General features: G+C 65.0%; 47 protein-coding genes (1 of these 47 running past the window's edge). 11 read left to right on the top strand and 36 right to left on the bottom strand.

Annotation, left to right across the window (positions count from 1 at the left end; genetic code table 11):
- Nucleotides 1-1,627, top strand: the 3' portion of a protein-coding gene (locus tag Q0105_RS05380) for an AMP-dependent synthetase/ligase (RefSeq protein ID WP_298209520.1). Its footprint begins 173 nt before the window's first position; 1,627 of the gene's 1,800 nt are visible here — the last part of the coding sequence; its start codon lies off the left edge, out of view; its stop codon occupies nt 1,625-1,627.
- Between the two features lie 91 nt (nt 1,628-1,718).
- Nucleotides 1,719-2,516 (top strand): enoyl-CoA hydratase-related protein, encoded by a 798-nt coding sequence (locus tag Q0105_RS05375; RefSeq protein WP_298209518.1) that lies wholly within the window; start codon nt 1,719-1,721, stop codon nt 2,514-2,516.
- Nucleotides 2,517-2,567: 51 nt separating this feature from the next.
- Here the strand turns inward: Q0105_RS05375 and Q0105_RS05370 are convergent, their stop codons facing one another.
- Together Q0105_RS05370 and Q0105_RS05365 are read right to left on the bottom strand one after the other, a co-directional pair.
- The gene (locus Q0105_RS05370) at nt 2,568-3,335 is read right to left on the bottom strand and encodes a hypothetical protein (RefSeq protein ID WP_298209516.1); all 768 of its coding nucleotides are present in this window, start codon (nt 3,333-3,335) and stop codon (nt 2,568-2,570) included.
- A gap of 176 nt (nt 3,336-3,511) precedes the next feature.
- Nucleotides 3,512-4,564 (bottom strand): recombination-associated protein RdgC, encoded by a 1,053-nt coding sequence (locus Q0105_RS05365; protein ID WP_298209514.1) that lies wholly within the window; start codon nt 4,562-4,564, stop codon nt 3,512-3,514.
- A gap of 343 nt (nt 4,565-4,907) precedes the next feature.
- On the opposite strand from Q0105_RS05365, the gene Q0105_RS05360 reads away from it, so the two are divergent.
- On the top strand, nt 4,908-5,468 hold the full coding sequence (locus Q0105_RS05360) for a Spy/CpxP family protein refolding chaperone (RefSeq protein WP_298209512.1): 561 nt from the start codon (nt 4,908-4,910) through the stop codon (nt 5,466-5,468).
- Nucleotides 5,469-6,401: 933 nt separating this feature from the next.
- Here the strand turns inward: Q0105_RS05360 and Q0105_RS05355 are convergent.
- The 10 genes from Q0105_RS05355 to Q0105_RS05310 all read right to left on the bottom strand — a co-directional run bounded on the left by Q0105_RS05355 (nt 6,402) and on the right by Q0105_RS05310 (nt 21,510).
- Entirely contained in the window at nt 6,402-11,279 is a 4,878-nt protein-coding gene (locus Q0105_RS05355) for an EAL domain-containing protein (protein ID WP_298209511.1), read from the bottom strand.
- Between the two features lie 263 nt (nt 11,280-11,542).
- On the bottom strand, nt 11,543-12,643 hold the full coding sequence (locus Q0105_RS05350) for a 3-deoxy-7-phosphoheptulonate synthase (RefSeq protein ID WP_298209508.1): 1,101 nt from the start codon (nt 12,641-12,643) through the stop codon (nt 11,543-11,545).
- 78 nt (nt 12,644-12,721) lie between these two features.
- Nucleotides 12,722-13,735 carry an SIS domain-containing protein gene (locus tag Q0105_RS05345; RefSeq protein WP_298209506.1) on the bottom strand — a complete coding sequence of 338 codons (1,014 nt, stop codon included), beginning with the start codon at nt 13,733-13,735 and terminating at the stop codon, nt 12,722-12,724.
- Complete coding sequence (nagA, locus tag Q0105_RS05340; RefSeq protein WP_298209504.1) at nt 13,728-14,861, bottom strand: N-acetylglucosamine-6-phosphate deacetylase; 1,134 nt, start codon at nt 14,859-14,861, stop codon at nt 13,728-13,730. The genes Q0105_RS05345 and nagA overlap by 8 nt, the downstream gene beginning before the upstream one ends.
- 5 nt (nt 14,862-14,866) lie before the next feature.
- Complete coding sequence (locus Q0105_RS05335) at nt 14,867-15,748, bottom strand: BadF/BadG/BcrA/BcrD ATPase family protein (protein WP_298209501.1); 882 nt, start codon at nt 15,746-15,748, stop codon at nt 14,867-14,869.
- Between the two features lie 34 nt (nt 15,749-15,782).
- Nucleotides 15,783-16,976, bottom strand: a complete 1,194-nt coding sequence (locus tag Q0105_RS05330) for a carbohydrate porin (protein ID WP_298209499.1) — start codon at nt 16,974-16,976, stop codon at nt 15,783-15,785.
- A 100-nt stretch (nt 16,977-17,076) separates the two neighbouring features.
- A complete protein-coding gene (gene ugpC / locus Q0105_RS05325) occupies nt 17,077-18,210 on the bottom strand; it encodes a sn-glycerol-3-phosphate ABC transporter ATP-binding protein UgpC (protein ID WP_298209497.1) in 1,134 nt (377 codons plus the stop codon).
- Nucleotides 18,211-18,235: 25 nt separating this feature from the next.
- Complete coding sequence (locus Q0105_RS05320; RefSeq protein WP_298209495.1) at nt 18,236-19,111, bottom strand: carbohydrate ABC transporter permease; 876 nt, start codon at nt 19,109-19,111, stop codon at nt 18,236-18,238.
- A gap of 43 nt (nt 19,112-19,154) precedes the next feature.
- Nucleotides 19,155-20,069 (bottom strand): sugar ABC transporter permease, encoded by a 915-nt coding sequence (locus Q0105_RS05315; RefSeq protein ID WP_298209493.1) that lies wholly within the window; start codon nt 20,067-20,069, stop codon nt 19,155-19,157.
- A 190-nt stretch (nt 20,070-20,259) separates the two neighbouring features.
- On the bottom strand, nt 20,260-21,510 hold the full coding sequence (locus tag Q0105_RS05310; protein ID WP_298209491.1) for an ABC transporter substrate-binding protein: 1,251 nt from the start codon (nt 21,508-21,510) through the stop codon (nt 20,260-20,262).
- A 268-nt stretch (nt 21,511-21,778) separates the two neighbouring features.
- Between Q0105_RS05310 and Q0105_RS05305 the strand changes: the two genes are divergently transcribed.
- From Q0105_RS05305 to Q0105_RS05295, 3 genes are all read left to right on the top strand, one after another.
- Nucleotides 21,779-23,065, top strand: coding sequence for an ABC transporter substrate-binding protein (locus tag Q0105_RS05305; protein WP_298209489.1), 1,287 nt, complete (start codon nt 21,779-21,781; stop codon nt 23,063-23,065).
- 88 nt (nt 23,066-23,153) lie between these two features.
- Nucleotides 23,154-23,909 carry a response regulator transcription factor gene (locus Q0105_RS05300; protein ID WP_298209487.1) on the top strand — a complete coding sequence of 252 codons (756 nt, stop codon included), beginning with the start codon at nt 23,154-23,156 and terminating at the stop codon, nt 23,907-23,909.
- Nucleotides 23,906-25,360 carry an ATP-binding protein gene (locus tag Q0105_RS05295; RefSeq protein WP_298209486.1) on the top strand — a complete coding sequence of 485 codons (1,455 nt, stop codon included), beginning with the start codon at nt 23,906-23,908 and terminating at the stop codon, nt 25,358-25,360. Before Q0105_RS05300 ends, Q0105_RS05295 begins: the two co-directional genes overlap by 4 nt.
- 27 nt (nt 25,361-25,387) lie before the next feature.
- Here Q0105_RS05295 and Q0105_RS05290 read toward each other — a convergent pair whose 3' ends face one another.
- The 4 genes from Q0105_RS05290 to Q0105_RS05275 all read right to left on the bottom strand — a co-directional run bounded on the left by Q0105_RS05290 (nt 25,388) and on the right by Q0105_RS05275 (nt 29,393).
- The gene (locus tag Q0105_RS05290; RefSeq protein WP_298209484.1) at nt 25,388-25,891 is read right to left on the bottom strand and encodes a C40 family peptidase; all 504 of its coding nucleotides are present in this window, start codon (nt 25,889-25,891) and stop codon (nt 25,388-25,390) included.
- Between the two features lie 132 nt (nt 25,892-26,023).
- Entirely contained in the window at nt 26,024-27,703 is a 1,680-nt protein-coding gene (gene leuA / locus Q0105_RS05285; RefSeq protein ID WP_298209482.1) for a 2-isopropylmalate synthase, read from the bottom strand.
- Between the two features lie 269 nt (nt 27,704-27,972).
- On the bottom strand, nt 27,973-28,671 hold the full coding sequence (locus Q0105_RS05280) for an MOSC domain-containing protein (RefSeq protein ID WP_298209480.1): 699 nt from the start codon (nt 28,669-28,671) through the stop codon (nt 27,973-27,975).
- Nucleotides 28,668-29,393, bottom strand: coding sequence for a glutamine amidotransferase (locus Q0105_RS05275; protein ID WP_298209477.1), 726 nt, complete (start codon nt 29,391-29,393; stop codon nt 28,668-28,670). Before Q0105_RS05275 ends, Q0105_RS05280 begins: the two co-directional genes overlap by 4 nt.
- 30 nt (nt 29,394-29,423) lie before the next feature.
- On the opposite strand from Q0105_RS05275, the gene Q0105_RS05270 reads away from it, so the two are divergent.
- A complete protein-coding gene (locus tag Q0105_RS05270; protein ID WP_298209475.1) occupies nt 29,424-30,734 on the top strand; it encodes an aminotransferase class I/II-fold pyridoxal phosphate-dependent enzyme in 1,311 nt (436 codons plus the stop codon).
- 15 nt (nt 30,735-30,749) lie between these two features.
- On the opposite strand, the gene Q0105_RS05265 is transcribed toward Q0105_RS05270, so the two are convergent.
- The 7 genes from Q0105_RS05265 to Q0105_RS05235 all read right to left on the bottom strand — a co-directional run bounded on the left by Q0105_RS05265 (nt 30,750) and on the right by Q0105_RS05235 (nt 37,594).
- Nucleotides 30,750-32,642 (bottom strand): EAL domain-containing protein, encoded by a 1,893-nt coding sequence (locus tag Q0105_RS05265; RefSeq protein ID WP_298209473.1) that lies wholly within the window; start codon nt 32,640-32,642, stop codon nt 30,750-30,752.
- Complete coding sequence (locus Q0105_RS05260) at nt 32,642-33,190, bottom strand: YfiR family protein (protein WP_298209470.1); 549 nt, start codon at nt 33,188-33,190, stop codon at nt 32,642-32,644. Before Q0105_RS05260 ends, Q0105_RS05265 begins: the two co-directional genes overlap by 1 nt.
- A 3-nt stretch (nt 33,191-33,193) precedes the next feature.
- Nucleotides 33,194-35,260, bottom strand: a complete 2,067-nt coding sequence (locus Q0105_RS05255) for a TonB-dependent receptor (protein ID WP_298209468.1) — start codon at nt 35,258-35,260, stop codon at nt 33,194-33,196.
- Nucleotides 35,261-35,354: 94 nt separating this feature from the next.
- On the bottom strand, nt 35,355-35,852 hold the full coding sequence (locus Q0105_RS05250; protein WP_298209466.1) for a reverse transcriptase-like protein: 498 nt from the start codon (nt 35,850-35,852) through the stop codon (nt 35,355-35,357).
- 8 nt (nt 35,853-35,860) lie between these two features.
- Nucleotides 35,861-36,124: a DUF3297 family protein gene (locus Q0105_RS05245; RefSeq protein ID WP_298209464.1), complete on the bottom strand. Its 264-nt coding sequence runs from the start codon at nt 36,122-36,124 to the stop codon at nt 35,861-35,863.
- Nucleotides 36,125-36,209: 85 nt separating this feature from the next.
- Nucleotides 36,210-36,791: an NnrU family protein gene (locus tag Q0105_RS05240; protein WP_298209462.1), complete on the bottom strand. Its 582-nt coding sequence runs from the start codon at nt 36,789-36,791 to the stop codon at nt 36,210-36,212.
- 191 nt (nt 36,792-36,982) lie between these two features.
- Nucleotides 36,983-37,594 carry a 3'-5' exonuclease gene (locus Q0105_RS05235; RefSeq protein WP_298209460.1) on the bottom strand — a complete coding sequence of 204 codons (612 nt, stop codon included), beginning with the start codon at nt 37,592-37,594 and terminating at the stop codon, nt 36,983-36,985.
- A 119-nt stretch (nt 37,595-37,713) separates the two neighbouring features.
- Here Q0105_RS05235 and Q0105_RS05230 point away from each other — a divergent pair, with 119 nt between their 5' ends.
- Nucleotides 37,714-38,745, top strand: coding sequence for a M28 family peptidase (locus Q0105_RS05230; protein WP_298209457.1), 1,032 nt, complete (start codon nt 37,714-37,716; stop codon nt 38,743-38,745).
- A 20-nt stretch (nt 38,746-38,765) separates the two neighbouring features.
- On the opposite strand, the gene Q0105_RS05225 is transcribed toward Q0105_RS05230, so the two are convergent.
- From Q0105_RS05225 to Q0105_RS05200, 6 genes are all read right to left on the bottom strand, one after another.
- The gene (locus Q0105_RS05225) at nt 38,766-39,611 is read right to left on the bottom strand and encodes a DMT family transporter (RefSeq protein WP_298209455.1); all 846 of its coding nucleotides are present in this window, start codon (nt 39,609-39,611) and stop codon (nt 38,766-38,768) included.
- 132 nt (nt 39,612-39,743) lie between these two features.
- Nucleotides 39,744-40,988 carry an acetyl-CoA acetyltransferase gene (locus tag Q0105_RS05220; protein WP_298209453.1) on the bottom strand — a complete coding sequence of 415 codons (1,245 nt, stop codon included), beginning with the start codon at nt 40,986-40,988 and terminating at the stop codon, nt 39,744-39,746.
- Between the two features lie 4 nt (nt 40,989-40,992).
- Nucleotides 40,993-42,654: an AMP-binding protein gene (locus Q0105_RS05215; RefSeq protein WP_298209451.1), complete on the bottom strand. Its 1,662-nt coding sequence runs from the start codon at nt 42,652-42,654 to the stop codon at nt 40,993-40,995.
- 41 nt (nt 42,655-42,695) lie between these two features.
- A complete protein-coding gene (locus Q0105_RS05210; protein ID WP_298209449.1) occupies nt 42,696-43,496 on the bottom strand; it encodes an SDR family NAD(P)-dependent oxidoreductase in 801 nt (266 codons plus the stop codon).
- A 16-nt stretch (nt 43,497-43,512) separates the two neighbouring features.
- Nucleotides 43,513-44,313, bottom strand: a complete 801-nt coding sequence (locus Q0105_RS05205; protein ID WP_298209447.1) for an SDR family NAD(P)-dependent oxidoreductase — start codon at nt 44,311-44,313, stop codon at nt 43,513-43,515.
- A 170-nt stretch (nt 44,314-44,483) separates the two neighbouring features.
- Nucleotides 44,484-45,725, bottom strand: a complete 1,242-nt coding sequence (locus tag Q0105_RS05200; protein WP_298209445.1) for a branched-chain amino acid ABC transporter substrate-binding protein — start codon at nt 45,723-45,725, stop codon at nt 44,484-44,486.
- A 136-nt stretch (nt 45,726-45,861) separates the two neighbouring features.
- Here Q0105_RS05200 and Q0105_RS05195 point away from each other — a divergent pair, with 136 nt between their 5' ends.
- Nucleotides 45,862-46,512, top strand: coding sequence for a TetR/AcrR family transcriptional regulator (locus Q0105_RS05195; protein WP_298209443.1), 651 nt, complete (start codon nt 45,862-45,864; stop codon nt 46,510-46,512).
- Nucleotides 46,513-46,530: 18 nt separating this feature from the next.
- On the opposite strand, the gene Q0105_RS05190 is transcribed toward Q0105_RS05195, so the two are convergent.
- The 4 genes from Q0105_RS05190 to dinG all read right to left on the bottom strand — a co-directional run bounded on the left by Q0105_RS05190 (nt 46,531) and on the right by dinG (nt 51,189).
- Complete coding sequence (locus Q0105_RS05190) at nt 46,531-46,887, bottom strand: zinc ribbon domain-containing protein YjdM (RefSeq protein ID WP_298209441.1); 357 nt, start codon at nt 46,885-46,887, stop codon at nt 46,531-46,533.
- A gap of 97 nt (nt 46,888-46,984) precedes the next feature.
- The gene (locus tag Q0105_RS05185; protein ID WP_298209439.1) at nt 46,985-47,686 is read right to left on the bottom strand and encodes a hypothetical protein; all 702 of its coding nucleotides are present in this window, start codon (nt 47,684-47,686) and stop codon (nt 46,985-46,987) included.
- Complete coding sequence (locus Q0105_RS05180) at nt 47,679-48,857, bottom strand: AAA family ATPase (protein WP_298209437.1); 1,179 nt, start codon at nt 48,855-48,857, stop codon at nt 47,679-47,681. Before Q0105_RS05180 ends, Q0105_RS05185 begins: the two co-directional genes overlap by 8 nt.
- Nucleotides 48,858-49,026: 169 nt before the next feature.
- Nucleotides 49,027-51,189, bottom strand: a complete 2,163-nt coding sequence (gene dinG, locus Q0105_RS05175; RefSeq protein ID WP_298209436.1) for an ATP-dependent DNA helicase DinG — start codon at nt 51,187-51,189, stop codon at nt 49,027-49,029.
- Nucleotides 51,190-51,323: 134 nt separating this feature from the next.
- On the opposite strand from dinG, the gene Q0105_RS05170 reads away from it, so the two are divergent.
- Nucleotides 51,324-52,178: a Bro-N domain-containing protein gene (locus Q0105_RS05170; RefSeq protein WP_298209434.1), complete on the top strand. Its 855-nt coding sequence runs from the start codon at nt 51,324-51,326 to the stop codon at nt 52,176-52,178.
- A 68-nt stretch (nt 52,179-52,246) separates the two neighbouring features.
- Here Q0105_RS05170 and Q0105_RS05165 read toward each other — a convergent pair whose 3' ends face one another.
- Both Q0105_RS05165 and Q0105_RS05160 read right to left on the bottom strand, forming a co-directional pair.
- Complete coding sequence (locus Q0105_RS05165; RefSeq protein ID WP_298209612.1) at nt 52,247-54,115, bottom strand: radical SAM protein; 1,869 nt, start codon at nt 54,113-54,115, stop codon at nt 52,247-52,249.
- A 111-nt stretch (nt 54,116-54,226) separates the two neighbouring features.
- Complete coding sequence (locus tag Q0105_RS05160) at nt 54,227-54,895, bottom strand: TetR/AcrR family transcriptional regulator (protein WP_298209431.1); 669 nt, start codon at nt 54,893-54,895, stop codon at nt 54,227-54,229.
- A 150-nt stretch (nt 54,896-55,045) separates the two neighbouring features.
- Between Q0105_RS05160 and Q0105_RS05155 the strand changes: the two genes are divergently transcribed.
- Entirely contained in the window at nt 55,046-56,134 is a 1,089-nt protein-coding gene (locus Q0105_RS05155; protein WP_298209610.1) for an MBL fold metallo-hydrolase, read from the top strand.
- A 4-nt stretch (nt 56,135-56,138) separates the two neighbouring features.
- Here the strand turns inward: Q0105_RS05155 and Q0105_RS05150 are convergent.
- On the bottom strand, nt 56,139-56,978 hold an 840-nt coding region (locus Q0105_RS05150), incomplete at its 5' end, for a PLP-dependent aminotransferase family protein (RefSeq protein WP_298209429.1).

Below are 56,978 nucleotides of genomic sequence, written 5' to 3'. Positions count from 1 at the left end.
TGCGGGCGGGCACGTGGGCGTGATCTCCGAGAACCGTATCGAATGGGTGCTGACACAAATGGGCGCGGGCCTGGTGGGCGCAGTGACGGTGGGCGTGTACCCCACCAGCCCCACCAACGAAGTGGCCTATGTGGTGGGCCATGCCGACATCGAAATCATGGTCTGCGAAGACCAGGAGCAGACCGACAAGCTGCTGGCCGCGCTGCTCGATCTGCCGCACCTGAAAAAGATCGTGGTCATGGAGACCAAGGGCCTGCGCAGCTTTGCGCCCGAGGTGCGGAAATTCATCACCACCTTTGACGAGGTGGAACAACTCGGCGCGGCATCGGGCCAGCAGGCAATCATTGACGATGCGCTGGCACGCCAGACGCTCGACGACGTGGGGCTGATGATCTACACCTCGGGCTCCACCGGTGCGCCGAAGGGCGCGATGATTTCGTACCGCAACATCCGGGGCGTGGTGCCCGGCATCGTGGACCGGCTGGAGCTGAATGCAGACACCACCCACCTGTCGTACCTGCCGCTGTGCCATGTGGCCGAGCAGATGCTGACCAGCTTTGTGCCCGTGTACACCGGCTCGCAGGTGAACTTTGGCGAATCCATCCGCACCGTGCAGGAAGACCTGCGCGAGGTCGCGCCCACCATGTTTCTCGGCGTGCCGCGCATCTGGGAGAAGCTGCACGCCGCCATCAGCATCAAGCTGCAGGAGACGGGGGGCCTGCGCCGCCGCCTGTTCCACAAGGCCTATGACGCCTGCAAGCCCCTGGCAGACAAGCCGCGCAGTGCCTGGAGCCTGAAAGACAAGATCGCATTCACGGTAAGCTACTGGACCGTGTTCCGCGCGCTGCAAAACTTCATCGGCCTGCGCAACGCCCACGTGGCGCTCACGGGCGCCGCGCCCATACCGCCCGACGTGGTGCGCTTCTTTCGCGTGCTGGGCGTGCCACTCATCGAGGTGTACGGCCTCACCGAATCCACCGGCATGGTCACCGGCCACCGGCTCGACCATGTGGTGGCGGGCACCGTGGGCCTGCCCACGCAAGGCGTCACCCACCGCATTGCCGACAACGGCGAGCTGCAGTTGAAGGGCGACATGGTGTTTGCGGGCTACTACAAGAACCCCGAGGCCACAGCCAGCAGTATCCAGGGCGGTTGGCTGCACACCGGCGACGTGGTGCGCGAGGAACAAGGCCAGATCAAGATCGTGGACCGCCTGAAAGACATCATGATCACAGCCGGTGGCAAAAACCTCACGCCCTCCGAGATCGAGAACACGATGAAGGGCAGCCCCTTCATCAAGGAATGCATCATCGTGGCCGAGGCGCGCAAGTTTGTCGGCGCGCTGGTGATGATCGACTACGAGACCGTAGGCAAATGGGCCGAGGCACGGCGCATTCCGTTCACGCATTTCCGCTCGCTGGTTGAGCACCCCGAGGTGCGCGGCCTGATCGACACCGAGATCAACCAAGGCAACCAGCGCCTCGCGCAGGTCTCGCAAATCCGCCGATTCCACCTGCTGACCAAAGAGCTGGACCACGACGACGGCGAAGTGACCGCCACCATGAAGGTGCGCCGCGCCAGCATCTACAAAACCTATGCAGCGGAGATCGAGGCGCTGTACCAGTAGCACGCACAGCCACTCTTTTTTCAGTGGCCAAATTACTATCAAAACAGGAGCTGCTTGCGCTTATTCATCAAGCGCTAGAAGCCAATTTGACATGAAAAATCCTGCTGCTGACCCTGCCGCCCCCCTGCTGCTGGAACGCGACGGCCCCATCGCCACGCTGCGCTTCAACCGCCCCGACGCCCTCAACGCCATCGACGTGCCCATGGCCCAGGCTTTTTTGGCCGCCGTGCAGACGCTGGCCACCGACCCCGGCGTGCGTGCCGTGGTGCTGTGTGGCAACGGCCGGGGCTTCATGGCCGGTGGCGACCTGGCCACCCTGCGAGCCGCGCCCGTGCAGGGCGCCATCGACATCCTCACCCCGCTCAACACCGCGCTACCCCTGCTCGCGCAGATGAACGCCCCGGTCATCGCCCAGGTGCATGGCGTGGCCGCTGGCGCGGGGCTGAGCCTCATGATGCTGGCCGACTACGTGCTGGCCGCCGAAGGCACGCGCTTCAACCTGGCCTACATCAACCTGGGAACCAGTTGCGACGTGGGCGCATCGTGGGCGCTGCCACGCATGGTGGGCGTGCGCAAGGCGCTGGAGATCGCGTTGCTGGGCGAGGCCTTCACCGCCGACGACGCCCTGCGCCTGGGCCTGGTCAACCGCGTGGTGCCCGCCGCCGAGCTACAGGCCACCACCACCGCCCTGGCCCAGCGCCTGGCCGCCGGCCCCACCGTGGCCTACGGCGCCATGAAACGCCTGATGCGCGAATCAATGGACCGCACCCTGCCCGAACAACTCGCCGCCGAAGCCCAGGGCTTTGTGCACTGCGCGGGCACGCAGGATTTTCGGGCGGGGGTGGAGGCGTTTCATGCGCGGGGGAACGCGGCTTTTTTGGGGCGGTGATTGTTCAACCGCCATCAGCGGATGTTGCACTTAAACGCTAAATCAGACTGCCTACTTTTTCTGATAAAGATCTGCCACTAGCAATCTACTGACGATGGCAGCGACCCGGTCAAGTGCCTTTCGCATATTCTCTGGTTCGTTGATGTACTCAGCGTATTCGTATCCTGGTTTGTTCTCCCCGTTGAGTGCACTCACGTACACAGTATCTTGCCAAGCTACTGTGCCATCTAGACGCTTAAGAGTAGCGGTGAGGCTCAAGAACGGGTACATCGTGCTACCAAGCCCGTGAGCCTGGCCGAAACCAAAGATATTCACCGTCAGCGACAAGTAACCGTTGGGCATAGGTTCTGTCTCCGAGAACCCTATAGTGCCCCCAGACCTAGCAGCCCGAATGAACTCGGCCTTCACAATCTCCGCTAACGAGAAACCGTTCGCCTGTGCGAACTCTGCAATATTGGTCTTTGCGGCCTTAGATGCTTCGTTTGATGCAACGGCTCCGATACCGCCACTAACAGTAGCAGCAATAGTTCTTGCAACGGGATTTCCGTAAATATAGATGTCAAACGACGGCAGCTGAACCTTCGGTTCAACCCGAATTCGCGTGAGCATCTGTCGATCCTTGTCAGTGATCGATACCGAAGGCACGGAGGCGCAGCCCGTGAGGATTACGGCAAGAAGGCCAGCAAAAAAAACGTTAACAAGATAGCGATACTGCATGAAATGTCTTGCTGGGACTGTAAGGACGGGGCTGAATATAAACCTAAGGAACAGCGTTTCCAGACGCAATGCGAAATGCAAGCAAAGAACATTGGTGTTCATAGCGTCTGATCAGCATCGTTGAACTAAACAATGCCTTTGGCCACACATCCCCCATTGGCTGGGCATCACAGACGGGTATGTGGATGCCCTGCATGCGCTGGTGGCGCAAATCGACACCGCCGAAGCCGCCCCGCAGGCTGAATGAGCCCTGCTCGGGGCGCCTCACGGGCAAGGGCTTAGAACGGCGCCGACTCCGGGTCCGTATCCACCGGCACCTCTTTGGGCCCGGTGACCACGCCACCGCCCGCCGTCTTGCGTGCGGGCGCGGAAGATGGTGGGGGTGTAGAAGGCGTTGAAGGCCGCGCCGTGGCAGCCACCGCCTCGGCAGCGCTGGCCACACCACTTTCCGCCTCGCCCCCCAGTGCTTCGATCAAATCCGGGATCAGTTTGACCAGCTCGCCCGTGGCGATCGCTACGTCGGTGTCAAAACCGCCGTCGTCGGCCTTGGTGCCCTCAAACACGGTGTCGAGAAAGGACACTTTTTTGATCTGCAACCCCTCGGTGAGCATGAAGCTCACACGGTCGTCCCAGGTGAGGGCGAGTTTGGTGGGCAGCTTGCCAGCGTCAATGTGGGCCTGCACCTCTTCGATGTCGAGCGGGTGGCGGGCGTAGCGCACCACGGCTTTTTCCTCATTGGCACTTTTGAGCTCGCACTCGCGGTCCACCGTGAAGCCGACGGGCGGCTCCTGCTCTTTGAGCCAGTGGGCCATGGCGGCCTGGGGGCTGGTCTGGGTGTTGAGCAGCGACACCGACAGGCCAGGCAGCGCCTCGACCAGCAGGGTGACCACCTCGTCCGCCCGGCCCTGGCTGGAGGTGTCCAGCACCAAGAGGCGCGAGGCGATGTCGATCCACACCCACATCGAGCCCTGTTTGGTGAAGGCCATGGGCAGCAGGTCGAGCTTGGCCTCGTCTTTCAACTCCTTGCTTTCCTTTTTGCCGGGCTTGCGGCCGGTTTCCTGCTCGATGCGTTCGGCCTTTTCCTTGACCTTGCGCGCCAGCACGCTGCCGGGCAGCACTTTGGATTCGACCATGAAGCGCAGGATCCACTGCCCCCCCACCGATTCGGCCAACGGGCCATGGGCATCACCACGCGGTGGCACCCAGCCCAGCGATTTTTCTTGCGTGGCGCCACATTCCATGAAGGGCGCCTTGGCCAGGGCTTCTTCTACCTGCGTCAACTCCACCTGCCATTGCGGGGCAATGCGGTACACGATCATGTTCTTGAACACGGAAAACCTTTTGTTGGGGGCGTTGGTGAATAAACGAACTCACTCACTCGGAGTCCCGCCATTGTCGGCGGTCACTGCGTGGAGCCCGCCGCGGGGTGCCAGGTTGTGTGAATCCCAGGGCGACATTTACTACTAATTTGATAGCTATTAGCGCTTGCTAATAAAGCGCTAGGTGCCATTTCTATGCACAAATTCTCCTACAGGCACCTATAGCTTCTTGTCACAACTTTACACAGCCTCATCCAATGCGCACGGGGGCGATACATGCGGGGCAGACACTGGCCCTCAATCGCTGAAACGGTCGTTGCAGCGAGCCCATAACCCCTGTGAAAGGACTCACACCATGGCATCCCCCTTCCAACGCCGCTTTGCCGCCACCGCTTTGTTTGCCGCCTTTGCCCTGCCCGTGCTGGCCCAGCAGCCCCCTGCCGCGCCGCCCGCCGCATCCGCCAAGGCTTCCGAGGGCCGACACGAGCGCCACCATGGCGACCGTGCCCAGCGCCACGCCAAGCATCTGGCAGAACTCAAGACCCAGCTCCAACTGACTGCCGCCCAGGAGCCTGCCTGGACCACGTTCACCACCGCCCTGCAGCCCGGCGAGCGCCCCGCCCGCCTGGACCGCCAAGGCATGGACAAACTCACCACCCCCGAGCGCATCGACCGCATGCGGGCCCTGCGCGCCCAGCATGCCGCCGAGGCCGACCGCCGGGGCGACGCCACCAAAACCTTCTACGCCGCGCTGACCCCCGAGCAGCAAAAGACCTTTGACGCCAAGGCACACCACCGCATGGGCGACAAGAAGGGCGGTGAGGGCCGCCACCGCGGGCATGGCGATCACCACCACGGCGACAAGCGTGGTGGTGGCAGTGAAGGTGACCGCCCAGGCCAGGCCCCCGCCAAATAAATAAGCAGGCGAGTCAAACCCAAACAACCTGCCAAGCCCGGCGTCCTCCCACGGACGCCGGGCTTTTTGCCGTGTGGGGCCCAAAAAACCGGCGCAATGTGGATAAGTCTGGGAACAGTTCTGGCACAACCGGGCGGTTATCCACACGATGGAGCGCCGCTGCAAAGTTGTTGTCGGTGAGCCCCGCGTTTTGTGCAGCCCGCCACACACACTTTGCAGCAACGCAAACCCGCGCCAGCATTGAAGAAAAGCAGCTTGTCCACAGAAAAGGGCTTGCTCTACTACTACTGCTATTTATATATAGAACCATAGAAGAATAACCAGAAGCCCAACTCCGGGGCACAAAGACGCGGGTGGAGGTGGCGCTAAAAGTGGGGGGTGCGGGCCGGGCAACAGCGCCGGACGAAGGGGCAACTGTTTTGATGGTTTCTTGCACAGAGCAGACCGTTGCGCCGTGGCGTCTGTGCCGTGGGATTTCTCAATTTGCTATCAATTGAATAGCTACTTGCGCTTATACATCAAGCGCTAGAGGCCAATTTCTTATGAAACCAGAGTAATCTACGGCCCGGTGCGTAAAACTGGGGATAGTTTTGGCACAAGCCAAGGGTTATCCACAGACAGCGGCGCCTTCTGACTTTTGTCCCCGCTTCCGAGACAGCGGCGCGAGGGGTCGGTGCACAGGGTTGATCTGCCGCCAAGTGCGCGCCAGGGTTTGGAAAAATCCACTTGTCCACACCAAAGGCCGCCCTCTACTACTACGACTATGTATTTATAAAAGACATAAGAAGAAAGACAGAGGGCAACTCCTGCGCTCGGATCCGCATGCCGGTGCATGCCTCTCCAGACGCTTTGCAAAGGCAAAGCGCAAGCTTGGGCCCAAAAAAAACCGCAGGCCAGGCTGCGGTTTTTTCCAGGACGGCAAGAAAAAGCCCCTTACTTGGGCAAAGTCCGCAGGAAGCTGTCCAGAACGTCCATGGACAGGGGTCGGCTGAACAGGTAGCCCTGGTAGAGCTGGCAGCCTGCGCGGGCCAGCAGCTCGCGTTGCTCGGGGGTTTCTACGCCTTCGGCAATGACTTCCAGGCCCAGGCTGCGTGACAGGCCGATGATGGTGTCCACGATTGCGGCGTCGTTGGGGTCGGTGAGCAGGTCGTGCACAAAACTCTGGTCGATCTTGAGCTGGTCGAGCGGCATGCGCTTGAGGTAACTCAGGCTGGAGTAGCCGGTGCCAAAGTCGTCCAGCGAGAAGCCCACCCCGTACGAGCGCAGCGCCTCCATGGTGGCGATGGTGGTTTCCATGTCTTCCACCAGCACGCTTTCGGTCAGCTCCAGCTTGAGCTGGCCGGATGGCGCACCGGTGATGGCCAGCACGCGGGCCACGTCGTCCACAAAGCTGGAGTGGCGGAATTGGCGTGAACTCACGTTGACGGCCATGGTCAGGTGGGCGAGTTCAGGGTCTGACTGCCAGCTGGCCAGCAACTGGCAGGCGCTGTGCAGCACCCAGCGGCCCAGCGGCAGGATGAGCCCGGTTTCTTCGGCCAGCGGGATGAACTGTGCGGGTGACACCATGCCGCGCTGTGGATGGGCCCAGCGCAGCAGGGCCTCCACCCCCACACAGTGGCCGGACTGGCGCACCTGCGGCTGAAAGTGCAGCAAAAACTCGTCTTGTGCGAGCGCGGAGCGCAGGTCGGCCTCCAGCGCGGCACGCGCCGTGACCACGGCCTGCATGTCGGGGTCAAAAAAGCGCAGCGTGTTGCGCCCGGCTGTCTTGGCCTGGTACATGGCCAGGTCCGCCTGCTTGAGCAACTCGCCCACGCTGCTCTGCTCGCCCGTGAAGGGGGCAATGCCGATGCTGGGCGTGCTGCGGTACTGGTAACCCGCCAGCGCGTAGGGAACGGCCAGCATGGTCAGGATTTTTTCACCCACGCTGCGGGCGTGCATGGCCAGCTCGTGGGGTTTGGGGCTGAGCTCTTCGAGCATCACCACAAACTCATCGCCACCCAGGCGCGCCACGGTGTCCACGCTGCGCACACAGGTGTTCAGGCGCTGCGCCACTTGCTGCAGCAACAGGTCACCCTGGTCGTGGCCCAGGGTGTCGTTCAGGGTCTTGAAGTTGTCCAGGTCGATGAACAGCAGCGCCCCGCCCTGGTGGCGCCGCTGTGCCGAGGCCAGTGCCTGGTGCACGCGGTCCATGAGCAGCATGCGGTTGGGTAGGCCAGTGAGCGCGTCGTAGAAGGCCAGGCGCTGTATCTCGCGCTCGCTGGCCTTGCGCTGGCGGATGTCGGTGTTGATGGCCAGCACGGACTGCGGCTGGCCATCGTCGCCACGCACCAGCGTCCAGCGGCCCTCGACTTCGATGCTGCTGCCGTTCTGGTGGCGCTGAACGATCTCGCCCGTCCATTCGTCATGCGTCAGCACGGCCTCTGTGGCGTGGCGGAAATGGGTGGGGTCGTCGTAGAGCAGGGTTTCGATGGACTGGCCCAGCGCCTGCAGCTGCGACCAGCCATACAGGCGCTCGGCGCTTTTGTTCCAGTAGATGACGCGGTGGTTGAGGTCGCGCACCAGGATGGCATCTTGCGCCTTGTCCAGCAGCGAGGCCTGGTGCCGGATGCGCGCATCGGCCAGTTGGCGTTCGATTTCTGCTGAGGCCCGAGAGGCGAAGATCTGCAGCGTGGAGGTGATGAAATCCGTCTCGGCAATGGCCTGGCGGAACACCACGAACACGATGCCCACCACCTCGCCATCGGCGTTGGACAACTGCTGCCCGGCATAACCCTGCGCGCCCACCTGGAGCAGCAAGGGCGCCTCGGGGTACAGCTGCTGCACCCTGTCGGTCACCACGAAGTCGCGCTGCGTCAGCAGGGTCAGGCTGGGTGTGCCCTGCAGGGTGTATTCCTCGGGCGGCAGCAGGTGGCCGTCCAGCACCGTCGCCAGCGAGCTCACCCTGGGGGCCTGTCCCTGCACGCCCGGCAACAGCCGCAACAGGCAGCCGCCCTGGGCACCCAGAGCGTCGGTCATGTTGTGCACCAGTTGCACGAAGAATTCCGTGCCCGTGCTGGCCGATACGGCGGCCGCCACCTTGAGCACTGAGGCTTGCATGCGCTGCTGCGCCTTGTGCGCGCGCAGGCTGGTGATGCCAAAGGCCAGGTCATTGGAGAGCTCTTGCAGCAGCGCGGCTTCTTCGGGGCTGATCTGCAGGATGTCGGGCGCGTACAGGTACAGCAGGCCAAAGGTGCGGTCACGGTGCTGCAGAGGCAGGCAGATCACGCCGTGGAAACCGTGCTCGAGCATGCGCTCGGTCCAATCGGCAAAGTTGCCTTCGGTGCGGATGTCCTGCACGATCACGGGTTTGCCCGAGCGCACTGCGGTGCCCGCCGGGCCCCGGCCATAGCGGTCGTCGGCCGACCAGGACAGGCGCAGGTTTTCCAGATAGCCGGGGTTGTAGCCCGCATGGGCCACGGGTTCTATGGATTGGCGCTCGTCGTCCAGCGCAAACCCCACCCAACCCATGCGGTAGCCACCGATGTCCACGGCAATCTGGCAGATCGCCTGCAGCAGCGCCGTCTCGGAGGTGGCGCGAATCAGTGTTTCATTGCAGGCACTCAAGAGGCGCTGGGCGCGGCCCATGCGCGCCAGTTCGCGCTCGGTGCGCAGGCGCGCGGTCACATCGGCGGCGAGCACCTGGCGCGCGGGGCGGCCATTGAAGCTGATGCTGCCGGCCGTGATTTCCATGTCCATCTGCGTGCCGTCCTTCTTGACGTGGCGGCGCAGGATGGACCTGTTGGGCTGGCCCGTCGCAATGATGGCATCGATGCTGGCGTATGCCCCCTCGCGAAGCTCCACCGGCCACAGGTCGCTGATCAACATGGTGAGCAGTTCGGCCTCGGTGTAGCCGTAGAGGGTTTCCATCGACCGGTTCACGGCCTGCAGGCGCAGCGTTTCTTTGTCATACACCCACATCGGGTGCGGGTGCTCGTCGAACAGCATGCGGTATTGCAGCTCGGAGGCGCGCAGTTGTCCGGCCATATGGCGCAGTTGCACCGTGGAGCCCAGCGATTCGGTGAGGATCTCCAGGTGGGCCACGTCGCGGCGCGAGAACGCGTTGGCCTTGTCGGAGGTGACCTTGAGCGAGCCCACGATCGCATCGCCGCTGCGCAGCGGAACGGCCATGACCGAGCGCACGCCGTGGCGATGGGGCATCGAGGCCATGTCCCAGCCTTCGGCCTCGGTGTCGTTGCACACCACGGTGCGCCCTTCGCTGAGCGCGGGCCACAGCAGGCTCTGGTCCACGGGCAGCAGGTTGCCCACGGGCCGCACATGGTCGCCTGCCGAAGCCTGGGCCAACAACTGCTGGCCCAGCAGCAGCTCCACCATGGCGCCGCGCGCATGGGTTTGCCGCTGCACTGTGTCGGCCACCAGCTGCAGCACCTCGGGCAAGGGCATGTCGAGCGAGGAGATGCGCTGCTGCACCTGCAGCAGCTCGGTGTGGTTCTGCGCATCGCGCTGGGCGTCCAGATCGGCCAGCTTTTGTGCGCTGATGTCGGTCATGCCACCCACCATGCGAACGGCCTTGCCCTGGTCGTCGCGGATCAGGAAACCCCGGTCCTGCACCCAGGCGTAGCTGCCGTCGCTGCGGCGAAACCGGTATTCCGCAGACCAATGGTGGTCCGTGCCATCGATGGCGCGGTGAATGCCCCGGATCACCGCGTCGCTCTCATCAGGGTGCAGGCGCAGTGTCCAGGAGGTGCTGTCGGGGGGCAGTTGGTCCAGCCAAAGGCCAAAAAGGTTTTGCAGGCCTTCGTTCCACCACATGGCGTCGGTGTGGAGGTTCCAGTCCCATACCGCATCGGCCGTGGCGCGCGACACCAGGTGAAAACGTTCTTCGCTGAACCGCCGGGCCTGGTGGGCCTGTTGCTGCGCCGTGATGTCCTGCACCGCACCCTGCACGCGGATGATGTGGCCGTTTGCATCGCGCACCGCCTGCCCTGCCGTGCGCACCCAGAAATGCCGGTTGCCGGGCAGGATCACCTCGGCCTCGACATCGAAAGGCGTGCCCCACTGCATGCAATCGTCAAATGCCTTCTGCATGGTCGCGCGGTGGGGCGCGGTGTACAACTGCAGGATATGGGCCGCCGTGCCCTCACCCTGCGCAATGCCGTAGGCGGCAGCGATCTCTTGAGACCAGCTCAATTGCAGGCTGGGCAGTTCGATGATCCAGCCGCCCACCCGCGCGATCTGCCCGGCCACCCGCAGTGTTTCGCCTTGCGCGAGCAGCTCGGCATGCATCTGGTCACGCTGGCGGACCAGCCCGGCCAGCACCTGCTTTTGGCGGCGCAGCTCCAGCTGGGCCATGGCCTGGTTCGCCAGCATGCGCAGGCCTTCCAGTTGCTCAGGCAACAGGGTGCGGGGCACGGCATCGAGCACGGCCATCGTGCCCAGCGCGAAGCCTTCGTCCGTCACCAGGGGAACGCAGGCGTAAAACCGGATGTGGGGCTCTTCGAGCACCAGAGGGTTGTGGGCGAATGTGGGGTCCAGGGCGGTATCGGGCACCACCAGGGGGTCGCGACTGCCGCTTAGGGCATAGGCACAGAACGCGATGGCGCGGTCGGTTTCGCGAAAAGGGACACCCACTGCTGCCTTGAACCACTGGCGTTCATGGTCCAGAAAATTGACCACGGCCATGGGGCACTGGCACACCTGGGCTGCCAGTTGGGCCAGTTGATCGAAGTCATCCTCGGCCGGTGTGTCGAGGATTGCGTAAGACTGCAGTGCCTGAAGCCGCGCGGCCTCTGCGGGATCTTGCGCTGAAACCATGGTCAGGCGGTTGCGATACCAAAAGCAAGAGGCGCGCACCGGCCCATCCGGGGCCATCCGGGGCGGTCGTTGGCGGTGGCATGGAGCAGCGTCAGCAAGGCAATCGGGCGGTAGGTGGGGCCATGCGGATCGGTTGTCCCTCAGGCAAGAACCCGAGGGGCCGGAGCCCCGGTTTTTTCAGGGGCAATCCTACACCGCACAGCCCGTTTTTGCGTACGGGCTGTGCGCAGGCTTGCACCAAAAAAGTGAAACGGCGGTTGCCATCAGGCGCGCGAGCGGCGGGCGCGCACGGCGGCAGCCAGGCTTTCGAGCACCGGCACGGTCTGCGCCAGGCTGATGCAGGCATCGGTCACCGACACACCGTGCTTGAGCGGCTGGCCGGGCAGGATGTCCTGGCGGCCTTCCTGCAAATGGCTCTCGATCATGAGGCCCGTGATGCGTGCGTCGCCGGCCGCAATCTGCTGTGCCACCTCGCCCGCCACCGTGATCTGGCGCTGGTGCTGCTTGCTGCTGTTGGCGTGGCTCACGTCGATCATCACCTGCTCGCGCAGGCCCGCAGCCTTGAGCACCGCACAGGTGGCATCCACATCGGCTGCACTGTAGTTGGGCTGTTTGCCTCCGCGCAGGATCACGTGGCAGTCGTTGTTGCCGCGCGTCTCGAAGATCGCGGCCTGGCCCATCTTGGTCATGCCCATGAAGGCATGTGCTGCGCTGGCTGCCTGGATGGCGTCGCTCGCCACCTTCACGCCGCCATCGGTGCCGTTCTTGAAACCCACGGGGCATGAGAGGCCGCTGGCCAACTGGCGGTGGCTCTGGCTCTCGGTGGTGCGCGCACCGATTGCGCCCCAGCTCACCAGGTCGCTGATGAATTGCGGCGAGAGCAGGTCCAGGAACTCCGTGCCCACTGGCAGGCCCGTGGCCAGCACGTCCAGCAGCAACTGGCGCGCCAGCTCCAGGCCTTCGTTGATGGCGAAGCTGCCATCGAGGTGCGGGTCGTTGATGTAGCCCTTCCAGCCCACGGTGGTGCGGGGCTTTTCGAAGTACACGCGCATTACGATGAGCAGGTCATCGGTCAGTGCGTCGGCCTGCACCTTGAGTTGGCGGGCGTAGTCCATCGCCTGGCCGTGGTCGTGGATGGAGCAGGGCCCCACCACCACGATGAGCCGGTCGTCCTGGCCGTGCAGCACGCGCGAGATGGCGGCGCGGCTGCTCTCGACCAGCGTTTGTGTGGCGTCGGGTGTGGGCAGCCATTCCTGCAGCAGCGCAGGCGTGATGAGTGGTCGCACGGCCTTGATGCGCGTGTCGTCAATGCGCGTGGTGTCGTGGGTGGAAATGGGGGTGGCGGAGCGGTGTGCGTGGGTCATGGTGGCCCGATTGTCGCGCGGCCCGCAAGAGGGCTGCCAAGTCCGGGCCGCCCGGCAGCGCTTGTGGGGTGCCGGATCTCAGTGTGTCAGCGTGACTTTTTTGAGGTGGCGGGGCTTGTCCGGGTCGAACCCGCGTGCGCGCGACAGCGCCTCCACCATGACATAGAAGCTTTGTACCGCCACGATGGGGTCCAGGTCCGGGTGCTGTGCTTGCGACAGGGGCAGTTCGATGCGGTCTGCGGCGCCCTGGGGCGCAGCCAGCAGCAGGGGTACACCCATGGCACGCAGGTCGCTGGCCAGTGCCAGCAGGCCGTTTTGGGCGGGGCCGCGCGGGGCAAATATCAGTACGGGGTGCGCCGCATCCACCAGGGCCATGGGACCGTGGCGCAGCTCGGCGCCCGAGAAGGCCTCGGCGTGCAAGGTGCAGGTCTCCTTGAACTTGAGGGCGGCTTCCATGGCAATGGGCAGCCCCAGTCCTCGTCCGATCACATACAGCCCGCGTGCATTTTTCAGCGGCGCCAGGGCCGCATCCCAGTTTTGGGCTTGTGCACGCAGCAGGTCGTCGGGCAAGGCTTGCAGGGCTTGGATGAGCGGGGCATCGCCTTGCCAGTGGGCCGCAATGCGTGCACCGGCCACCAACTGTGCGATGTAGCTCTTGGTGGCGGCCACGCTGCGCTCGGGGCCCGCATGCAGGCCCAGGTGCCAGTGTGCCGCCGTGCTCAGTGGTGATTCGGGGGCATTCACCAGCGCCACCGTGGTGGCGCCACGCTCGGTCAGGTCGCGTGTGGGCAGTACCAGGTCGGGGCTTTGTCCCGACTGCGAAAAGGCAAAAGACGCCAGCCCCTCGGTATGCACCTGGCTGCCGTGCAGCGTCATCACCGAAGGTGGCATGGACGCCACCACACGCCCCAGCCGGGACATGATGAGGTAAGCCATGTAGTGGGCCGCGTGGTCGGAGCTGCCGCGCGCCAGGGTCAGCAGCGGCCCCCTGCACTGCGTGCGCAGGTGCTGTGTCAGTGCTTGCAAGGTGTCGGTGTCGGCTTGCAACTGGCGGGCGATCACTTCAGGGGCCTGCCGCAGCTCTTCATGCATGAGCGAGTTCAATCAATTCACCTTCTATCGATACTTGTTGGAGTTGAAGATCGGAGCCCAGCACCACGAAATCGGCCCAGGCTCCGGTTTGCAGGCGTCCGCGATCGGCCAGCCCGAGGTAGTCGGCCGCATGGACCGAAAGGCGCCGCGATGCGTCCTCCAGCCCCAGGCCCAATGACAAGAGATTGCGCAACGCCACGTCCAGCGTCAGGGCGCTGCCGGCCAGCGTTCCGTCGGCCAGGCGCACGCCGCCCATGCACTTGAAAACGCGCTGGCGGCCCAGGGGGTATTCGCCGTCGGGCATGCCGGTGGCAGCCGTGGCGTCGCTCACGCAGTACAGGTTGGGAATGGCACGCAGCGCAGCGCGCAGTGCACCGGGATGCACGTGCAAGAGGTCGGGAATGATCTCGGCATATTGCGCGTGGGCCAGGGCCGCGCCCACCATGCCGGGGTTGCGGTGGTGCAGGCCGCTCATGGCATTGAACAAGTGCGTAAAGCTCTGCGCGCCTTGTTTCAAAGCCTGCACGCCGTCTTCGTAGCAACCTGCGCTGTGCCCGATCTGCACGCGGATGCCGCGTTGTATCAGTTCTGGAATCACGTCCATGTGGCCGGGCACCTCGGGGGCGAGGGTCAGGGCGCGTATAGGCACCTGCGCGCTCAGGGCATCCACCTCGGCCAAGTCCAGCGTGCGGGTGCAGTCGGGCTGCGCGCCGAGCCGGTCGCGGTTGAGGTAAGGGCCTTCCAGGTGCACGCCCAGGATGCGCGCGGCACCTGTGGGGCGTTGCTGCGCAAGCGGCACCATCGCGGCAAAGGCGGTGCGCAGCTCGTCGCGCTCGGCCGTCATGGTAGTGGCCAGCAGGCTGGTGGTGCCGTGGCGGGCATGCGCCCTGCACAGGCGGGTTGCAGCATCGCCGCCATCCATCACATCGGCGCCGCCGCCGCCGTGCACATGCAGGTCAATGAAACCCGGCAAAACGATGGGCAGGCCGCTTTGTCCGGCCTGCGCCTGGGGTATGGAGTCGCCGCTGATGCGCGTGATGCGCCCGTCTTCGTGGCTGAGTACGCCACGGATGAAACCTTCAGGGGTGAGAATGTCGCCCGTCCACGGGCGGCCAACAGATGGCATGCGAGTCAAACCCGGCTCCTCTTCAGTGCGGCAGGGTCCTTCAGCAGCAACAGCGCGCCATGCGTGGCGTCGCCATACGGCGTGCGGCAGCGACCCAGCAGATGGTCCGGCTGCAGGGATTGCAGCCGCTGGCCAATGCTGCCATTGAACACCAGGGGCAGTTCTCCTTGTGGATCCAGCGCCTCGGCCAGTTGCGCCAGTTGATCCGCCGCCTTCTGCAGCAGTTGCTGCGCGGCTGGGTCCTGGTGCTGGTTTTCAAAAACCAGGGGCGCCAGTTGCGCCCACAGGCGTGCATTGGCCTGGTTGCTCCAGCTCACCAGGGTTTGTGCATCGCGGCCGATGCGGGCATACACCGCCTGCGCCAGGGCGCCCACCGGTGCCCGGCCGTCCAGCGCCCATTGCGCATGGCGCATGGCTTCCAGTCCCAACCGGGCACCGCTGCCTTCATCGCCCACCGGAAACCCCCAGCCACCGCTGGTGCGGCGCTCGCCGTCGGGCATGAGCGCCACACCCACGCTACCGGTGCCCGCTGCCACAACCATACCGGGGCGCCCTTCGTGGGCGCCCAGCAGCATGGCGTAGCCATCGGTATCCAGGGCCAGGCGCGCAAATGCCGGTGCTTGGGCCAGAAACCCCTGGGTCAGCGACGGAACATTGACGGCAGCAAGGCCCAACCCGATGGCGCAGTGTTCTGGTCGCAGCATGCGGCCAGAACCTTCCAGCGCTGCAGCGATGGCCTGCATGACATGTTTCCATGCCTGCTCCACCCCCTGCGTCAAGGCCGAGGCTCCGGCCTCACCTTGCCCCACCATGCGCTGGCTGCGGGCGTCGAGCACGACGGCACGGGTACCTGTGCCGCCGCCATCCACGCCAATCAGAAAGTCCAAGTCTTGCTCCATCAATGCCTCAACTGAATCCGACTTAGAACCAGACTTCGAACTGCACGCCCGCGCTGGTGCCACTGGTGCGGCCTGCGCGCAGGTTGTTGCCTGCATCAGCGCCAGCCGCCTTGTTCCAGCTTGCGCGGGTCACGTACAGGCGCAGCTCGGGGCGGCTCCAGAAGTCAGGTCCCAGGGACAGCGCGGGACCGACGGTGAGCTTGGTCAGGCGCTGGGTGGCCCCGCCCTCAGGTTTCTTGCTGGAGGTGCTCAACTCGGTCAGGAACTTGGTGTTCTTGCTCATGGCGTAGGACACGCGGCCGCCCAGGGTGGTGAAGGAGATGTCACCCTTGCTGGTGCCGTCCTTGCCGACCATCACGACGGCCTGGCCGCCAAGAGGACCGACTTGCCACGAAGGCGTGTCGATCAGACGCCAGCTCTTGCGGCTGGAGGGCTCGTTGCCGCTCAGGAAGGTGCCGTTGAACGCGGCAGAGCCCTGGCCCACCTGGAAAACCAAGTCGTTGGTGCCGCCGAAGAACTTGCTTTGTGTGTGACGCACGCTGGCGGCGATGCCGTTGGTACCGCCGTTGTAGTCGCCCTTGGTCAGGCTGAGGTTGAACCGCATCTTGCCGTCGGTGTTCACGGGCAAGTCGGCGTAGTCCACATGCAGGCCGTGCACGGGCTTGTCATTGATGGGCTTGTCGCCGGTGTTGTCGGTGCGCATGTAGGCCATCGACAGCTTGCCGGGGCCGACCTGGATGTCGTCCACGCCAGCGCCCAGTTTGCCAGCGCCAGGCTTCCAGTACCAGGTGTCGAGGATGTGCACGCCCTGGTGGCCCACGTAGAAGCGCTTGCCCGCCCAGAAGGTGGCTTCGGGCGCCAGGTCCAGGCCCTTGAAGGTGCCATAGAGCTGGCCGATGTCCAGGCGCTCGTTGCCGATGTCGGAGGCGCCGTTCCACAGCGTCGGCATGAAATAGATCTTGGCCTCGGCGTTGTCCACCTTCATGGCTTGAGAGAAGGTGAGCTCCGCGTAGATGTCGCACTCGTTGCCCAGGCGGTAGTTCAGGCCTGCCACGCCATTGAGCTGGTAGCACTGGCGCGCTTGGGGGGCGGTGGTCATACCGGTGCCGGCGCGGAAGTAGCCGGTCATTTCGACGGCTTGCGCTGCGGGGCTCAAAACCCCTGCACCCAAGGTGATGGCCAGCCAGTGGGCCAGAGTGCGGTGTGGGAATCTCATGCTGTCTCTCTCCATAGTCGTGGAATTTTTTGAATGCCGGTCAGGCGCCACGCCGCTCGACCATGCTGGGCTGTTGCCCGTTGGATGGGGCACCAAAAATTCAATGCCCCAAGTGCCCTTCGATCACCAGCCGCGGATGCGCCCGGCCCTTGCTGTTGAAAACGTGCAGCGCATGCGCCGGAGCAAACATCCGCACGGCGTCGCCCCCCCGCAGGCGGGTGTGTGCGTTGCCGCGCAGCACCAGGTCCTGGCCCTGTACGGTGCGTGCGTACAAAAGGTGTGATTCGCCCAGCTGCTCCACCGCAGCCACTTCGGCAAGAAAGGCCACGCCCTGGTGCGGATGCACTTCCTGGTGGGCGGGGATCAGGGTCAGGTGTTCGGGGCGTATGCCAACTTCGACGGCCTCGCCAGCCGCCAGGCCTTTGCTGTCCACACAGGCCGCTGCAGCGTGGTCGGCGCCCAGGTTCAGGCTCGCGCCGCCCTCCAGCAGGCCGGTCACTTGCGCGGGCAGCAGGTTCATGGTGGGCGAGCCGATAAAGGTCGCCACGAAGCGGTTGGCGGGCTGGGTGTACAGCTCCAGTGGCGTCCCTGCCTGCTGCACGCGGCCCTCGTTCATGACGACGATGCGGTCGCCCAAGGTCATGGCCTCGACCTGGTCATGGGTCACGTAGACCATGGTCGCGGCCAGTTCACGGTGCAGGCGGGCCAGTTCCAGGCGCGTCTTGCCGCGCAGCGCGGCGTCGAGGTTGGACAAGGGTTCGTCAAACAGAAACAACTTGGGCTTGCGCACAATGGCCCGCCCAATGGCCACGCGTTGGCGTTGGCCGCCGGAGAGCTCGCGCGGCAGGCGCTCCAGCAGGTGGTCGATGTGCAACGCCTTGGCAGCGTCCAGCACGCGCTGATCGCGCTCGCTGCGATCAGCGCCGCGGATCTTGAGCCCGAAGCCCATGTTCTCCTTCACGGTCATGTGCGGGTAGAGCGCGTAGCTCTGAAACACCATGGCAATGCCACGTTGCGCGGGCGGCAGATGGTTGACCTTCTGGCCGTCGATCAGCATGTCGCCGCCGCTGATTTCCTCCAGGCCGCACAGCATGCGCAACAGGGTGGATTTGCCGCAGCCGCTGGGGCCGACGAGCACCACGAATTCGCCATCGGCGATCTGCAGATCGACGCCGTGCAGCACCGTGGAATCGCCGAAGCGCTTGGATATTTGTTGAAGAGAAACCTGGGCCATGGTGAAAAAGCGATGGATGTGGGAGTTACTTGACGGCGCCGGAGGTGATGCCGCGAATGAGCTGGCGCGAGAACACGGCGTAGAGCACCAGCACGGGCAAGACGGCGAGGGAGAGGGCCGCGAGCACGGCGTTCCAGTCGGTGGCGAATTGGCCCAGGAACTGCTGCACACCCAGCGTGATGGTTTGTGTGGATTCGCCGGGCGCCAGGATCAGCGGGAACCAGAGGTCGTTCCAGATCGGAACCATGGTGAACACGGCCACCGTGGCCACTGCGGGGCGCACCAATGGCAGGACGATGCGAAAGAAGATCGTGAATTCGCCCACGCCATCGCAGCGGGCCGCGTCCTTGAGATCCTTGGGAATCTGTCCGATGAATTCCGAAAGAATCATGATGGCCAGGGGGAGTCCCTGGGCCACGTACACCAGCACCAGTGCGGTCAAGGTGTTGATGAGCCCGAGGTCCACCATCAACTGCATGATGGATACCGACCCCAGGCGGATGGGCACCATGATGCCGATCGCCATGAACAGCGCCAGCACGCGTCGGCCCACAAAGCGGTACTCGCTCAACGCCCACGCCACCATGGCGCCAAACAGCAGCGTGAGCACCAGCGACACGCTGGTGACGAGGAAGCTGTTGAACAGCATCTCCAGCACCGTGGATTTGGTGAGCACCTTGGTGTAGCCCACCCAGGTCAGCGTGGCGGCGGTGGGCAGGGCCAGTGGGTCGTCGAAGATGGCCGTGCGGCTCTTGATGGAGTTGAGCAGCACCAAAAAGATGGGGAACAGCGCCAGCAGCGTGTAGCTGCCCAGCACGCCGTGCACAAACAGGGCACGGCCATGGCGCCGGGCCTTGACTGCCAGGAGTGAGTCGGTGGAACGATCTGTCGAAAGGGACATGGAGGGGGAACTCAGAGAGCTGACGCGGGACATGGGGCGCTTGTCACATGGCAAAGCGCTGCAGGCGGCGCTGAACGACGAAGAAATACGTACCCACGCCACACAAGATCACCAGAAACATGAGGGTGGCCAGCGCAGCGCCCAGCGTGACGCTGCCCACCTGCGACTGGTAGCCAAAGAAGGTGCGGTAGAACAGCGTGCCGAGCAGGTCGGTGCTGTAGTTCGGCCCGGCGAGCCCGCCCTTGACGGCGTAGATCAGGTCGAACGCATTGAAATTGCCGACGAAGGTGAGGATGGTGACCAGACCCAGCGTGGGGAAGATCAGGGGCAGGCGGATGGCCCAGAAGATGCGCGTGGGGCTTGCGCCCTCGACTTCGGCGGCCTCGATGATGTCGCCCGGAATGGAGATCAGCGCGGCGTAGATCAGCATCATGGGAATGCCGATGAACTGCCACACGGATATCAGCGCCAGGGTGTTGAGCGCGGTTTCTTCCTGGCCCAGCCAGGGGGCAAACAGATGCTCCAGTCCGAACACGGTCAGGAAGCGCTCGGCCACGCCCCACAGCGGCGACAGGATGAGCTGCCAGGAAAATCCGATGATGACCACCGACAACAAGGTGGGCAGAAAGATCAGGGTGCGGTAGGTGGCTACGCCGCGCACTTGCGGCAGCGACAGCAGCGCGGCCAGCAGCAGTGCCACAGGGTTCTGCACCAGCATGTGGATGGCGAAGAACTTGAGGTTGTTGAGCATGGCGTTCCAGAAGGCTTCGGAACGCAGTTCGTTGAACAGCAGCGTCTGGTAATTGCCCAGGCCGACAAAGCTCAATTGGCCCTGGTCGTTGCTGGTGTAGAAGCCCAGGCGCAGGGTGTCGATCAGCGGCCACGCACTGAACAAGGTATAGATCAGCACCCCTGGGGCCAGGAAGACCAAAATGTGCCAACCGTTACTGTGTTTCATGGTGTTGGGGGTCACAAAAAAACAAGGAAGGGACGACACCGCCCGGAAACCAAGCCGTGGCGTGCCCTTCCTCAAAGTCGCAATGAAAAAACTGAAGACAAAGCTCCGCCCAGACGGTGCTCCGAAGAGCACCGCCGAACCAGACGAAGCGGGGGGTGGAGCCTTAGCTCCGGGTTAGCGGATCAACCAATCAGCGTGCGGGTGCATACCATTTGGCGAAGCCGCTTTGGATGCGGGTGGCCGCATCCTGGGGACTCATCTTGCCGTTGAGCAACTGAGAATTCACCGACCACAGCTCGTTTTCCATGCTGGGCTCGCCGCGGCTCATGACCTGGGCGTTGAGGCGAATGGTGGACTTGCAGTTTTGGCGCCAGCCCATCATTTCGCGGGCCACCGGGTTGGTGACGTTGACCTTGTGGTTGGACAGTGAGAAGAAGCCGGTGACCTTGTTGGTGTAGAGGTCGGCGAACTCGGGGGACGACAGCCACTTCAGGAGAACCTTGGCTTCTTCCTTGTTCTTGCTCTGGCTGTTCACACCCATACCGATGTCGGTGTGGTCCGAGATGTAGCAGGTGTCACCCGACTTGCGCACGGGCGGCGGGAAGGCACCGAACTCGATCTTGGAGTTCTGCTGGAAGTAGGAAATGTCCCAAGAGCCGGTGGGGTAGATGGCGGCGCGGCCGGTGGCGAACAGGCTTTGCGAGTCGCCATAGGTCTGCGCCTGATAGCCGCGTGGCATGTAGGCCGACCAGCGCGCCATGGACGTCCAGGCGTCCACGAACTCGGGGTCGGTGAACTTCTTTTTTCCAGCGATCAACGCCTTGCGGCCGTCTTCGCCCTTCCAGTAGTTGGCACCCAGGCTGGTGAAAACGATCTGGTTGGTTTCCCACTGATCGGCCGTGCCCAGTGCCAACGGGGCCACCTTGCCTGCGGCCTTGATCTTCTCCAGCACGGAGAAAAACTCGGCCTCGGTCTTGGGCGCCTGCAGGCCCATCTGGGCAAAGATCTTCTTGTTGTAGAAGAAACCATGGATCACCGATGCCATGGGCAGGCAGTAGGTGTCCTTGCCATCGTCGGTTTGCCAAGCGACCTTGGCAGCGTCGGAGAACTGGTCCAGGCCCACGGCGTTGTCGAGCTTGTCGAGGCGGCCTTTGCGGTACAGATCGAGGGAGACGTCGAAAGGACGGCAGGTGATGAGGTCGCCTGCGGTGCCTGCGGTCAGGCGCGAGGACAGCGTGGAGTTGTACTCCGGCGGTGCGGTGGGTGCGAACTTGACGGTGATGCCAGGATGCGCTTTGTTGAAGGCCGGAATGATGGCCTCTTCCCAAAGAGTTTTGTCATCCGTGCGCCAACTCTCGATAATCAGCGTCCCGGCTTGTGCCGCGCCGAGTTGGGTCATGCCCAGCAGCAAGGCTGCGGTGGTACGCGAAGGAAATGCCATGTGTTGTCTCCGTTGTGGCGGGCTTTTTCCAGCCCTTTGGTTGATCACGGGCCCGAAGGTACCAACGGCGGTCATGTGAGTCGAGTAACGCTTGGTCGAATAGCAACAACCACCGCAAGTGCTTGTCAGCGCTTGAGAAAACAGAATTCCCTTTCTCAGGAGCCTTGCGTTTTGTTACGTGCGACATCAGCGGCCCTCAGAAAGATCGCTTTGGCCCAGAAGGCTTGGATTACATAACCTTACGAAGGATGACGCTTTGATAGTTGGCATGCCGTCGTTTTCTCGGCGTTGGTGGGGTTTGGCGCTGGGCTGCTGCCTTGGCGCCGGTACTTCGATGGCGCAAACGCCGCCTTCTGCGCCGCCAGCGTCAGCGCCGTCGCAGCCGCTGACAGTGCTGCATTGGTGGACCTCGGCGGGTGAGCGCCAGGCCTTTGACGATTTGAGCCAGCACCTGATTGGGCAAGGATTGAGTTGGCGCAGCGAGGCTGTGCACGGCGGTGGTGGCGGTGCGGCCGGCCGGGTGCTGCAGGTGCGCACCCTGTCGCAAGACCCGCCCCATGTGGCCCAACTGGTGGGGCGGCGCCTGACCGAATGGGCCCAGCTGGGGCTGGTGCTGCCACTGACCTCCATTGCGCAGTCGGCCCAGTGGCAAAACACGATGTTTCCCATCGTCTGGCAGTCCATCTACTCGCACGACAAGGTGCTGGCCGCCCCGCTGGGCGTGCACCGCACCAACTGGCTTTACTACAACGAACACCTGTGGCGCGCCCACAAATTGCCTGCACCGACCAGTTGGGATGCGGTGGAATCTGCCGCCCGTCAATTGACCGCTGCAGGCGTGCAGCCGCTGGCCTGGAGCGACGAGCCCTGGCAGGTGCTGACGGTGTTCGAGGCCCTGCTGCTGGGCGAAGCAGGGGCTTCGCAGTATGCGCAGATGGTGTCTGCCACGCCCGGCGCCACCTGGACGACCGAACCCGTGCGCAAGGCCTTGCAAAGGCTGCGCTGGCTGCGCGGCCTCAACCCCGGCAGCGCATCCGATCTGCCTTGGTACACGGCCGGCCGCCTGGTGTACCAAGGCAAGGCGGGCATGATGCTGATGGGCGATTGGCTGGGTGGTGAGTTCAAGGCCTGGGGTTTCAGGCCGGGCACCGACTTTGGTTGTGTGCCGACACCCTCCACGGCGGGCATGCACCTCTATAGCGTGGACAGCCTGGCCATGCTGGCCACGCGCCAACGCAAGGAGGTGGAGCAATGGCGGCTGGCCGATGCGCTGGTGCAGCCTGCCACGCAAACGGCGTTCAATCAGGCCAAGGGCTCAGTGCCTGTGCGCCATGACATGGACCCGTCTCAGCTCGACGTCTGCGCGCAGCAATCGTGGCGCGCTCTCAAAGATGCACAGCAGCCCAAGCTGCCCAGCGTGGCCCACCGCATGGCCGCGCAGGAGATGCTCAAGGATGAACTGGGGGCTACACTTGCGCGGTTTGTTAAAAACCCGGCTGTGACCGTGGAGCAAGCGCAGCAGCGCCTGGTCAATATCGTTCACGGCCTTAACTAGCGGCAGCGTACTTTGGGCCCTGCCCCGCGTCTGCCCTCTTGCGGCATGGACGCGGGCACATTACAAAGTGGGCCTTCCGCATTTGAGCGTGTTGCACACCAAGCGCTCTACACCCACCGTGACATCGCCCAACCGCAAAACCATCCTGGCTGTTGACGACGACGAGAAGACCCGTCGCCTGCTCAAGCTGTACCTTGAAAAAAACCAGTACGTCGTGCGGCTGGCGCACGATGGCGCGAGCTTTCGCGCCGAGTTCGAGCGCTACAAGGCGGAGTTGGCCCTGGTGATTCTGGACGTGATGCTGCCCGACACCGACGGCTTTGAGCTGTGCAAGATGGTGCGCGACCGCTCCCGCATTCCCATCATCATGCTCACAGCCAGCGCCGATGACACCGAGCGCATCGTGGGCCTGGAGCTGGGTGCCGACGACTACATGGGCAAGCCCTACAACCCGCGCGAGCTGCTGGCACGCATCAAGGCCATACTGCGCCGCTCGGCCCCGGCCGACGGTGGCGGCCCTCGGGCGCTGATGTTCGCGGGGTTTCGCATGGATCTGCTGGAACGCAAGCTGCTCAATAGCGCGGGCGCGGACGTGCCGCTCACCGGCATGGACTTCGACCTGCTGCGCTTTTTTGCCGAGCACGCAGGCCAGACGCTGGAGCGCAACCGCTTGGTGGAGCACACGCGCGGGCGCGACCTGCGCGCATTCGACCGGTCGCTGGACGTGCAGATCAGCCGCCTGCGCCAGCGCCTGGGCGATGACGGCAAGCAGCCCGGCATGATCAAGACCGTGCGGGGCGCGGGCTACGTTTTCGCGGTGGAAGTCAGCACCAGCGACACATGAGCAACGCCTGGCCGCACAGGTGGATGCGCTGGTGGCCGGACAGCCTGGCGTCGCGGCTGCTGCTCATCATGGTGTGTGGGGTGGTGCTGAGCCAGACGTTGGCGCTGGGCATCTGGTCGGCGCAGTTGCAGGCCAGCTCGCGGCTCGAAGCGCGGCAAACGGCTGAACTGATCGCTCACGGCGCCGCCAGCGCGGTGCGGTTTTACAGCACGTTGCCCGTGCAATACCGGCCCCTGGTGGTGCAGCAAATGCGGGCCATGGGCGGGGCGCGGTTCTTCGTCAACCTCAACCGTGGCATGGTGCCCATCACACCCCTGCCTGCGGAGCAGCTCACCGACATCATCACCGCCGAAGTCGTGCGCACGCTGCAGGGTGACCTGCCGGGCATGGCAGCGCACGCCGTGTTTGCCCAGGCCGACACAGTGCCCGTGACCGACGACGGCAAGCTGCTCAGCCAGATGCCCGAGAGCTGGGTCGAAGGCGCCAGCCTGCTGCTGCCGCGCCCCGCGCCACTGCTGGTGATTCAGGTCGAGTTTGAGCCTGGGGGCTGGTTACAGCTGGTGAGCACCATGCCCGACCCGTATTTTCTGGAAAGTGCCCGCACCTGGACCTGGGACCGCCTGCTGGCCCAGGCCATGACGCTGGTCACCGTGCTGGCCCTGGGCCTGGCGTTGATGCGCAGCCTGACCCGGCCGCTGCGCCGCCTGGCCCAGGCTGCACGGGCCTTTGGCAGTGGCCTGATGAGCGAGCCCGTGCCCGAGGTGGGCAGCGGCGAGCTGCGCGAAACTGCGCGGGCCTTCAACGACATGCAGGCGCGTGTGCAGCAGGTGGTGGAAGAGCGCGAGCATTTCTACCGGGGCATCTCGCACGACCTCAAGACACCCATCATGCGCATGAAGCTGGCCACCGAGCTGCTCGACGACGAACTGGTGCGCACCGAGCTGCACGAGGAGCTGGACGAGCTGGACATGATGGTCAAGGCGGCGCTGCAGAACATGCGCGACACCGACATCCACGAAAACCTCAGCCATGTGCGCCTGGTGCGCTTGGTGGAGCGGCTGACCTCCTCGGCCATCTCCAGCGGCACGCCCATCACGCTCGATGTGCCCGATATTGGCGTCACCGCCAAGCCGCTGGCGCTCAAGCGGGCGCTGGCCAACGTGCTCGATAACGCCGTGCGCTATGGCCGCAAGGTGCATGTGAGCGCGGAGCAAAACGCAGAGTGGGTCACCATCCGCGTGCGCGACCATGGCCCTGGCCTGCCCGAAGACGCACTGGAGACGGTGTTCGAGCCCTACGTGCGCATGGAGCATGCGCGCCAGGCCTACAGCGAAGGCTCGGGCCTGGGGCTCAACATTGCACGCAGCATCGTGCAGGCACACGGCGGCCATGTGTCGGCCGCCAACCATCCTGAAGGGGGCCTGGTGGTCACACTGTCGTTGCCCGCGTGACGCGCGTCACGCGCGCGGCGCGCCGGTTCACGGCCGCCGGAACGACGCGTTCTGCCGCGCCCAGTGGCGCGACTGCAGATGATCGAGCCGCACCGTGCCACCGGTAGAAGGCGCGTGCACAAAGCGCCCTTCCCCCACATAGATGCCCGCATGTGACGGCACGCGGCCTCTGCCGAACACCACGAGGTCACCTGTGCGCAGGTCACCATCGGCAATCGGTTGGCCCCAGCCGCTGAGCTGGGCCACCGTGCGCGGCGGGGCCGTGCCCACGCGGTTGCGGTACACGTAGCCAATCAGGCCGCTGCAATCAAACCCCGTGTCGGGCGTGTTGCCCCCGTAGCGGTAAGGCGTGCCCACCAGGCCCAGTGCGTGGATGGCGATGTCGTGGGCCTGCTCGTCCGACAGAGGCGAGTACACCGGGGACCGGGTAGGGGATGAAGACGATGGCGAAGGGGTGGTGCTGCAGCCACCCAGCAGGAGCAGCAGGGCGGTTGCGCAGGCCGCACAGGCCAGGCGGTGGGATGCATGCATGGGCCAAAGGGTAACGGATGAACGGCGGTGCCCGCCCGGTCGCCCACCCATGCCTGGGGATATTGGTCAAATTTGCTGCTAGCGCTTGATAGATAAGCGCTAGCAGCTATCATTTTGATACCAATGGTGGTGCTACACCGCCTCTGCCATCGATGTGGCCTGGCGCCGCCCGGCCAGCCGGTTGGCCACGCTCACGATGGCCTGCACCGAGGCCGTCACGATGTTGTGGTGGGCGCCTGCGCCGAAGGTCGATCCGGCCACGCCCTCCAGTGCGGCTTCCACGATGGCCATCGCCTGGGCGTTGGCCCCCGTGCCGGTGGCGCGTTCTTCGTAGTGGTCCACGCGCAGCGGCAGGCCGAGCGCATCCACCGTGGCCGCGATGGGGCCGTTGCCCTGGCCGCGCAGGTGCTGGCGTGTTCCGGCAATGGTCACATCCAGCTCGATCCCCTGCCCGTCTTCATCGAGCCGGTGGCCGTGGCAGACGATGGCGGCCTGCGCGGGCGTGTTCAGGTAGGTGGCCTGGAACAGCGCCCACAGCGCGTCGCCGCTCATCTCGCCCTCGCTCGCGTCGGTCTGGCGCTGCACCACGGCGCTGAACTCCACCTGCATGCGCCGGGGCATCACCACGCCGTGTTCGCGCTCCAGAAGGAAGGCGATGCCGCCCTTGCCCGACTGGCTGTTCACGCGAATCACGCTGTCATAGGTGCGGCCGAGATCCGCCGGGTCGATGGGCAAATACGGCACTTCCCACAGTGCGTTCGGGTCCTGCGCGGCAAAGCCTTTCTTGATCGCGTCCTGGTGCGAGCCTGAGAACGCGGTGAACACCAGGTCGCCCGCGTAGGGGTGGCGCGGGTGCACGGGCAGCGAAGTGCATTCCTCGGCAATGCGTGCGACGGAGGTGATGTCCGAAAAGTCGAGACCAGGGTGCACGCCCTGCGTGTACATATTGAGCGCCAGGGTCACGATGTCCACGTTGCCGCAGCGCTCGCCGTTGCCAAAGAGGCAGCCTTCCACGCGGTCGGCACCGGCCATCATTGCCAGTTCTGCCGCAGCCACACCGGTGCCTCGGTCGTTGTGCGGGTGCACCGACAACACGATGTGCTCGCGCGGCGAAAGGCGTCGGTCCATCCACTCGATCTGGTCGGCGAACACGTTGGGCGTGGCGTTCTCCACCGTGGTGGGCAGGTTGATGATGATGGGGCGGCCAGGGCCTGCGCCCCAGGTGGCAATCGCGGTCTGGCAGGCTTTGAGCGAGACATCGAGCTCGGTGGCGCTGAAGGTCTCGGGCGAGTACTGCAGAGTCCATGCTGTGCCTGGCTGCGCGTCGGTGAGCTGCTTGAGGTAGCCCACGTGGTGTGCGATGAGCTGTATCACCTGCGTCACGTTCATCCCGAACACAATGCGGCGCCACGCAGGTGCCGTGGCGTTGTACAGGTGCACGATGGCGCGGGGCGCGCCCTGCACGGCCTCGACGGTGCGTGCAATGAGGTCCTCGCGCGACTGGGTCATGACCATGAGGGTCACGTCGTCGGGGACCAGGTTCTCGTCGATGAGGCGGCGCACAAAGTCGAAGTCGGTCTGCGACGCGGCCGGAAAGCCGACCTCGATCTCCTTGAAGCCGATGCGCACCAGCTCGTGAAAGAGGCGCATCTTGCGCTCGCCGTTCATCGGCTCGAACAGCGCCTGGTTGCCGTCGCGCAGGTCGGTGGAGAGCCACACGGGCGCGCGAGTGATGCTGCGGGAGGGCCACTGGCGGTCGGGCAAGGCGACCGGGGCGATGGGCTGGTACTTGGTGGCGGGCTTGGCAATCATGATGGAGGCTCCACGAACGGTGTGCAGTGCTCAGGGGCACTGCGGGTCAAACGAAATGAAAACAAAACGTGTGACATCCCCTGCAGCCCTTTGCATGTGCGCAAAGGCTGGTTCGCGGGCCGGGGTCAGGGGGAGATCAGGTGTTGCGCAAAATGGCAACGGTGGCGAACGCAGGCAGACCCCGGCCAGGCACTAGGCCTAGCGATAGGGTGGATAGGAGCATGCTGCGTTGCATAGTGGCAAATGCTAGCACAGGCACCGCCGGGCTGTCACGCGCCACCTTGGGTGCGTGCGCTCCAGTCCTCGACGCTCCCTTGCTCCAGCCGCCGCATCACCAGCTTGCGCCACGAGGGAGGCAGGGGCAGCGCGGCCAATTCGTGCAGTAGCGCTGCGTCCAGAGTGCGGCGGTAGAGCACCTCGATCACGCGCGCCAGCGGCCAGGCCGGATGGGGGCGTGCCACGAGCGTGATGGCATCGCCCGCCTGCACCAGGCCGGGCTCGATCACGCGGTAGTACCAGCCGGTGCGGCCCGTGTTTTGCAGGCGCAGCGCCATGTCGAACTGCTGAAAGCGGACGTTGAGCTTCCAGCAGGGCTGGCGTGTTTGCGACACCTCCAGCAGCACGCTGCCCATGCGCACGCGGTCGGCCCAGCACAGGTCGGCCTCCGTCATGCCGGTGCTGGCAATGTTCTCGCCAAAGGCCCCAGGCTGCGCCAGCACGGGTTGCGGCCCCAGTTCGTTGCGCCAGGCTGCGTAGTGGTCTAACGGGTACTGGTGCACGGCCTTGTCCGGGCCGCCGTGGATGCGTGTGTCGCCCTGCTCATCGCCTTGCACTCCGTTGGCATCCACCCGCACCGGGCCAGCAACCGCCTCCTTGGCAATGGCGCTGCGGCTTCCAGGGCGGCTGCAGAGGGGCACGGCGCTGCCGCGCAGCACGGCGGTGATTTGGCCGAGCACGCGCTCCGTCATGGCGTTGGCGGGTGCGTATCGAGCCCATCCAGCCAGGCCCCGAACACCGCCTGTGCTGCAAGTGTCAGCGCTGGGCCATGGGTCAGCGCGCCACGGCGCAGCGCCTGCAGGTCCACGCCCGCCGCCGCAAGTTCGCAGGCATGGCCCACAAGCCATTGCTCGATGCGCGACAGGTCCGCCTCCAGATGGAACTGCAGAGCAAGCGCATGGGCGCCCACGGCAAAGGCCTGGTGCGGGCACAGGGCCGTGGCGGCCAGTGCCTCGGTGCCAGGGGGAATGCCGAATTGGTCGCCATGCCAGTGCAGCACCGGCACGCCGTCTGCACCATGGGCCAAGGGCGCCAGTACCGAGCGCTGGCCTGCTGGGGTGAGAGTCAGGGGCGCAAAGCCAATCTCCTTGTGCCCCATGGGCGCCACTGGCGCACCCAGTGCACGCGCCATGATTTGTGCGCCCAGGCAGATGCCCAGCACCGGCTGTTGGCGTGCCAGCCGCTGGCGTACCAGGGCCAGTGTCTCGGTGAGGAAGGGGTAGCTGGCTTCGTCATAGGCGCCGATGGGACCGCCCAGCACCACCAGCAGGTCGGGCTCTGGGTCGGCAGCGCCTGATAGGGGCTCTACCCCGGCGTCGAGGGTGCGCACGGCGTAGCCGCGCTGCTCCAGCAAGGGACCCAGCAGCCCCAGGTCTTCAAACGGAACATGGCGTAGAGCGAGCGCGGTTTTCATCATTTTGTATTCATACATTAAAATGAATGTATGAATGCATTGTACGCAAAAGGTACCACCGCGGCCGAAATCGCCGACAGCCTCCAGGACGCCCTGCGCAGCGGCACCCTGCAGCCCGGTGATGTGCTGCCCGCCGTGCGGGTGCTGGCGCAGCAACTGGCGGTGAACCCCAACACCGTGGCTGCTGCCTATGCCCGCCTGCGCGATGCGGGCCGCGTGGTGACGGACGGACGCCGTGGCACACGCGTGGTCGAGCCGCCTGCGCGCATGGCCCAGGCCTATGCCGTGCCCGAAGGCCTGCGCGACCTGGCCAGCGGCAATGTGGACGCATCGCTGTTGCCCCAGTTCCGTGGCGGTGCTGCGGCCTGGGCCGCGCTGGCCTCGCCAGCCTGCTACGAGGCGCCGGTTGACTTGCCCGCGCTGCAGGCCGAGGCGCGGTTGTGGTTCGCCGCCCAGGGCCTGCCCTGCGAAGACGTGGGTGTGTTCTCTGGCACGCTCGATGCCGTGGAGCGTGCGCTGCGCGCCCACGCCCATCCGGGTGACCGCGTGGCGGTCGAAGACCCGTGCTGGCCGCCGCTGGTGGCCCTGCTGCACAGCCTGCGGCTCAAGCCGGTGCCGTTGCCAGTGGACAGCCAGGGCCTGTGTGTGCCTGAAGCTGGTGTGTTGAAGGGCTGCGCGGCCCTGGTGCTCACGCCGCGTGCCCACAACCCCACGGGGGCGGCCATCACCCCCGCGCGCTGGAAGGCGTTGCAGCGACAACTGCGTGTGCTGCCTCACTTGCTCGTGGTGCTGGACGACCACTGGGGGCCGCTCAGTGCGGCGCCATTGGCGCCCGCCGCATCGTTGCCCCCGCTGTGGCTGCACGTGGTGTCGGTGAGCAAGTTCCTCGGGCCCGACCTGCGGGTGGCGCTGACCACGGGCACGCCAGCGCTGGTGCAGGTCATGGGCGCGCAGCAGGCCCTGGGGCCGCGCTGGGTCAGCCGCATGCTGCAGGGGCTGGCGGCCAGCCTGTGGCGGCAGATGCGTGAAGGCAAGGCACTTGCACAAGCCGCTGGGGCCTACGCGGCGCGGCGCCAGGGCCTGGTGCAAGCCCTGGCCGCACAGCAGATCTACGTGGCACCGGGCGAGGGCCTGCACCTATGGTTGCCCGTGGCCGACGAGGCTGCCGTGGTGCAGTCCATGGCCTCGCGCGGCTGGGCCGTGCAGGCTGGTGCCCCCTTGCGCCTGGCCAGCGCGTCGGCCGTGCGCGTGAGCCTGGGGGCTTGCCAGCCCGCAGACATGCCGCACCTGGCGCGTGATTTGGCCCAGGCCCTGCGTGCGCCGGGGCGGGTGGTTTTCTAGCCAGGCATCCTGGCTCTACGCGGCGGTGCCGGTTTGCAAGGCCAGAAACTGCTGGACAGGCATGGGCCGCGCAAACGCATAGCCCTGCAGCACATCGCAGTTTTGCTCCACCAGGTAGTCGGCCTGCTGCTGCGTCTCTACCCCTTCGGCCGTGACCTCCAGCCCCAGGCCGTGCGCCAGTGCCACGATGGCGGTGACGATGGTGCGGCTGTGCTCTTGTCCGGGCAGGTCTTTGACGAAGCTGCGGTCGATCTTCAGGCGCCGCATCGGGAGCTGGCGCAGGTAGGCCAGCGACGAGTAGCCGGTGCCGAAGTCGTCGATCGCCAGGTGAATGCCCAGCTGGCTCAGGCGGTGCAGCGTGTGGGCCCCAGCCTCCATGTTTTCCATCAGCACGGTTTCGGTCAGTTCGAGCTCCAGCAAATGGGCAGGCAGGCCCTCCTCGCGCAGGATGTCCATCACGCGCTCCAGAAACTGCGGGTCTCCCAGCTGGCGTGCCGAGATGTTGACGGCCACCTGCAGTGGGCCGTGCGCGTTCCAGCGCGAAGCGTCGCGGCACGCAGTGCGCAGCACCCAGTACCCGAGCGGCACGATCAAGCCGCAGTCTTCAGCCACCGACACGGCCTCGAGCGGCGACACGGCGCCCAGCTCGGCGTGTGTCCACCGCAGCAGCGCCTCGGCGCCGACCAGGGAGCGGTCACGCGCTGAAAACAGGGGCTGGTAGTGCAGCGCGAGCCCCGTGCCCTGTTGCTCCAGCTCGCTGCGCAGCGCGTGTTCAATGGCTTGGCGCCGCACCACGGCCTGGTTCATGGAGGCTTCAAAACGCACGCAGCGGTTCTTGCCCATCTCTTTGGCGCGGTACATGGCGGTGTCGGCGTTGCTCAGCAGCGCGTCCATGTCCGAGGCGTCTTGCGGAAAGGTGGCCACGCCCGCGCTGCAGGTTATGTTCATTTGCTGGCCGACTTCGGTGTAGGCCGTCTGGAACACGCCGACGATGCGTTGTGTGTATTTGTCCAACGCCGCGTCGTCCATGTCGAGCCGCAGGACCAGCGCAAACTCATCACCCCCCAGGCGTGAGATGAAGTCGGTGTTTCGCACCACGGACTGCAGGCGCTTGGCGGCCTGGCGCAAGAGGTTGTCCCCGGCCGCGTGCCCGAAGGTGTCGTTGAGGGTCTTGAAGTTGTCCAGATCGATATAGACCAGGGCCACCTGGTGCCCGGCACTGCGGGCCAGCTCCAGCTCGGCGGCAAGCCGCTCGTTGAAGGCATGGCGGTTGCCGGTGCTGGTGACGGCGTCGGTGTGGGCCAAGGTGTGCAGGCGGTTCTCTGCCTCGCGCACGGCTGCGCGGCTGCGCAGCACCAGGGCGGTGGCCATGGCCATCACGCACACCGCGATCAAAAGGGCGCTGGCAAAGCGCACAGCCAGGCGGGTGTACACCGCGCGCATCGACTTGCGGATGTACAGCGTGCCCAGGGGGGCGGCGGAGTCCGCAATGGGGCGTGCGATCTCCAGCAGACGCCACCCGGCGCGCTCCTGCGCGCCATCCAGGCCCGTTGCGTTCAGCGTGGTCGGGAAGCTGGGGTCGGGGTCGCGTGCGTAGTGCGCAAACAGCACACCGTCGGTGTCGTAAACGCCCGCAGCCAGCACCATGGACGAGGACCGCAGCGCGCTCAACATCTCATTGGTCGTTGCCGTGTCGCGGAACATGACGGCGGCAGAGACGTTGTCGGCAACGATAGCGGCCTCGACCCGGCTGTCCTGCAGCATCGATGCGCGGGTGCTCCAGTAGTCCACCCCGGTGAGCGCCAGCACCACGGTCAGCAGCGCCAGGCCCGCTGACAGGATGCCCGCCGCCACGAGTTTTGACGACAGCAGGATGTGCGGAGCCAGTCCGGTGATTTTGTTGTTCATCATCGTCCTGCCTTGGCCAGACGCAGCAGTCTGGAGCTGATGGTCAAGCCTGCCTTTGTGGCGGCTTCGGAGTGGATGCTGAACACAATGCGCCCCTCTTCTTTGGCGAGCGCGATGACGATGTCGGGGCTATAGAAGATAGTGGTGTCCGAGACCGTCAGGACGCCGTGTGCGGCGGGCAGGGCATGCAGGGCCCGCAGCACCGGCTCCACGTCTGCGCTGTCCAGCACGGCGACATGGCAGCCAGGCAGGGCCGATGCCTCCAGCAATTTCACCCGCAACGCGCGGCCCTTGGCGGCCTGCTTGCCGTCAAGCGCTGCCAGGGGGCGCTTGAGCGGGCTGAAAGACGAAACGCACAGGGTCAGGTCGTTGGTTGGGGCGCCGTTGCTGTCGGGCCAGCCGATGAACTGCAGGAAGTTGAAAACATAGGCGGCCTTCAGATCCAGCTCACCCACAGGTTCCATCGCGTGGGCCGTGCCCAGGCCCAAGCCGAACGCCATGCACAGCCAGGCGATGAGCCGGGTGCACAGATGCGGGGTTTTGCGCATGGATCAGAACGCGTAGGTCAGCTTGACCCGGTAGGTCCGGCCGTCCTGCCGGATCGCGTCTTCCCGTATCTCGAACGAGGCAGGGTCTGCGTACCGGCGGTTGAACAGGTTGTAGATGCCCACCGACACATCGACGTCCGCGATGCGCGTGGAATACGTTGTATTGACGAGGACATGCCCCCGAAGGCGTTCGTTGAGCAGCGTCCTGCGCGGGCCGATACCGATGGCTTCGATGGCGTAGCGGCCGGGGTTGTCCCGCCACCCCGCAGCAAGTGGCAAGGCGGCGGACCACTGGACCTTGAGCAGGTGCTGCGGAGCGTTGGTCAGCGGCCTTTGCCGCGACGGATCGCGTGCGTTCTGCCAGCCGTAGGCCAGGCGCAGGCGCTTGCCGCCGTCCCAGCGGTGCTCGGCCTCGGCCTCCAGGCCGTGGACTTGCACGGCGCGGGTGTTGCCCAGGGTCAACCGGTCTGAATTACCGACCGCATCGAGCGCGATCAGATCGGTGACGGCAGAGCGGAACACCGTCAGCAGCACGCGGCTGGCGCCGGTGGGCGCGTGTTCCAGCGCCAGCTCGGTGGTGCGCACGCGCTCGGAGCGCAAGGCCACGCTGTCCACCAGGCCGCCCGGCAGGTCCACGCGGTAGTCGCGCTCGTAGGCGTTGGGCGGCCGGTAGGCGGTGCCGTGAAGCAGCTTGACCGCCGTGGCGGGGTTCCACCAATACACCAGGCCCAGCCGAGGATGGACTGCGCTTGCGCTGCCCGACTGCTTGCCCCAGCGAAGCCCCGCATGGAGCGTGAGGTCCGGGCTGATGGCAAATTCATCCTGCACGTACAGGCCCAGCACGTTGCCATTGCGCCGAGCGTCCAGGTATTGCGCGGGCGGCGACAGGTCCATGTTGCTTTGCTCGATGCGGGTGTCGCGCCGGTAGTCCATGCCCCAGGACAGCTTGTGGCGCGCCAATGCGGTGCTGACCCATTGCCACTCGGTGCCCCACCACTGGCCGGTGCCTACGTCCCGGTTCACCGTCACGGGCGGGTAGTCGTACACGTAGTCGCCCACGTACTGGTAGCGGCCTGCCAGGACGCGACCGGTGAACGCCAGCGACGGCTGCAGCTGCGCGGTGTATTCCGCCGCCATGCGCGTGCTCTTGTCGATGAACCGCGAGCGCGGGTCATTGAACACCTGCGAGAAGGCTGCCGTGGGAACCCCCTTGGTGCGCTCGCCGTGCGCCAGCGTCAACGTCAGCCCATCGTTGTGCATGCGGGCAAACAATTGGGTGCTGCGGTCGTAGTCCAGGCGGTGCGCCACGCCGCCGTTGTTCGCGGGGGTATCGAAGGCGGGGTAATAGTGGTCTGCCCCGCGCGTGGCGGACCGCGTGGCCGAGAGCAGCCAGTCTGCCCCCTGCGCATCCACCGTGCCCACGGAAAACCGCAGCTTGGCACGACCGTGGCTGCCCGCCTCGGCGCTCACCTGGGGCCCCGCCAGTTGGCGGCCGTCGCGCGTGATGACGTTGACCACGCCGAAAAAGGCGTTGGCGCCATACACCGCCGACCCAGGGCCCGGCACGAACTCCACGCGCTCCACCAGGTCCAGGTCCAGCGGAAAGTCGCTGCCGATGCTTGCCTGGTCATAGATGTTGTCGTTGAAGCGCACCCCATTGACCAGCAGCAGCACCCGCGTGTTGTAGTCGCCTGGCGTGGAAAACCCCCGCGTGCCCAGGTAGTGATAAGAGCGGTCATACGAGACATACAGACCCCGCATGCTGCCCAGCACCTCGGCCAGCGTGCGGTAGCCGAACAGCCGGATGTCATCGGCCGTGACCACGCTCACGGCGGCGGGTGCCTCCAGCGCCGTTTGTGCATACCTGCTGGCCGTGGTGACCTGCATCTGCATGAGCTGCTCCAGCGGCATGTCGGCGATGTCTGCGGCGGCGGCTTGCGCCTGCATGTTGGCTGCGGCGACGCACACCAGGAGCAATGCAGACACCCTGAGGGCTGGTAACGCCAGGGCCGAGGAGACAGCCGCCAGGTGCTTGGGCCGTCGTTGTGACTGGGTTGGTCCTCGTGCCATGGGCAGGGCTCCATGTGGGGCTGGCTTGCGGGAGTGCGCGCCAGCCCAGGGATAGTTCTTTACAAATTGTATCCAGCATGCCCGCTGAACGGGCTCAGCGTCGTTTTTTCTTGTGTTTGTTGCGGCCAGGCGGCGTGGCCGGTTTGGGCGCCAGCCCGAGGGCGGCGCGCGCCAGCGCATCGGCGGCGCCATTGCGGTGGCGCGGAATCCATTGCAGGCGGATATTTCGGAACTGCCCCAGCGCCTCGCGCGCCTCGTCAAACAACGGCGCCAGCCGTGCGATGGGGGCGGCAGGCGCTGCGCGTGCGTCCAACTGCGCCACCAGCACGCTGTTATCGCTGAACACCTGCACGGCGGCCGCTGCCGCTGCGCCCTGCTGCTGCTGCTGTGCAAGCCATTTAAGTGCCAGCAGCAGCGCGCGCAGCTCGGCCTCGTTGTTGCAGCCGGTGAAGGTGGTGGCTTCGGAAATGTGGTGCTGCACGGAGCCATCGGGCCCCGTCAGCACGGCCCCCAGGCCCATGCGCCCTGGGTTGGGCCAGGCGCTGCCATCGCAGTGGATGACCCAGCCAGCGGGCTCCGGGGCCGTGGGCACTTGCGGGCCTACTTGTAGAAAGCCTCGACCGTGCCCTTGATCTTGATCAGCAGCGGCTGGCCCTTGCGGTCCACAGTCTTGCCAGCGGGCACCTTCACCCAGCCTTCGCTGATGCAGTATTCCTCCACATCAAAACGCTCTTTGCCATTGAGGCGGATGCCGATGTCGTGCTCGAACACGGCGGCCACATGGTGCGGGCTGCGTGGGTTGACCGACAGGTGATCGGGCAAGGGCGGCTGGGCGGGGGTATTGGCGGTGGTGGCTTCGGTCATACGGGTCTGAATCTCTGGGGAAAGGAGAAAAACGCAAAGCGCGGATTCTCCGGCATTTGCGATGGGGGGATGCTGCGGTGCCCGATCAGCGGCCCATGGGCGCCACGCCGATCAGCCACGCATGGCCCCAGAACGCAAAGCCCGCCCAGGCGGCAGCGCCCACCACCGCGGTAATGGCCGTGCCTGCTGCCGTGCCGGGTGAATAGACCACGTTCTGCGCCCGGTCACGCTGGCGCGCAGCCCGAAAGCTCAGCACGGCCCACACGAGGAAGCCGCCAAACAGCAGCACATCGGCCAGGTTGCCGTTGGACAGCAGATGCGCCAGCGCCCACACCTTCACGCTCAGCACCATGGGGTGGTGCAACCGGGCCTTGAGGGCGTTGCGCGGCACATAGGCGGCGGCCAGCAGGATGAAGGCGACCAGCGTCAGCAGCGAGGCGGCGTGCCGCATGCCGATGGGCGGCACCCACAGCACCACAGGCTGCTGCCGCGCCAGGCCATAGCCCCAGATGATGAGACCCAGCCCTACGCCCGACACCAGCGAGTACAGCCCCTTCCATGGCCCCTCGCCCACCCGCGCTCGCGTCTGCGTACGCCAATCGTCGGCCACGATGCGCACCGAGTGCACACCCAGAAACAGCACCAGTCCAAGAATCAGAAACCACATGGCAAAGCCTTTCATCGGGGGATCGTAGAGGGGAGAGCCGCGGGTTATGGTTTCCCGTCGTGCCTGGCTGTGAGTATGCAGGGAGTCTGCGGAAAATATGAGTAAAAATGGCCTCTAGCGCTTATCCATAAAGCGATACAAGCTATTAATATAATAGTAACAATGCCCTTCCGATCACCGGCAAACCGCCATCAGGCCACCGCATGCCGCGCCAGAAGCGCCCCCACGGCGGGCTTGGCGCAGCGCTGCAGCGTTTGCAGCAGCGCGTAGCTGGGCTCGGCCACACGCCAGCGCGTGCGCAGGTCGTGCTGCATGCGCGCCAGCAGCGCGGCGGCCATTTCGGCATCGGCCAGCGCCCGGTGCGCCTGGCCCGTGCGCGGCAGGCCGTGGTAGTCCACCAGCACCCCAAGCTTGTGGCTGGGCGCCTGTGGGTACAGCCGCCGCGACAGCAGCACCGTGCACGCAAATGGCTGTGGCGCAGGCAGCCCGGCCAGGGCCAGCTCGGCCTGCCAGAACTTGCTGTCGAACGCCGCGTTGTGCGCCACCATCGGCGCATCACCCACAAAACGCGCAGCGTCGGCCATCACCCCCGTTGCATCGGGCGCCGCGTTGACCATGGCATTGGTGATGCCGGTGAGCTGGGTGATGAACGACGGAATCCACACCCCGGTTTTCATGAGGCTCTGGAACCGGTCCACCACCTGCCCTCTCTCCAGCAGCACGATCGCCACCTCGGTAGCGCGCGCGCCCTGGCCGGGGGAGATGCCGGTGGTTTCAAAGTCGATGACGGCGATGGGAGGCATGGGAGGGGGTGTGCAAGAAACGGAATGGAACTGCCGAAGGGCGCAGACCGATTGTGCCGCCGCGTGTGGCCTACACTGCCCGGTCCATATCTTTCTGGATGGAGCGGAGCCTCAAACCAATGCAAATTCCACCCATTGCCCTGCGTTTGGGGCAAAGCCTTTTGCGCATCACAGGCGCCTTGGCCGCAGTGGCATTGCTTCTTCTGGCGGCGATGCTGGTGGTCACCACCATGCCCGGCCATTCGCACCGTGGGGCGCTCCCTGCCGCCACCGCCGAGCAACAGGCGCTCGCGCAGCAGTTGCGCCAGCATGTCACGGTGATCGCGGCGCAGGAGCACAACGCTCGCCATCCGGCGGCGCTGGAAGCTGCAGCGGTTTATCTGGAGTCGGAGCTGGTCTCGTATGGCTACCAGGTGCGGCGCGAAGAGTTCCAGGCGTCAGGCGTGGCGGTGCGCAATCTGGAGGTTGCCGTGCCTAGCCACAGCACGCCTGGCCGACGCACGATTGTGGTGGGTGCTCACTACGATTCAGCGCACGAAACGCCGGGCGCCAACGACAACGCCACGGGCACTGCCGCCGTGCTGGCGCTGGCCAAGCGCCTCAAGAACCTGGGCGCAACGGCGCAGGCGGATGTGATGTTCGTGCTGTACACCAACGAAGAGCCGCCCTACTTCAAGACCCCGTTGATGGGCAGCCAGGTGCACGCCAAGGTGCTGAAAGACCGCGGGGTGTCCGTGGCGGCCATGCTGTCGCTTGAAACCATGGGCTACTTTTCGGATGCCGACGGCTCGCAAAAGTATCCGTGGCCCCTGAACCAGTTCTACCCCACGCAGGGTGATTTCATCGCCTTCGTGGCGACCACGGCTGACCTGGGGTTGGTGCGCACGGCGGTGGGGTCTTTTCGGTCCCACGCGGCGTTTCCGTCCGAAGGCATTGCAGCACCTCGGTTCATCCCCGGAGTGGATTATTCGGACCACGCGGCCTACATCGACCAAGGCTATCCCGCGTTGATGGTGACCGACACCGCGCCCTACCGCTATCCGCACTATCACACCCGCCAGGACACACCGGACAAGGTGGACTTTGACCGGCTGGCCCGTGTGGTGCTGGGCATTGAAGGGGTTGTTCGAGACCTGGCCCTGCAGCAGTGAGGTGCTGGTGCAGCGTTGGCCTATCGGCGGCCTTGCTGGTTCCACACGACCAGGCCGATGCCGCCCAAGATTGCCACGGAGGCGAGCATGAGCCGCAGTGTCAAGGGTTCGCCCAGCAAGACCACGGCGCCGAACGTTGCGAGCACTGGAACGCTGAGCTGCACCGTGGCGGCCTGGACGCCGCGCAGCGCCGGAAGGGCCGTGTACCACAGCGCGTACCCCACGCCGGAGGCCAGTGCACCTGACGCGACGGCATACCAAAGGCCCTCGGCGTTCCAGGTGGCTTGGTTCAGCGTCGCCGCACTCAGAAGTAGCGCCACGGGCACAGCGCGCAGGAAGTTGCCTGCCGTGATCTCGATGGGGTTGCCCCCTCCTCGGCCACGCAGCGAGTAGATGCCCCATGCCGCCCCTGCTGCGAGCATCAACACGGCACCTACCACCGGGGGTGCCGAAATGCCGGGCATGAGCAGGCCTGCTATGCCGCTAAATGCCAGCACCATGCCCCCTATCTGCACAGGTGCAAGGCGTTCGCCTTTCAGCCAGGCATGGCCGACCATGGTGGCCTGCACCGCACCGAACAGCAGCAGCGCGCCGGTGGCTGCTGGCAGGCTGATGTAGGCATACGAGAAACCTGCGGCATACACAAACAGCGCCAAGGCAGAAAACCAGTTGCCGGCCCGCCAGGCCTGCTGATGGCGCAAGGCCACCAGCAGCCACAGTGTGATGGCGCCCGCGACCAAACGGACGGTGGTGAAGGTGGCCGCATCGATGGGCGTGTGTTTCAGCGCAGCGCGGCACAGCAGCGAATTGCCCGCAAATGCAAGCATGGCAAGCCCGGTCAGGGCAAAAAGGCGCAGGGGGGACATGGTGTTCACTGGTTGGCCGCACGGGGATCCCCCATCATCGCATCTGGCCTTTTCCGGGGCCGCCCTTGGTGGTCGCGGCGGAAAGTCGCCCGGCCCATGGCCCCATGGCCCATGGATGCGCGCCGGGCTGTGTCAGCCCGCGCTGCCGCTGCCTTCCAGCACAAAGCTCACCACCGTGGTAGCGCTGCCGCCGATGTTCAGCGTGCCGAAGCGCTTGGCGCCTTCAACCTGGGTGGCGCCCGCGCTGCCTGACACCTGTCGCGAGGCGTCGAGCACCATGCGCACGCCAGTGGCGCCCACGGGGTGGCCGGCGCCGATCAGGCCGCCGCTGGCGTTGATGGGCAGGCGGCCGCCAAAGTCGATAAGCCCGCTCTCCACTGCCTGCCAGCTTTGTCCCGGGGGCGTGATACCGAAATGGTCGATGGCCATGTACTCGGTGGTTGTGAAGCAGTCGTGGGTTTCGATGCCGTCGAGTGCGAACACGTCGCCGATCTGCGCGCGGCGAAAGGCGTCGGTGATGGCCGTGCGCACATGCGGAAAAACGTAGGCCGCGTCCGCGCTGCGCTGCAGCTTGGCCGCCAGTCGCAGGTGGGCGGTGCTGTGGCCCCAGCCGGTGATGCGCGGCACATGGGCGATATCGCGCCCCTGGCGCTGCGCCCAGCGGGCGGCAAACGCGGGCGAGGCCAGGACAACGGCCGCCGCACCATCGGTGACCTGCCCGCAGTCCTGGCGGCGGATCATGCCGTCGATGACCGGGTTGGCGCTGTCGTCGGCCGTGAAGCTTTCAGGTGTGTAGGCCCAGCCGCGAGTTTGCGCCAGCGGGTTGCGCCGGGCATTGCGGATGTTGATCTCGGCAATGCATGCCAGGTGCTCGTAACGCAGGCCGTAGCGTCGCTCGTACTCCTGGCCGACAAGGTGGAACATGTGGGGCCAGGCGTACTGGGCCTCTTGTGCCTCGGTGCCTACCCAGGTGGCTGCGCCCAGGTGCTGGGCGGCCAGTGCGCCAGGCACATTGCGCTCCAGCTCCACGCCGGTGACCAGCACGCAGTCGTAGCGGCCGGCCTCGATCTCGGCGGTGGCGGCCAGCAGCGCGATGCTGCCCGATGCGCACGCGGCCTCGTGGCGGCCCGCGGGCATGCCGTGAAAGCCGGGGTCGATCGCCTCGAACATGCCGCCCAACTGGCCTTGGCCGGTGAACAGCTCGCCCACGAAGTTGCCTACATGGCCGGCCTGGATATCGTTCGCCTGCAGGCCCGTGTCATCGAGTGCACCCTGCACGGCATCGCGCATCAGCTCGAACATTCCCAGGCCCTCGCGGGCGGCGTTCAGTGCGAAATCGGTCTGGGCACCGCCCAGGACATAGACAGGTTGGTTCATGGGGTCATCCTTTCGAGTGGGGTGGGGCGCTGGCCGCCAGGGCGCGGGCCTGCTCGCGCAGCGGGGCCTTGACGAGCTTGCCGTTGAGGTTGCGTGGCAACGGTACGGGGCTGACGGTGAGAAGGTCGGGCAGCTTGTAGTCGGCCACATGGTCGCGGCAGAAAGTGCGCAGCGGCGCCAGGGCCACCGGGCCGCCGGCATACACGAAGATGTGCACGCGCTCGCCCAGCACCGGGCAGGGGCTGGCCACGGCCGCGACTTCGATCACGCCGGGGTAGCGCTGGATGACGTTCTCCAGCTCCACGCAGTAGACCTTGAAGCCGCCACGGTTGATCATGTCCTTGATGCGGTCGAACACCCGCAAGAAGCCCTGGGTGTCCACGCTGCCGATGTCGCCAGAGCGCCAGTAGCCTGCCACGAAGGCGGCGCGTGTGGCGTCGGGGTTGTCCCAGTAGCCGATGGCGTTGCCGGGGCTGCGGATCCACAGCTCGCCCGCCTCGCCCGGCGCCACCTCCTGGCCTTCGGGGCTGAGGATGCGGATGTCCACGCAGGGCAGCACGGTGCCCACCGAGTCGGGGTGGCGCGCAGCATCGCCACGTTCGGTCAGCGCCACGGCCGAGGTGGTTTCGGTGGCGCCGAAGCCGTTGTACAGCTCCAGTTGCGGAAACAGATCGGCCAGTTGCTGGATGGTGACCTCGGGCATGGCGGCGCCGCCGAAGTGGCCTACGCGCCAGGCCGACAGGTCGCGCTGCGCGAGGCCGGGTTCGCGCACGATGAGGTTGTACATGGCGGGCACCATCACCGTGGCCGTGATGCGGCGCGACTGCAGGGTGGCGAGCACCTCGGCGCAGCGGAATTCGCGCAGGCTCACCAGGCAGCCACCCACCAGCATGGTCACCACCACCATCGCCAGCAGGCCCGAGATATGGGTGCCGGGAATGACCAGCAGCATGCGGTCGTCCGGCCGGTAGCCAAAGCGCCGGTGGTAGTGCCGCGCGGTGTGAAAAAACCCCAGGTGCGACAGCACCGCGCCCTTGGGGTGGCCGGTGGTGCCCGAGGTGTACATGATGCAGGCGGGCTGCTGGTCGCTGAATGCGGCGGGCACAGGGGTGTCGTGGCCCGCCGCCAGCAAGGCCTCGTAGGGGATGGCGGGCCATGCACCGTCTGCGGTGTCGGGCCAGGGCTGGCCCGCGTCCAGGCAGTAGATGGTGCTGCGCAGGTTGGGCAACGTGGTGCGTGCGGGCAGGCGAGCGGCCAGCGCCGAGTCGGTGACCAGGGCCGAGGCGCCGCACTGGTTGAGCATGTATTCGAGCTCCTGTGCGCTCTGGCGGATGCCGATGGGCACTGCGATGGCGCCCAGGCGCCAGATCCCAAACAGCAGCACGGTGTATTCGAGCCGGTTGCCCATGAACAGCGCCACACGCTCGCCGCTCTGGATGCCCTGCGCCTGCAGGCCTGTGGCCACGCGGTTCACGGCCTGGTCGAGTTCGCGGTAGCTCAGTTGGCGCCCGCCCTCTTCCAGTGCGGCCGCATCACCACGCTGGGTTACCGAAGCGCGCAGCATGGCGTCCAGGTTCTGGGGGCGCTCTGCGTAGCAGGGCACGAGCCGGTCACCGTACAAGGCCTCGGTGCGCAATGGGTCGGGAGGAGCGGGAACAGGAATCATGGCGGCGGAGGAAGAAGAAGAAAAGGGGCGGTCGGTGGTGATCAAGTGCGCGGAGCGACCACCGGCTCGCGCATGCGCACCGCGCCGTCAATGCGCACGACCGAGCCATTCATCATCTGGTTCTCGATCACGGCCTGGGCCATGTGGGCGAATTCTGCGGGCCGGCCCGGCCGGTTGGGAAAAGGCACGTCGTCGATCAGCGTGCGCCGGGTGTGCTTGGGGATCACGTCGTACATGCCGGTCTCGAACGTGCCGGGCGCCAGGGCTACCACGCGGATGCCATAACGCGCCAGCTCGCGCGCCAGCGGCAGCGTCATGCTGGCCACGCCGGCCTTCGAGGCCCCGTAGGCCGTCTGGGCCGACAGTGCCTCGTACGCGGCCACCGAGGCGGTGTTGACGATCACGCCGCGCTCCGCGCCGTCGCTGGCGGGGCCCGCCTGCGCCAGGCCCGCGGCAAACAGGCGGATGGTGTTGAAGGTGCCCGTCAGGTTGATGGCGATGACGCGGCGAAAACTGTCCATGGGGCGCGGCACGATATGCCCCGTGGCCGGGTCGCGCTGGAACACGCGCGCCGGGCCGAGTACGCCCGCGCAGTTCACCAGGATGCCCGGCGTGCCCCAGGTCTGGTGCACCTGGGCGAAGGCGGCCTCCATGTCGCGCGCGCTGGACACGTCGCCCGCCAGGGTCAGCGTGCGTGGTTGCTGCGCCAGGGTGTCGAGCGCCGGGCCTGCGAGGTCGATGGCCGCTACGCGTGCGCCCTGGCGGTGCAGCATGTCCACCGTGGCGCGGCCCAGGCCGGAGGCGGCGCCGGTCACCACGGCGATGGTTTCTTGGATGTGCATGGCAGCGGCCTTGTGGTCAGAGTCGGGCGGGCATGCGCAGCCCGCCGTCGAGGCGGATGACCTCGCCATTGAGCATGGGGTTGCCGACGATGGACAGTGCCAGCGACGCAAACTCTTCGGCGCGCCCGGGCCGGGCAGGAAAAGGCGGCAGGGCGGAAAACACCACGTCGCGCGAGGCGGGCGGAAGGTTCAGCGTCATGGGCGTTTCGAACACGCCGGGCGCGATGCCCATGACGCGGATGCCGTATGCGCCCAGCTCGCGTGCCAGCGGCAGCACCATGCCGGCGCAGCCCCCCTTGGAGGCGGCGTACGCTGCCTGGCCCATCTGGCCATCGAAGGCCGCGATCGAGGTGGTGTGGATGATCACGCCTGCCTGCACGCCCTGGGCCACGTCTTCCTCGGTGCGGGCTTCGATCATCTGCGGCACGGCGCAGCGCACCGCGTTGATGCTGCCCAGCAGGTTGATCTCCACCACACGCTCGAAGGCAGCCAGCGGCATGGCTTCGCCCTTGCGCACCACGCTGCCGGGGTCGGCCACGCCCGCGCAGTTCACCAGCAGGTACACCGGCCCGAGTCCGGCGCGGATTTGCTCGAACACCTGCTCCATGTCGGCGTCTTGCGTGACGTCGACGGCAAAACCTGCCACGTCCAGGGTCTGCGCGGTGACCTGCACCGCCGCACTGTCCTGGTCGAGCAGGGCCACGCGGGCTCCGGCATCGCGCAGCGCCCGTGCCGTGGCAGCGCCCAGGCCCGAAGCACCGCCGGTGACCACCGCTACGCGGCCCTTCAGTGCATCCTGCATGGTAGGAAGTGGCATCTCAGTTTTCCACAGCGCTGCGCGCCACAAACAGCCCATGAAACGGGCGCGACCCCCGCCAAGGCCCCCGCGCAAGGGCCACCTCGCCGCGCTGGGGGCGGCTCCCTCCCGCATCGCGCAGCGGGGCGAGAGAGGAGGAAGGCGCGAAGCGATGCAAGAGGTGCTCCATGTCAGCTCGGGCGGTTCATCTTGCAGGCCACGGGCTGTTCGGTCACGTCGCCGGGCACCTTGGCCACGGTCTTCCAGCCCAGGCCCAGGCCTTCGGCGTCGTACTTCACACCCTTGACCAGCTGGTTGATGTACAGCGGGTGGGATGCCTGGTGGTCGTCCTTGCGCATCTTGATCTTGCCGAAGGGCGAGTCGTATTCCATGCCTTCAAGCGCCTTGGCGATGGGCACGATGTCGTCGGTGCTGCCCACCTTCTCGATGGCGCGGGCCAGCATGTCCATCTGCACCAGGATGGAGGTGTAGTACAGGTCTTCGCCAAACTTGGCCTTGTAGTCGCGCTGGAGTTTTTCCCACTGCGGTGTCTTGTCTTCCACCGGCACGTTGGGGTGCCAGGACGCGATTTGGAGCACGGTGTCTTCGCCTGCCGGGCCAATGGCGGTGGGCACGCCGTACAGGCCCCCGTAGTAGGTGATGTACTTGGTCTTGAGGCCAGCCTCCTTGCTGGCCCGCACCAGCAGCGCCAGGTCGTTGCCCCAGTTGCCGGTCAGCACGGTGTCGGCACCGGCCTGCTTGATCTTCAGGATGTAGGGTGAGAAATCCTTAACCTTGCCGAAGGGGTGGAAGTCATCACCCACGAACTGCACATCGGGCCGGGCCTTGCCGATGATGGCCCGGGCGTCTTTGCTGACCTCGTGGCCAAAGCTGTAGTCCTGGTTGAGCAGGTAGATCTTCTTGATGTCGGGCGTCTTGGCCACGTAGTCGGCGATGGCATGCATCTTCATGCGCTGATGGGCCTCGAAGCGGAACATCCAGAAACTGCACTTGGCCTCGGTCAACTCCGGCAGAGCAGAGCCGTAGTTCAGGTAAAGCACGCGCGAGTCCGGGTTGCGCTGGTTGTGTTTGTCCACGGCGGTGAGCAAGGACCCGGCAATGCCCGAGTTGCCGGCCTGCACCATGAAGTTGATCTTTTGGTCCACCGTGCTGGTCAGCATGGCGACGGCCTTGTTCGAATCGCCCGCGTTGTCCATCTGGATCACTTCCAGCTTGCGCCCCAGCACGCCACCGCGCTCGTTGATGAGGTGCGCCGCGTAGAGCAGCGTCTTGGCCACCGTGGTGCCCGTGGACGCGGTCGGCCCGGAGAACGTGTCGATGTGGGCAATGCGGATAGGCGGTTGCTGGGCAAAGGCCAGCAGCGCGCTGCCGCCGAGGGCAGCCGCCACGCAGGTGGTTCGGATAAGGCGCATGGAAGGTCTCCGGTAGGAAGTTTCTTTGAGGTAATATCGAGTTACTCTTTGGTAACTTCCGATGAATGCTAAAACCGGGGTCCAAGGTGGTCAAGCGCGGCATTGACGCTTGCGTGACACCATCCGACGCTTTTCCATGAAAAAAAACAGCCCACCCACCCCGGCCCCCGTCCCCGCCGCCCGCTGGAACAATGCACTGGCTAGCACGCCCGACCCCCGCGCGATCCGCAAGCGCGCACTGATCCTGGCGGCTGGCCGTGTGTTCGGGGACAAGGGCTTTCACAACACGACGCTGGACGACATTGCCGCCGCGCTGGCCGTGACCAAGCCCGCGCTATACCGCTATGTGCAGAACAAGCACGAAATTCTTTATGAATGCCATCGCATGGCCGTGGAGATGGCCGAGCAGGCCATGGCCGAGGCCACGCTGGAGCATGACAAGACGCTGGACGTGCTGCGCGCCTTCGTGGCGCTGTACATCGGCAAGATGACGAGTGAGCTGGGCACCTGCGTGGTGCTGACCGAGTACTACTCGATGACGGCCGAACACAACGAATTGATCCAACAGCGTCGCCGCGTGATCGACCGTCAGTTGCGAGCGCTGGTCGCGCGCGCGATGGACGAAGGGGCCATCGCGCCCTGCGACCCCAAATTGGCGGTGTTTTTCTTCATGGGCGCCATTAACAGCGTCAACCGCTGGTTTTCCGACCGGGGGCCCGAAGGCAGCGGGGCGATTGCGCAGGCGTTTGCGGAGCACACGATCCAAAGCCTGCGGCCGCTGCGCTGACCGCCGCGTGAAAGGCGGTCAGGCCTTTTTCAAAAACTCCGACTTGAGCAACATGCTGCCCAGGTCTGTCTTGCAATCCACGTTGTGGCCATCGGCGCCATCGACCAAGCGGATGCTTTTGATCTTGGTGCCCTTCTTGAGCGTGGACGACGAGCCCTTGACCTTGAGGTCTTTCACCAGGATCACGGCGTCGCCGTCGGCCAGGGGGTTGCCGTTGGCATCGCGTACGCCGTCGCCTGCGTCGCTGGCATCGGATTCGGCGGTGTCGGCCACCTGGGGCCATTCATGGGCGCAGTCGGGGCACACGTAGTTGGTGCCGTCGGGGTAAGTGTTCTCCAGACCGCATTGGGGGCAGGCGGGAATGGTGTGGGGCATGGGCTTGTTCCTGTTTGTGCTGGTAGGAGGGGCGGGCGTCCCTACAGCGGCGCGCGGCTGATCCACGGATAAAGTTGCTCGTCCGTTTGAGTTTGGCTCATACCGGAAAATTTTGCGCGGAGCGCTGGACGTTCATCTCAAATGATGAGGCTTGCGTGCACTGCGCTTTGACTTGTATCCATTGTGAGGTGATGTGCTCGGCCAAGGCCTGGTATTGGGATTTGGACTTTCTCATCCGTTCTTTCTTCGGCAAATTTGCCAACTGGGCTTCCAGATCCAATCGGCACTCCAGCCCGTCATGCAATGCATGCCCTTGGGGCAAGACTGCAGCAGCCAACCATGCCTCGGTGGCTTTTGAAGGGATGCAAAAAAGACTCTTGGGACCCGTTGCAGCAAGACCTAGCCAACTGAGTAACACGGCTTCAAGAGCTGTCACCGTATCGACCGGCGGCGGACAAGGCTGGGCGCAAGGCAAGTTTGCCAATCCCTGAGACGCCAGCAAAACAGCAGCTCCGCAATCGGCGTAGCTTTTGTTGGCGACATCAGCATCCAGGTGCACGATCACCAGATCAAACTGGCTCAATATGGGGTCAACCTCCATGCTGTTGGCACCCCGTTGGCGGAACTCTTGGCACCACTTGAATACGCCACCCCAGCCAGTGCCCATATCGGGTCGAGTGGGTTCTGGCTGTTGTAGATTTAGCAAGAACGGACGTTGCAGCACGGCCTTGAGTGCCGCCTCGATAACGATGAGATCGGTCGGCCCCTCGGCCACTACGGCGATACGGGGGTCAGACATTCGGGACAGCTCCCAAACTACCCATCAACCACAAGCGCGATAAAGGATATGACGTGTGCAACCGCTGGAGCTCGGCATTGAGTTCAATGCGACGCACCACGGTGTGCCCATCGCTATTGCGTTCTATCGCGAAAAGACGAACTTCTGGGTCCGTCAAGTCCAGCCCGTCTAGCACCGCAGGGTTGTGAGCAGTGAACAGCAGTTGTCTGTGCTGGCTGCCGTGCTGCAGCCAGCCACACAGTTTGGATGTCAACCGTCCAACCAGTCGAGGGTTCAAAGCTTGGTCCAGGTTATCAATGGCAAAGAAGTTTGGCGCTTGGGGCGACAGGCAAAGAATTGCGCAGAAAAGCACATACAAAGCACCCTCGCTCGCGTCATACGCTGTCAGGGTATTGCGGCTCTTGCGCATGAACCGATCTGTGAACTTCAGAACATCTTTAGTCCGTGCTACCGAGGGTGAGAGAAGTGCGCCCGCAGAAGTCGTGGTTTGAATGTCCGCGACCCAGTCGATCAAATCGAACACGCTGTCGAGCAAATCGTCGTCATGATCAAGCACCATCTTGCGAAAATCGGCAAAACCCTCGGCCAAGCCACCACCTGCTAGCCCCACTGGATTGCGCGATTGTGGGTCGCCGACCATTGCGCGAAGGGTGGGTGTGTTAGGTGAGTAAATCGCAAATGTTTGCAGACGCTGCATCAAGTCAGCGGCTGGGCTGCTCGTTGGAACCTCAACCAACTTGAGGGCTGCAAGGCCAGCTGTGGGAGTAAGGTTGCGCCGATTACGTACACCATCGGCAACGATTTCGTCGAATTCCACCGCAAGGCGCTCTGTTTTGAAGGTCCATGCCGGGTCTGGATTTTCGAGTGGATTTAACAACGATACGCGGTAGTTGGCGTCCTGTTCGCTGTGCGCAGACAACCCAATGTGTGGAGGGACGCTGGCAGAGTCGAACGATGTCTTGTAGAGCCGAGGGACTCCAGGGCGCACGCCGCGTCGCAACAAGGCTTCGTCGTCCACCTTTCCATTGGCAGCGGCACCAAGAACACCCACTGCTTCAAGAATGTTGCTTTTGCCGACACCGTTGGCCCCTATAAAGCAGTTCACCCGCCCAAGTTCTAAAGTTTGTGAAACGATGGACTTGAACCCATCAACTTGAATGGTTCTGATCATGGAAGAGTCCTGAAAAATTTGGGTACATGACGCATCTGAAAACCCATAGCAACCACATTGAAGGACTGTCGATCATCCCATTGTTGCGACAGCGCAGGCGTTCTTCGCATCTCACAGAGCTTGCTTTTTTTCACACATTTAAGGAGCTTCGGATCGATGCACGGCGATTTCAATCCACTGGCCGCCGCTCCAGCGCAAACGGCGGCAGGCCTTTGAGCAGGCGCTGGCCGTAGCTGGTGCGCGTGAGGCGCTTGTCGTAGCAATACACGTGGGCCTGGTCCTCTTCGGTGCGGATGGCGCGGCCCACCCACTGCGCGAGGCGGATGGCGGTGGCGGGCACCACCAGTTCGCTGAACGGGTCGCGGCCCACGGCGCGCAGCCATTCGGCACGGGCTTCGCCCACGGGGTCGTCGGGCGGGGCAAAGGGCAGCTTGGTGATGAAGACCGATTCGCACAGGCGGCCCGGCAGGTCCAGCCCTTCGCCAAACGACTGCATGCCGAAGATGACCGAGGGCTCGCCGTTGTCCACGCGCTCGCGGTGGCGCTTGAGCAACTGCGTGCGCGGCAGCGCGTTTTGCACCAGCACCACGCTGCGCATGGCGGTGGGCAGGGCACCCACGGCCTGGCGCATCTGCTCGCGCGAGGTGAACAGCACCAGGGCGCCAAACTCCACACGTGCAATGTCGTGCAGCAGCGCATCGACCATCTCGGTGGTGAACTGCGCGGCGTTCTTGGGGTCGGCGCGCGTCTCGGCCGCGACCAGCGTGCCCTGCGCGGCATAGTCGAAGGGGCTGGGCACTTCGAGCGTGGTGGCGGCTTCGTCGCCGTGCAGTCCGGACTCGCGCAGAAAAAAGTCAAAGTGCCCACAGCTCGTGAGCGTGGCCGAGGTCAGCACCGCGCCGCGCACTGCGCTCCACAGGTGGTTGCGCAGCGTGGTGCCGGGCAGGATGGGGCTGGCATGCGCCTTGACCACGATGAAGTCGCCATCCACCTCCAGCGTGAACCATTTGGCAGCGGGGACCGCGCCTTCGGGCGCGTCTTGCAGCAGCAGTTGGGCCGTGGCATGCAGCTCTTCCAGGCGCGGCGCCAGCATGCCGATTTGCGCGTACAGCGTGGACAGCCGCTTGGCCTCGTCGGGCTTGTCGCGCATTTCGGCGCGCAGCGCTTTGCTGATGGCGCGCAGGGCTTCGAGGAAGCCTTCGGCACTGGCTGCCAGCAGGCCCAGCGGGGCGATGAGAGGCTCGGGCAGCTCGCCGCGCGGCACGCGCACACGCGCAGGGCCCCAGGCGCTCCGCTGGCTCTTGAGGTTGTCGCCGTACACATCCATCACGATGCGGGCCAGGTCCTGCATCGTCTGCCGCAATTGGGCCGAGTGTTTGGGGATGTCGGCAATCTCCTCCACCTCCAGCAGCGCGCCAATGCGCAGGCCCCGGCTCGACAGCCGCTCGATCCAGGTAATGCGCGACAAATCCATGCTGCACGCAAACTGGTCGAGCGCCGTGGTGGGCAGGTGGTGGGCTTCGTCCAGCACCAGGAGGCAGTTGTCCAGCTCGGGCAGCACGCGTGCGCCCAGCGATGAGAGCAGCAAATCATGGTTGGCCACGATCACCTGTGCGCCCACCAGCTCCTTGCGTTTGTCGTAGTAGGTGCACTGGCTGAAGGCTGGGCAGTGTTTGCCGGTGCACGACGCACCCTCGGCCGCCACGGGGCTCCACACCTCGGGCTCGGGGGGCGTATCGAGGCTGTCGCGGTCGCCATCCCAGGCGCCTTTCGACAAGGTCTGCGCCATGGTGGAATAAAACTGGATGCGCGCCTCGGTCTCGTGCCGGGGGCGCTTGGCGCGGGCGGCGGCTTCCTCCTCGGCAAACAGGTCGTCGTCGCCCTCTTCCTCGGCCTCGCCCGTGCCCGCCAGGCGGTCGAGCTTGAGCTTGCACACATAGCGCCCGCGCCCTTTGGCCAGCGCAAACTTGAAGGGTTGCGGCAGCAGCGCTGCCAGCGCGGGCAGGTCCTTGTTGACCAACTGCTCCTGCAGCGCCACGGTGGCGGTAGAGATCAGCACCCGCGTGCCGCGCGACAGCGCCAGTGCAATGGCGGGCGCGCAATAGGCCAGCGACTTGCCCACGCCCGTGCCCGCCTGGATGACCGCAATGGAGCGCGTGGGCGCGGCCTCGCCGTTTTCTTCATCCACCTTGCCCAGCGTGGCGCGGCTGAACGTGTGCGCCACCTGCTCGGCCATCAGCCGCTGGCCGACGCGGCTGCGAAACCCTGGCGTGGCCTGCACCACCGCATCGAACGACTGCAGGGCCTGGGCGGCCCATTCTGGGGAGGACATGGGTAAAAAGTGGCTGTAGCGCTTGATAGATAAGCGCTATAAGCTATCTATTATGTAGCATTCGATGGGCCGAAATGGATTGATGAAACTGGTGATTTATACAGTAATATCCTGAAAACGATGCTGGAGCGCTTATGAAAACCCTGCCCGCAGAATTCGATGGTCAGCCCATCCGCCGTGTGTACGACGAGGGCACGGAAACCTGGTGGTTCTCTGTGATCGACGTGGTGCAGGTGCTAACGGATAGCGAAAACGCCCGCGACTACTGGTTCAAGATGAAAGTGCGGGTCAAATCAGAGGATGGGGCTGAACTGTCGACATTTTGTCGACAGTTGAAATTGCCTGCTGCGGACGGCAAGCAACGGCTGACTGATGTGGCCACCGCAGAAAGTTTGCTGCGTATTGTTCAATCCATCCCCAGCCCCAAAGCAGAGCCCATCAAACTCTGGCTGGCCAAGGTGGGCTACGAGCGCATGCAGGAGCTGGCTGACCCGGCCCTGTCGCTGGACCGCGCCCGCCAGACTTGGCAGCAGCATGGCCGCAGCGACAAATGGATCCAGCAGCGCATGACCGGGCAGGAAACCCGCAACAAGCTCACTGACTATTGGAGTGAGCACGACATCAAGGCGGGCAGTGAATTCGCCATCCTCACCAACATCATTCACCAGGAATGGGCGGGCCTGAGTGTGGCGCAGCACAAAGAGATGAAGGGCTTGGCCAGTCACAACCTGCGCGACCACATGAGCGAGGCCGAGCTGATCTTTACCGCCCTGGCTGAACTTTCCACGCGCCAGATTGCCGAAAGCGTGCAGGCCACCGGCATGGCTGAGAACAAGACCGCTGCGCAAACCGGCGGCAACATCGCCCGGCAGGCCCGCCACCAGTTGGAGAGCCAAACGGGTAAGCCGGTGGTGACAGGGTCCAACTACCTGCCACCGGCTGCAGCTACGAAAACGGTCAAGGCCATCAAATCAGTCAAAAAGGAATGAAATTGCTATAAATATAATAGCTTGTTGCGCTTTAAATATGAGCGCTATAGCCTTATTCGATCCAAAAATCAGCCCCGTTCGCGCAGCGCCCGCTCAATCCGGTCGCGCCGCACCGTGGTCTTGGGCACCTTGAACGGGAACCAGCTGCGCACGTCTTCTTCCAGCCCGATGCCGTGCATGTAGTTGTAGATGGCCTTCTTAAGCGCGCCGCCCAGCGCGTCGTGGTCGACGCCCGTGGGGTCGATGAAGGCCACGTCGTTCTTGGCGAAGTCGCCGGGTGGCAGCGGCGCCAGCGTCACGCCGTATTCCTCGGGGTTCTTGCCCACGGGCGAGTGCACGGTGCAGGCAAAGCGGTGGAAAAAACCGCTCTGGATGCAGCCGTTGGCGAACAGTTGGCGCACGTATTCGAGTGCGTCCACGGTGTCTTGCACGGTTTGCGTGGGAAAGCCATACATCAGGTACGCATGCACAAGGATGCCCGCGTCGGTGAAGGCCCGCGTCACGCGCGCTACCTGGTCCACCGACACGCCTTTTTTCATGAGCTGCAGCAGCCTGTCTGATGCCACTTCGAGTCCGCCCGAGATGGCGATGCAGCCGCTGTCGGCCATCAGCTCGGCCAGCTCGGGCGTGAAGGTTTTTTCAAACCGCACATTGCCCCACCAGCTAATGCCCGCGTTGCGTGCAATCAGCTCGGTGGCCAGCGCTTTCAGTGCCTTGGGCGGGGCGGCCTCGTCCACGAAGTGAAAGCCTGTTTGCCCCGTCTCACGCACGATCTGCTCAATGCGGTCGGCCAGCACTTCGGCGCTCGCGCCCTCGTAGCGGCTGATGTAGTCCAGGCTCACGTCGCAGAAGCTGCACTTCTTCCAGTAGCAGCCGTGCGCCACGGTGAGCTTGTTCCAGCGCCCGTCGCTCCACAGGCGGTGCATGGGGTTGAGCATGTCCAAGAGCGACAGATAGTGCTGAAGCGGCAGGCCGTCCCAGGTGGGCGTGCCCACCTCGGCAAAGGCGATGTCGGCTTCCATCATGTTGATGTACTGCACCGCGCCTGCGTCATCGCGCACAAAGGTGCGCACCAGCCGCTGGCGGCCACGCCCGCCTTGCACATGTTCCAGCAGCGCGAGCAGCGGGCGTTCGCCTGCGTCCAGCGTCACGTAGTCGACATGGTCGAACACACGCGGGTCGGCCAGCTCGCGCAGTTCGGTGTTCACAAAACCGCCACCCAGCACTGTCACCACGTGCGGGTGGCGCGCCTTGATGGCCTGCGCAATGCGAAACGCCGCATACACCGAGCCGGGGAAAGGCACCGACAGCAGCACCACGTCGGGCGCGTGGCGCTCCAGCGCCTCGTGCGTGAGCTGTTGCAGCATCTCGTCCACCAGCGTGGGTGGTGCGGCCAGTGCTTTTGCCAACGGATCAAACGTGGGCTGGCTGCCCGCCAGCGATTCGGCATAGCGCACGAATTCAAAGCGTTCGTCCACCGCATCGCGCAGCACGTCGGCCAGGTCGTTCAAATACAGCGTGGCCAGGTGCTTGGCCTTGTCGTGCAGGCCCAGGGCGCCAAACGCCCAGCCCAGCGGGTCGCCGCCCTCGTCATCCACATACACGTCCAGCGTGGCAAAACGCGGCCCTTCGGGCAGGTAGTGCCGGCCCGCGATGCGGTGTGCCAGCGTGCTGTCGCGCCCTTGCAAAAAGGCAATGGCAGGGCCGATGGTGGCGAGGTAGCGGTCTTTTTGCGCGGCAAAGCTCTGCACGGCAGGGCTTTGTTTTTTGGTGTGCAATGTGTCCACCTTGGCGGCCACGGCGCGCAGCCCCTCGGGCGAGAGCAGTTGCAGCACCAGCGCCAGCGCCAGGTCTTCCTGCACCGCCGCAATGCCGCGCGAGCGCAGAAACCCCGTGAGGTAGGCGGTGGAGGGGTACGGCGTGTTGAGCTGCGTCATCGGCGGGATGACGGAGAGCACGCGCTGAGTGCGGGGTGCGGGGGCGACGGCAGACATGGTGTGAACGGTGGGCGATGCGGTGCCGCCGCGGGGGATCGTGAGGGGCTCTGATTATCCCGGTCGACGCGATTCCTTGTTGGGCGCCGCCGCGTAGAACCCCAAAAACATATCCACCGCATCCCCCAGCACCTGCTGCTGCTGCGCGGCAGTGAGGGGCGGCTGGCCCAGGGCCAATTGCGGCCAGAAGGCGAAGGATTTGACCATGCCGTGCAGTTGGAGCGCGGCGTACTGCGGGTCCACGCCCGCGCGCAGGGCGCCTTCTTGCTGGGCGGCGCGGATGAAGCGCGGCAGGCCCTCTTCCTTCTCGGACAGGCGCGCCACCATGGCCTGGGCACGCTCGGGTGTGTGCATCATCTCGGCGATGGCCACGCGCGACAGGTCGATAAAACTCGCGTCGTTGAGCAGCGCCATCTTTTGTTCCAGCGCCGCCAGCAGTTGCGCGCGCAGCGGGCGCGTGGGGTCGTAGGCCACGTCAGCCAGCGACTGGCTGCACTGCCACAGGCGCTCCAGGATCGCGCCGAACAGCTCGTCCTTGCTGGGGAAGTGGTTGTACACCGTGCGTTTGGACACCTCGGCCGCTGCCGCCACGCGGTCCATGCTGGTGCCGCTGAAGCCGTGCTCGCGAAACTCGGCAATCGCGGCCAACACGATGGCGTCGCGTTTGCGGTCGGTCAGGCGGGTGGGGGTGATGGGGGAAATGGGAAGCGCGGCCTCGGTCATTGTCAAAATTTTACACCGAGCAGTTTACTTTTTGAAGAAATCAGATAAACTACACCGTATAGTGCACCTTTAAGAAAACCCGTGCATCCCCTGAAACCCCTTCGCCGCCGCCTGCTCCGGGCGTTTTTGTTCCTCCTTGTTCTGATCGCCATGGCCTACAGCATCTTCTCCAGCGCCACCCAGCCGGTGGCTTCGTATGCACAGTCGCCCCAGTTCGGGGACGGCAAGTTCCACAACGCCGCACCGCGTTACAAGCCCGGCGCGCTCAAGATGGTGGAGGTGCTGTGGCGCTTTGCCACCGGCAAACCTGCCGACGCCCGGCCCCACCAGAGCCTGCCCGTGCACGCCGTGATGCGCTCGGACCTGCTGGCCGCGCCCGATCTGAGCTTTTGGCGCCTGGGCCATTCCACCATGCTGCTCAAGGTCAACGGCCAGTTCTGGCTGACCGACCCGGTGTTCTCCGAGCGCGCCTCGCCCTTCCAGTTCATGGGCCCCAAGCGTTTTCATGCGCCGCCCATCACCATCGAAGAGCTGCCGCCCATCACCGGCGTGCTGCTGTCGCACGACCACTACGACCACCTGGACTACGCCGCCATCCAGAAGCTGGCCCCCAAGGTCGAACACTTCATCACCCCGCTGGGCGTGGGCGACCGGCTCATCGCCTGGGGCGTGCCCGCCGCCAAGGTGCAGCAACTCGATTGGTGGCAAGGCACCACCGTGGGCGGCCTGCAACTGGTGGCCACGCCAGCGCAGCATTTCTCGGGCCGCAGCCTGTCCGACGGCAACAGCACGCTGTGGGCCTCGTGGGTGCTGATCGCGGGCGACACCCGCATCTTCTTCAGCGGCGACACGGGCTATTTCGACGGCTTCAAGGCCATTGGTGAGCGTTTTGGCCCCTTTGACCTGACCATGGTCGAGACCGGCGCCTACAACGCCGACTGGCCAGACATCCACATGCACCCCGAGCAAAGCCTGCAGGCCCATATCGATCTGCGGGGCCGCCACCTCATGCCCATCCACAACGGCACGTTCGACCTGGCGCTGCACCCCTGGACCGAGCCCTTCGAGCGCATCACCGCTCTGGCTGAAAAGGCCGGCGTGCCGCTGGTGGCGCCGGTGATGGGCGAACGGTTGGACATCCGCCAGCCCGCGTTGTCACGGCAATGGTGGCGGGAGGCGCAGGCCCAGACCCGGTCTTTGGCGACGGCACCCATGGTCAGCTCGGCTGCGCAGTCCTGAGGAATCAAAGCCCCCCTGCCCGTTTCGCCAGCTTCGCCACCACCCGTGCGGCGGCCACGATCTCGGCCTCGCCGTAGCCCGCATAGCCAAACAGCCACCCGCGCCGCTGTGACTGCATTGCGTAGCGCGACAGCGGCGCCAGCATCACCCCGGCGCTGAGCGCCTGGCGGCTCAGGGCCTCGTCGTTGCTGCCGGGTGCGCTTTCGTACAGGAGTTGCATGCCCCGGTCGCTGGGCGCAAGCTGCAGAGCACCATCGCTGGCGTCCCCCAGCGCATCAATCAGCATCCGCTGGCGCTCTTGGTACAGCTCGCGCATCTGGCGCAGGTGGCGCAGCAAGTGCCCTTCGGCGATGAAGCGCGCCAGCACGGCCTGGGCGTCGCCGGGCGCATGCCGGTCGGTCATGGCGCGGGCCATGGCAAAGGCCTCCACCAGCGCGGGCGGCACCACCACAAAACCCAGGCGCAGGCCGGGGTGCAGTGTCTTGGAGAAGGTGCCCACATACAGCACGCGCTCCGAGCCCGGCAGGCTGCACAGTGCGGGTACACGCTGGGCCGCGCTGCCGTATTGGAATTCGCCGTCGTAGTCGTCCTCCACCACCCATGCATCGTGTATGCGTGCCCATTGCAGCAACGCCTGCCGCCGCGCCAAAGGCATGCCCACCCCGGTGGGGAATTGGTGCGTGGGTGTGACCACGGCCATGCGTGCGCCGGGCCATTGCGCCGCACCTTCCGCTATGCACAGGCCCTGCGCATCCAGCGCCACAGGCCGCGCCAACACGCCATGGCCCAGCAGGCTGGCGCGGATGCCGGGGTAGCCGGGGTCTTCCACCAGCACCTCGTCGCC

The organism is Acidovorax sp., from assembly GCF_027492855.1.
Classification (GTDB): Bacteria; Pseudomonadota; Gammaproteobacteria; order Burkholderiales; family Burkholderiaceae_C; genus Acidovorax.
The sequence above is the reverse complement of the archived record's forward strand: the minus strand, read 5'-3'. Positions and strand labels throughout refer to the sequence as shown.

What these genes read in the sequence shown, in the direction of transcription:
- Q0105_RS05375 (WP_298209518.1), top strand. Translation starts at nt 1,719, where the DNA reads ATGAAAAATCCTGCTGCTGACCCTGCCGCCCCCCTGCTGCTGGAACGC.
- Q0105_RS05370 (WP_298209516.1), bottom strand. Translation starts at nt 3,335, where the DNA reads ATGAACACCAATGTTCTTTGCTTGCATTTCGCATTGCGTCTGGAAACG.
- Q0105_RS05360 (WP_298209512.1), top strand. Translation starts at nt 4,908, where the DNA reads ATGGCATCCCCCTTCCAACGCCGCTTTGCCGCCACCGCTTTGTTTGCC.
- Q0105_RS05355 (WP_298209511.1), bottom strand. Translation starts at nt 11,279, where the DNA reads ATGGTTTCAGCGCAAGATCCCGCAGAGGCCGCGCGGCTTCAGGCACTG.
- Q0105_RS05350 (WP_298209508.1), bottom strand. Translation starts at nt 12,643, where the DNA reads ATGACCCACGCACACCGCTCCGCCACCCCCATTTCCACCCACGACACC.
- Q0105_RS05345 (WP_298209506.1), bottom strand. Translation starts at nt 13,735, where the DNA reads ATGCATGAAGAGCTGCGGCAGGCCCCTGAAGTGATCGCCCGCCAGTTG.
- nagA (WP_298209504.1), bottom strand. Translation starts at nt 14,861, where the DNA reads ATGCCATCTGTTGGCCGCCCGTGGACGGGCGACATTCTCACCCCTGAA.
- Q0105_RS05330 (WP_298209499.1), bottom strand. Translation starts at nt 16,976, where the DNA reads ATGAGATTCCCACACCGCACTCTGGCCCACTGGCTGGCCATCACCTTG.
- ugpC (WP_298209497.1), bottom strand. Translation starts at nt 18,210, where the DNA reads ATGGCCCAGGTTTCTCTTCAACAAATATCCAAGCGCTTCGGCGATTCC.
- Q0105_RS05320 (WP_298209495.1), bottom strand. Translation starts at nt 19,111, where the DNA reads ATGTCCCTTTCGACAGATCGTTCCACCGACTCACTCCTGGCAGTCAAG.
- Q0105_RS05315 (WP_298209493.1), bottom strand. Translation starts at nt 20,069, where the DNA reads ATGAAACACAGTAACGGTTGGCACATTTTGGTCTTCCTGGCCCCAGGG.
- Q0105_RS05310 (WP_298209491.1), bottom strand. Translation starts at nt 21,510, where the DNA reads ATGGCATTTCCTTCGCGTACCACCGCAGCCTTGCTGCTGGGCATGACC.
- Q0105_RS05305 (WP_298209489.1), top strand. Translation starts at nt 21,779, where the DNA reads ATGCCGTCGTTTTCTCGGCGTTGGTGGGGTTTGGCGCTGGGCTGCTGC.
- Q0105_RS05295 (WP_298209486.1), top strand. Translation starts at nt 23,906, where the DNA reads ATGAGCAACGCCTGGCCGCACAGGTGGATGCGCTGGTGGCCGGACAGC.
- Q0105_RS05290 (WP_298209484.1), bottom strand. Translation starts at nt 25,891, where the DNA reads ATGCATGCATCCCACCGCCTGGCCTGTGCGGCCTGCGCAACCGCCCTG.
- leuA (WP_298209482.1), bottom strand. Translation starts at nt 27,703, where the DNA reads ATGATTGCCAAGCCCGCCACCAAGTACCAGCCCATCGCCCCGGTCGCC.
- Q0105_RS05280 (WP_298209480.1), bottom strand. Translation starts at nt 28,671, where the DNA reads ATGACGGAGCGCGTGCTCGGCCAAATCACCGCCGTGCTGCGCGGCAGC.
- Q0105_RS05275 (WP_298209477.1), bottom strand. Translation starts at nt 29,393, where the DNA reads ATGAAAACCGCGCTCGCTCTACGCCATGTTCCGTTTGAAGACCTGGGG.
- Q0105_RS05270 (WP_298209475.1), top strand. Translation starts at nt 29,424, where the DNA reads ATGAATGCATTGTACGCAAAAGGTACCACCGCGGCCGAAATCGCCGAC.
- Q0105_RS05265 (WP_298209473.1), bottom strand. Translation starts at nt 32,642, where the DNA reads ATGAACAACAAAATCACCGGACTGGCTCCGCACATCCTGCTGTCGTCA.
- Q0105_RS05260 (WP_298209470.1), bottom strand. Translation starts at nt 33,190, where the DNA reads ATGCGCAAAACCCCGCATCTGTGCACCCGGCTCATCGCCTGGCTGTGC.
- Q0105_RS05255 (WP_298209468.1), bottom strand. Translation starts at nt 35,260, where the DNA reads ATGGCACGAGGACCAACCCAGTCACAACGACGGCCCAAGCACCTGGCG.
- Q0105_RS05245 (WP_298209464.1), bottom strand. Translation starts at nt 36,124, where the DNA reads ATGACCGAAGCCACCACCGCCAATACCCCCGCCCAGCCGCCCTTGCCC.
- Q0105_RS05240 (WP_298209462.1), bottom strand. Translation starts at nt 36,791, where the DNA reads ATGTGGTTTCTGATTCTTGGACTGGTGCTGTTTCTGGGTGTGCACTCG.
- Q0105_RS05235 (WP_298209460.1), bottom strand. Translation starts at nt 37,594, where the DNA reads ATGCCTCCCATCGCCGTCATCGACTTTGAAACCACCGGCATCTCCCCC.
- Q0105_RS05230 (WP_298209457.1), top strand. Translation starts at nt 37,714, where the DNA reads ATGCAAATTCCACCCATTGCCCTGCGTTTGGGGCAAAGCCTTTTGCGC.
- Q0105_RS05225 (WP_298209455.1), bottom strand. Translation starts at nt 39,611, where the DNA reads ATGTCCCCCCTGCGCCTTTTTGCCCTGACCGGGCTTGCCATGCTTGCA.
- Q0105_RS05220 (WP_298209453.1), bottom strand. Translation starts at nt 40,988, where the DNA reads ATGAACCAACCTGTCTATGTCCTGGGCGGTGCCCAGACCGATTTCGCA.
- Q0105_RS05215 (WP_298209451.1), bottom strand. Translation starts at nt 42,654, where the DNA reads ATGATTCCTGTTCCCGCTCCTCCCGACCCATTGCGCACCGAGGCCTTG.
- Q0105_RS05210 (WP_298209449.1), bottom strand. Translation starts at nt 43,496, where the DNA reads ATGCACATCCAAGAAACCATCGCCGTGGTGACCGGCGCCGCCTCCGGC.
- Q0105_RS05205 (WP_298209447.1), bottom strand. Translation starts at nt 44,313, where the DNA reads ATGCCACTTCCTACCATGCAGGATGCACTGAAGGGCCGCGTAGCGGTG.
- Q0105_RS05200 (WP_298209445.1), bottom strand. Translation starts at nt 45,725, where the DNA reads ATGCGCCTTATCCGAACCACCTGCGTGGCGGCTGCCCTCGGCGGCAGC.
- Q0105_RS05195 (WP_298209443.1), top strand. Translation starts at nt 45,862, where the DNA reads ATGAAAAAAAACAGCCCACCCACCCCGGCCCCCGTCCCCGCCGCCCGC.
- Q0105_RS05190 (WP_298209441.1), bottom strand. Translation starts at nt 46,887, where the DNA reads ATGCCCCACACCATTCCCGCCTGCCCCCAATGCGGTCTGGAGAACACT.
- Q0105_RS05185 (WP_298209439.1), bottom strand. Translation starts at nt 47,686, where the DNA reads ATGTCTGACCCCCGTATCGCCGTAGTGGCCGAGGGGCCGACCGATCTC.
- Q0105_RS05180 (WP_298209437.1), bottom strand. Translation starts at nt 48,857, where the DNA reads ATGATCAGAACCATTCAAGTTGATGGGTTCAAGTCCATCGTTTCACAA.
- dinG (WP_298209436.1), bottom strand. Translation starts at nt 51,189, where the DNA reads ATGTCCTCCCCAGAATGGGCCGCCCAGGCCCTGCAGTCGTTCGATGCG.
- Q0105_RS05170 (WP_298209434.1), top strand. Translation starts at nt 51,324, where the DNA reads ATGAAAACCCTGCCCGCAGAATTCGATGGTCAGCCCATCCGCCGTGTG.
- Q0105_RS05165 (WP_298209612.1), bottom strand. Translation starts at nt 54,115, where the DNA reads ATGACGCAGCTCAACACGCCGTACCCCTCCACCGCCTACCTCACGGGG.
- Q0105_RS05160 (WP_298209431.1), bottom strand. Translation starts at nt 54,895, where the DNA reads ATGACCGAGGCCGCGCTTCCCATTTCCCCCATCACCCCCACCCGCCTG.
- Q0105_RS05155 (WP_298209610.1), top strand. Translation starts at nt 55,046, where the DNA reads ATGGCCTACAGCATCTTCTCCAGCGCCACCCAGCCGGTGGCTTCGTAT.